Genomic DNA, 55,655 nt, shown 5'->3' with positions numbered 1-55,655 from the left:
TGGAAATCCGCCCCGCTTCTCACCGTCTGTGACGATCTCCGTGCCGTCTGCGGTTTGTTCGCTCATGACCTGCACGTTAGCGCGCCCGGGAACGTGTTCTACCTCAGGTATCCGTTAGACGCGCGAGGCGTGCCTCTATCGTGGCTCAGGTGACCTTCAACCCGCAGCTCTGGCGCCCTGTCCCCGGATTCGAGAACCTCACCGACATCACCTACCACCGGCACGTCAGCCAAGGCACCGTTCGCGTTGCCTTCGACCGACCGGAAGTACGTAATGCGTTCCGCCCGCACACCGTCGACGAGTTGTACCGGGCCCTCGATCACGCCCGCATGACCTCCGACGTGGGAGCGGTGCTGCTTACCGGCAACGGACCGAGCGAGAAGGACGGCGGCTGGGCGTTCTGCTCGGGCGGCGACCAGCGCATCCGTGGCCGCAACGGCTACCAGTATGCCGAAGGTGAAACAGCGGACACCGTCGACAAGGCACGCGCGGGACGCCTGCACATCCTCGAGGTTCAGCGCCTGATCCGCTTCATGCCGAAGGTAGTCATCTGCCTGGTCAACGGCTGGGCTGCGGGCGGCGGCCACAGCCTGCACGTGGTGTGCGACCTGACGCTCGCGAGCCGCGAGCATGCTCGCTTCAAGCAGACCGACGCCGACGTCGGAAGCTTCGACGGCGGTTACGGCAGCGCCTACCTGGCAAAGATGGTGGGCCAGAAGTTCGCCCGCGAAATCTTCTTCCTGGGTGAGACGTACACCGCCGAGGAAATGCATCAGATGGGCGCCGTCAACAAGGTTGTCGACCACGCGGAACTCGAGAACGTCGCGATCGACTGGGCCGGCAAGATCAACGGCAAGTCGCCGCAGGCGCAGCGGATGCTCAAGTACGCGTTCAACCTGCAGGACGACGGGTTGGTCGGTCAGCAGTTGTTCGCCGGTGAGGCAACACGTTTGGCGTACATGACCGACGAGGCCGTCGAGGGTCGTGACTCGTTCCTCGAGAAGCGCGATCCCGATTGGTCACCATATCCCTGGTACTTCTGAGACAGTAGGTGTGAGACGGGAGGCCGGACGTGGAGATTCTGAGTAGCCGTACGATATTGCGCCCGAGCGAGTACGAACGAACGCTGAGCTTCTACCGAGACACCCTCGGTTTGGCGATCGCTCGTGAATATCCAGGCGGCACAGTCTTCTTCGCCGGCCAAGGGCTGATCGAAGTCGCTGCGCACGGCGGCACCGGCGAGGGTGGGTTTCGCGGCGCGATCTGGCTGCAGGTCCGTGACCTCACTGCCGCTCAGACCGAACTGGTTCTCGCCGGGGTCAAGATCGCCCGCGAGGCCAGGCAGGAACCGTGGGGTCTGCACGAGATGTGGATCGCCGACCCCGACGGGACACCGATCGTGATGGTGCAGATCCCGGAGGACCATCCCATCCGACGCGATTCCCGGCCACCGTCCGCATAGTCGAGACACAGCTGTAGCCGAGCAGTGACAGATGCCCGCCACGACTTTCGTGGCGGGCATCTTTCGGTTCTTCCCAGGGATCAGTTGCGCGTGCTCAACGCCTGCGAGATCTGATCTGTCTGTGCCTGGCCCTCGAGCAGTTGGCGAACCAACCACAGCCGCAGCACCTTTGCCACCGATGCGGCCAGGAAGAGCGCAGCGCCGACCACCGTCAGGGCGAGGAAAACCACGGTGAGGATCTGGTACGACACCAGATCACGCAGGTCCGAGAGCGTCAGCGAGGAGATGTAGACGACGAAGGCGCCGACCACTCCGACGACCATGAGCACCAGGCCCGCGATGCGCGTAGCCGCGTCGCCGCCTGCCTGCTTCTTGTCCAGCTTCAACTCTGCGATGTTCTTCTTGAATTCCTCACGGCGATCTTCGGCGAGAGTAGTCATCGTCATCCTCCTAGATAACTGGTAGAAAGTTCGTTTTCGATGTCGTGCGGATCGCCGGTTTTCACGACGCGTCCCTGCAACATCAGTGCGGCCGAGGTCGCGATGGGCAGCACCGCTCGCGCGAACTGCTCGGCAACCAGAATGGAAATGCCTTCGGCTGCAAGTGAGCCGACGACGTCGTACATCTGCGAGACGATTCGAGGTGCGAGTCCCATCGACAGCTCGTCGAGCAGGAGCACCGTCGGGTGAGTGCCGAGTGCCCGCGACAGCGCCAGCATCTGCTGCTCACCACCGGACATCGATCCGGCCAACTGTCCGCGCCGCTCCCCCAGGATCGGGAACCTGCCGTACGCAACCTCTTCGAGTTCGGCCAGCCCGACGCCCGTTCCCGTGGCGATCCACAGGTTTTCCCGCACGGTGAGGTTCGCGAAGATCCCGCGTCCCTCAGGGATGGAGCAGACACCCAGCCGCGCCAACTCCGAAGGCTCGACGCCGTTCACGACCTGGCCCGCGAGCCGGAACTCTCCGCGGGTGACGGGCAGGATTCCCGAGCAGATCTTGAGCGTCGACGTCTTGCCGCCGCCGTTGGGCCCGAGCAGCGCCACCACGGCGCCGGGTTCGAGAACCAGATCCACCCCGTGCAGAACCTCGATGGACCCGTAACCGGCGCGGACACCGGACAGTTCGAGCAACGGTTCGGCGCGGTCGGGGCTGCGTATGCCCTCGTCGATTTTCGCCTCGCCAATTTTCGCTGAAGTCATACCGCCTCCTCCTCGGTCCCGAGGTAGGCCGCGATCACTTCCGGATCCGTCCGGATCTTCTCCGGATCACCCGAGGCGAGGACAGCGCCGTAGTCGAGCACGTGAATGGTCGAGCACACCTTCATCACCAGCGGAATGTCGTGCTCCACCAGACAGATTCCGAGTCCACCCGCAGCCAGTTCGGTGAGCATCTCCGCAAAGACCTCGGTTTCCTGCTCGGTCTGACCCGAGGCCGGTTCGTCGAGCAGAAGGACTCGCGGGTCGGTCATGAGGGCTCGTGCAACTTCGACGACGCGAGCACGTCCGGTGGGAATGTCCGCGACGTCCTTGTCAGCGACATCCGTGAGCCCGGTCAGCTCCAGCAGGCGATCGGTCTCGCCGTCCACGTCGATCTTGTTGCGGCCGTTGGCCTTGTGGATGTCTCCCGCGACGCGCAGGTTGTCGCGCACCGACAGCGAGACGAACAGCTCGAGCCGCTGGAAGGTACGTGCCAGCCCCCGACCCGCACGCTTGTGCGGCGGCAGCTTCGTCACGTCGACGCCACCGAGGAACACCTGACCGGACGTGGGTTTCTGCAGCCCGGTGATGGTGTTGAAGAGCGTCGTCTTACCGGCGCCGTTCGGTCCGATGAGACCCGTCACCGTGCCGGGTTGCACGGTGAGCGAAACGTCCTTGACCGCGACGTGTCCACCGAAACGAACGCTCACACCGCGTGTTTCGAGAAGTGGTGCATCAGACATGAGCGGTCAACTCCTTCGGCGAGCCGCCCTGGTACTGAGGAATCCCCAGTTCGCGGTCGATCTCGTCACGGATCTCGGGGCTGTACGGAACGACGATCCCGACGTCCTCGGGAACGATTGTCGACTTGGCGGCCAGTTCTTCCGGGGTGAGAACCGCACTGGGCATGACCATCTCACCGATCACCGGCAGCATGAACACCACGGCAATCGTGATGGATGCGAACCACCAGTTGCCGAGCACGCCGGCCAGGGCAAGGACGTACGTCAGCAGAACAACTGCGGCGCCGCCGATCAGAACCGGCTTGGCGTCGGCAAGCCTTCGGTAGCCCTCGATCACGGTGTGGACCGTTCCGCTGGGGTTCGCGCCGACACCGATGCCGATCAGTGCCGGGCTGACGGCCGCGATGTTGCCGAAGAGCAGCCACATTCCCTCCAACTCCGGTTGCGCCGAAGCCAGATTGGTGAACGAGACCATGATGACTGCAAACCCGATTCCGGCCATCAGTCCACCGAACAGGGCGCCGGTGACGTATCCGATACCCGCGACGACGGTCAGCATGAGCAGCGAGAGGCTGACCATGATGGCAAAGCTTTCGCCCGAAACGGAGCCCATGGCGCTCGACATCAGAATGCCGCCGAGGCCGGCGATCCCCGAGGAGATCATGAAGACGCTCAGCTTGAGCCGAACCAGGCTCTGCCCGAGCATGGCCGAACCGGCCGGGCTGTCCTTCATCGCAGCGAGTCGGCGCCCGTAGCCGCTGTTACGCAACGCGATGACGCCGACGCCGAGTACCGAGAACAGCGCGGTCACGGTCATCAGGAACACCGTCTCGTTGCTCAGATCGAGCGGGCCGATCTTCAGCGGCGGCAGGGCGATGTTGCCGTCCTTGAACAGCGAGTACCGGATGCCGAACATCTCGTGTTCGGTGGTGTCACGAAGGACCATGTTGGAGAGGAACACTCCGAAGGCCATGGTCGCAAGCGCCAGATACAGTCCTCGCAGCCGCAGCGCCGGTAGGGCGACCAGGCCGCCGATGACTGCGGTGACCAGGACTCCGACGACGATGGCCCACAGGTTGAGGTGCGCGGCCAATCCGGAACCGGAGATCCCGAAGTGGAAGGCCACGATGGTGGCGATAGCGCCGAAAGACACCGGCGCCAAGTTCAATTCACCCGCATAGCCGGTGAGGAGGGTGAGCGAGAGTGCGATGATCGCGAACGTCATTCCGATGGTCAGTGTGGTGACCGCGGACGTCACCATCAGCAGACGGATCAGGTAGACGATGACGATCAGGGCCACGCCCCAGACGACGGCCTTGCGCACGCTCGGCACGTGGTAGCGCTCGCGAGTACGAGTGACCGCACCGCGCAAGCGGTCCTGAGGTAGGACGATGAGTACGACGAACAGCGCGATCATCGGCAGGGAGACACGGAAATTCGACGTCCAACTCCAACTCGTCGGGAAGTACGCCAATACGTACGTACCGGCAAGCCCGAGAACCACGGCGCCGACAAAGGTGCGCGGGATGCTGCGCAACCGGCCGAACATGGCCGCGGCAAACGCGTCGATCACCAAGAGCGTCAACATGTTCGCTTCGAGCGTGCCGCCGCTGATCGGGGTGATCAGGATGCCGGCGAGGACGGCGAGCGTCGAACCCATCGCCCACGACAGTGCCGCGAGGCGCTCCGGATTGTGCCCGTTGAGGCGCAGTAGTTCCGGATCGTCGACGACGCCGCGCATCGCGACGCCGGCGCGGGTGCGCGTGAACAGGATCCGCAGGCCGACCGCGATGGCGATCGCAACGAGGATGCAGATCAACTCGTGGTAGCGAATGCTCGCGCCGAACACCGTGATCTTGGACTGGTCGCCGAAGAACATCTGCATCGTCCGAGCAGTTTCGGGGTGCCAGAACCAGTGCGAGATCGAGAGCATTCCGAGCAGGATCGAGACCGTCACAACGATTTTGGTGACCTCGGCGGTATCGCGCAGACCCTTCATGATCAGGACGTAGAGGCCGAGGCCCATCAGTGGCCCGACCAGGACGAGTGAAATCAGCAAAGCGACGACGGTGGGAAGTTCCCAGCCGTAGCGCAACTGCCAGTAGATGAACGCACCGAGCATTGCCTGTGCACCGTGCGCGAAGTTGAAGATGCCTGACGTGTTGTACGTGAGCACCAGCCCGGAGGCGGCGATCGCATACACCGACCCCAGGACCAGGCCCAGGATCGTGAAAGTGACAAAAGTGTTCATGGCTGAACCCTCGTTAGGGACTCGGGCGGTGGTTGGCGCTCACCGCCCGAGTCAGGAGAATCAGGACTGCGGCTTGATGACGTTGGCGTTCTGGTACTTCGTCGACACGCGGTCAGCGCCGAGCTCGGTTCCCCAGGTGCTCTTGTCGGTCGCGACGAGGTACTTGGGGTCGCACTTGAATTCGCCCGCGGTGGACGGGAAGGCCTGCGAGTAGGTATTGCCCTTCAGCGCGGTCGTGAGTCCGCAAGTGGCCGGCATGTTCTTGCCGGGATCGGTGGCGGCGTGCAGTCCGCCGCCGTCCCACTCGTGAATGCTCGAGAGTTCGTCGACCATGCACTGGCGCGTCAGATCGCTGCCGCACTCGTCCGCGGCGGCTGCCCACAGCAGGAACGACGACGCCGCCTGCATACCGAGGAGCGCGGTCTTGCCGCCCTGCTCGGAGACCAGATCGACGTACTTCTTCACTGCGGGCACCTTGTCCGCGTTCTCGAGCATCTGGAAGGTCATGCCCGCGTTGAGGTTGTCGAGCAGGCCGGTGTCCTTGTTCCAATCAGAGACGGTCGCGCCGTACCAGGTGGCTTCACCGAAGAAGATGGGGTCGATCCCGACCTGGTCGAGGGCCTTGACGAAGTTCAGTTCCGAAGGGCTCGCCGATCGTGACGTCCAGATCCCCTTCGCGCCGCACTCCTTGAACTTCTCGGCAAACGGCACGTAGCTCGATTCACCCTCGTAGTTGAGGGTGACGCCACAATCCTTGAGCTTGAAGCCCGCAGCCTCGGCAATCGAACGAATCTTCGTGGTGGAGCTGATGATCGTGGGCATCGTGCTGTTGACGACGTCGAAGTCGTTGACCAGGTCAGGGTGCATCTCGGCCATCTGGAACCACTGCGAGCCGTTCGCGTAATCGACCGGGAACGGGACACCCTGGAACGTCATCGGTCCGTTGGCTGCGTCGGGCGAGACGGTGAAGCCTGGCACGGACACCAGGTTGCACGCGACACGCGTCTGCTCGGCGGTCTGATCCATCGCGAAGCCGTAGCCGACCATCATGAACTGGCTTGCGCACGCTTCCTGCATAACCGAGTTGGCCTGCGTCATCGCGGCGTCGTAGTCGGTTCCGACGACCTTGCGGCCGTTGATGCCGCCCTGATCGTTGCACCACGAGATGAGCGCGTTCACCGCGTCGCTCATTTCCTTGTTCAGCCCCGGAGACTTCACGTACCCGCGGTCGTCGCCGAATCCGATCTTGATCTCGGTGTCGCTGACGCCCTGATCGGTTGCGCCGGTGGCATCGCCTTTGCCACACGGCGAATCGAGGGTGCCGAACTTCGCATCGGAGGTGCTCGACGCGACGTCGGCGCTGACGCCTGATCCGCCGACAGCGACGGCGTAGGGATCGTCACCACGATTCGATGCGCAGGCTGATGCCAGAACGGCGGTCGCGGCGAGTGCCACGATCAGCTTCGTGGACTTGTTGGGCTTCACGGTCGGAGCTCTCCTTCTCACTGACAGACACCGAGATACAGGGGTGAAACCCCTGTTCCGGTGCGCTCGGTGCCCGTAGGTAATCAGCGTTTAAAACGGCCCGAATGTGCCTTCCCGGTGAGTGAGACCAAAAAGTGAGGTCCCACACAGGGTTCGAATTTCGTGGCGCTGAACACATCACGAACGGCAGCGCCGCAGCCCACGCGCGGGGACGTACTCCACGGAGCCCCTGTTCGCATCCCGTTCGCTGTACTTTTACGCGTTCGATACGCACAATTCACGTTGTGACCGCAGAGCTTTTAATCCTCCTGGTGGTAGTTGTCACCGCCCTCGCGTTCGATTTCACGAATGGTTTTCACGACACGGGTAACGCAATGGCCACCTCCATCGCGACCGGTGCACTCAAGCCCAAAGTTGCGGTCACACTTTCCGCGATCCTGAACCTGGTCGGTGCGTTCCTGTCCGTCGAGGTCGCCGCAACCGTGGCCAAAGGCGTCGTCAACCTCGGCGCGGTCAGTGGGCAGGATCTGCTGCTGATCGTGTTCGCCGGTCTTGTCGGCGGAATCATCTGGAATCTGGCGACCTGGCTGCTCGGATTGCCGTCGAGCTCCTCGCACGCACTGTTCGGCGGATTGATCGGCGCCGCAATCGCCTCCATCGGTATGGGCGGCGTCGAGTGGGGTGGCGTTCTGACCAAGGTCGTCGTGCCCGCAATCCTCGCGCCGGTCGTCGCGGCTCTGGTCGCCGGCGTCGGCACCAAGCTCGTGTACCGAATCACCGCATCCGTCAAGGAAGACGAGCGTGAGCGCGGTTTCCGCTACGGCCAGATCGGCACCGCCTCACTGATCTCACTTGCCCACGGCACCAATGACGCCCAGAAGACGATGGGCGTCATCTTTTTGGCCCTGGTCGCTCACGGCACCATCACCGCCGAAACCGAGATGCCGTTCTGGGTGAAGTTCACCTGTGCCGTCGCGATCGCTCTCGGCACCTACCTCGGCGGTTGGCGCATCATCCGCACCCTGGGCAAGGGCCTTGTCGAGATCGCCGCGCCGCAGGGTCTGGCAGCCGAAGCGTCGTCGGCCGCAATCATCCTCACGTCGAGCCATCTCGGACTCCCCCTCTCGACCACCCACGTCGCCACCGGATCCATCCTCGGCACCGGCATCGGCCGCAAGGGCGCGGAGGTCCGCTGGGGCGTCGCAGGCCGAATGGCCGCCGCCTGGCTGATCACGCTGCCGTCGGCCGCCGTCGTCGGCGCTATCTGCTGGGCACTCGCGCATCTGGTCGGCGGACTTGCCGGGGTGCTCGTCGTCTTCGCCGCTCTCATCGCGTTCGCGATCTTCATGTACCTGCGTTCGCGTAAGGAACCTGTAGACGCGGCCAACGTCACCGCTGAATGGGACGAGAATCCGGATGTGACGGCTCGAGAGATTCCGGTCGTCGATCCCACTCCGTCCACCGAACCCACTCGCAACTCCTGAAAGGGGCGCAAGAGAATGCATCTACTCACCGATACCCTCGATTCGCTCTGGCAGGTAGTGGCAGTCGGACTGCTCTTCGGAGCCGGACTGCCGGCGATCTTCGCCTTCGGCCTCAAGTCGCTGAGCCTGCCGAACGCCGACGGCACCGAAGGGCCTTCCACCCTGGGTAAAATGGGTGCGTACCTCTGTTTTGCGGTCGTGCTCGTCACGATCTTCGCCGGAATACTGTTGTTGATGAAGAACTTCTTGGCCAGCACGTTCGGAATCCACGTCTTCTGAGTGGTCGTCGCGGCACACCACTGAAACCACCGAAACGAAAATGAGGCCGAGGATTTGAGCAAGTATTCATTGCGCAGCGTGCTCGACTGGCTGCGTGCCGGGTACCCCGAGGGCATCCCGGACAAGGATCATTTTGCGCTGCTCGCCGTTCTCCGTCGTCGTCTGACCGACGAGGAGATCGAGCAGGTCGTTTCGATGTCCATCGAGTCCGCACACGAGGTACCGGACCGGCACGTCGACTACGACACCATCCGCGCAATCATCGAGGGAATCCTCAACGAGGAGCCTTCCGAGGACGACGTCGATCGTGTCAGCGAGAGACTGCGTGCAGGTGGGTGGCCGGTCATCGAAGACGCGGAATCCGACAACGAAGTTCGAGACGTGAGCTGACGTCATGGCCCTTCCGCCCTTCCTCACGTCGATAGTCGGCTGGTTGCGGGCCGGCTATCCCAATGGCGTCCCTGAGCAGGACTACATCCCCCTCTTCGCACTTCTCACTCGCAGACTCTCCGAAACCGAGGTCGACGCCGTCGCCGACGCGTTGATCGAGGACGGCGATCTGCCCATCGAGAAGACCGACATCCAGGTCCTCATCACGAAGATCACCAACGAGATGCCACTCGAAACCGACGTCGACCGCGTGCGAAGCCATCTGGCTGCCGGTGGATGGCCGCTGGCCGGGCCGGACGTCCGGTGAACGTTCTTCGCACACTGGCCGTTCCGCAGGGTGAGGCGATTTTCGAGGTCCTGCCGCGCATCGCGCAGATCCTCGAAGGCAAGCACGACGCCGTGCTCCCCGTCCCGGCGGCCGACGCACGCGAGACGGCCCGCCTGAGCGATGCACTGCACCCTGATCAGCCCATCGACGACGGTGTTTCGCTGATAGTCGCAACCTCGGGAACCACCGGCACTCCGAAGGGTGCGATGCTCGCGGCGAGCGCACTGCGGGCCAGCGGCGACGCGACGCATGAACGCCTCGGCGGGCCGGGATCCTGGTTGCTGGTTCTCCCCCCGCACCACATCGCCGGGATGCAGGTTCTGTTGCGCAGTGTCCTCGCCGGAACACAACCGGTGATCGTCGACGTCAGTGCGGGTTTCGACCCTGCGGCATTGCCGGGCGCTGTCGCCGCGATGAGCGGACCGCGCCGCTATACCTCGTTGGTGCCGACGCAGTTGGTCAAGGCGCTCGGTGATCGCGCCGCTGTCGAGGCGTTGGCTTCGCTCGACGCTGTCCTGCTCGGCGGCGCTGCGACTCCCGCACCGGTACTCGCGCAGGCCACCGAAGCTGGCATCACCGTCGTCCGCACCTACGGGATGAGTGAGACGTCCGGCGGCTGTGTGTACGACGGAATCCCGTTGTCCGGGGCAAAGATTCGTATCGACGACGGCCGGGTTCTGCTGGGCGGGCCGATGCTCGCGTCCGGGTACCGCGGGCTTCCCGACCACCGTGCTTTCGCCGAGCCCGGGTGGTTCCGGACCGACGACGCCGGATCAGTGGTCGACGGGGTCCTGCGCATCAGCGGCCGACTGGACGAGGCAATCTCCACCGGTGGGCTGACCGTCGTACCGCAGGTGGTCGAGGCCGCGTTGGCCGATCACCCCGCCGTTCGCGAGTGCGCGGTGATCGGCATCGAGGACCAGCGTCTCGGGCAGCGGGTGGTGGCCGTCGTCGTCGCAGAGGGCGAAGCTCCGACGCTCGAGGAACTGCGCACACATGCTCAGCGGACACTCGACGTCACCGCAGCGCCGCGGGAACTCTTCATCGTGGACGCGCTCCCCCTGCGCGGGCCGGGCAAGCTCGACCGCGCCGCCCTGGTGGCTCGGTTCAGCTAGCAGCCGCAGCACTAGTGTTCAGCCGCAGGCCTGATCAGCCCCGCGGCTGCACAATCAGCGCGCGGCTGCGCGGAGGCAAGCCCGCTCGAACCTTTCCCGGACGCGTTCGAAGTCGCGAAGATCCGCCCACACCCAGCGGAACACCTCGAACCCCGCGTCCCGGATCGCGTCCTCACGCAGTTTCTCGCGCTCTACCGCCCTACCCGGATTGTCGCCGCGGTACTTGACCATCCCGTCGAACTCGCCCACCACACCGTGCTCTTTCCAGAAGAAGTCGACTCGTCCGATGAACCGGCCACCATGACGGATCTCGTGCTGCAGGGTCGGCTTCGGCCAACCGTCGGCGCGCATGCGTGCGCGGCTGATGGACTCCCCTGGGCTCTCGGCACCCGGTTCGATGAACTCCGCCGCCACTCGCGCACGACTCATGCCCAGCCTTCCGCGCGCATGATCGAGCGAAGCGTCGACGTCCTCACGTCTCATCCCGCGTCGCAGGGCGCAATCGCCGATCACCACGGCGTTCTCGAACGACGTCGTCCGTGCGAGGTCGACGAACGTTCGCGCAAGTGACGTGGTTGCGACACCGTCGATCAGCACGACCTCCTCGGGCGGGACCACTGCTGGATGAAGATGCAAGGTCTGACTCTTCCGCCCACCCGAGCACCGGTTACGCGTCATGTGCACAGTGCCCAATCGCAATCCGCCGCAATCCAATCCGTGCATGACCGCTGCCGAAGCGTGGCTCACGATCGCACCTGGACCACAGGTTTCAGCGGCCGCGAGGACGGCGCACCGGTGGCGTGCTCTCTCATCGAGTTCGCGAAAGTGATCGGCTCGCATGTAGATCCCCGCTGCGATTCGGTACAGCTCACCGCGCCTGACCGCTCGCTGCAACTGCGCGTCGCTGGTGCCGTCCCGGTGAGCCTGCGCCCGCGTGAGAATTCCCATGCAGCGAGCGTGACGCCATCGCGCCCGCACACCGACAAACAAGATCCGTCTGGGGATTGTCTGCCGGTTGTGGAGCACCGACCTCGCGCGCTGTGCAAGTAACCGCAAGTTCCACGCAAGGTCCATGCAAGATCGGTCTGCCAAGCTTCACCCCATGAACCACACAGCTTCGCCTCTTGCCATCGAGGCCGACGGACTCGTCAAGAAGTTCGGCGAGCACCGCGCGGTCGACGGCGTCAGCCTCACCGTCCCCACCGGCTCGGTCTTCGGCGTCCTCGGGCCGAACGGCGCCGGCAAGACCACCACCGTCCGCATGCTCGCCACCCTCCTGCGCCCCGACGGCGGTGAGGCGCGCATCTTCGGCCACGACGTCAGCCGTGAACCCACCGCAGTCCGCTCCCTGATCGGCGTCACCGGGCAGTATGCCTCCGTCGACGAGGACCTGACCGCAACCGAGAACCTCGTGATCTTCTCGCGGCTACTCGGCCTGAGCCGCCGCGATGCGCGCACCAAGTCCCTCGAACTCCTCGAAGAGTTCGACCTGGCCGAGGCCGCGACCAAGCCGCTCAAGAACTTCTCCGGCGGTATGCGTCGACGCCTGGATCTGGCAGCCAGCCTGATCGCCCGCCCGCCGCTGCTGTTCCTCGACGAGCCCACCACCGGCCTCGATCCGCGCACCCGCGCCCAGATGTGGGTGACCATCCGACGATTGGTCGCCGAGGGTTCGACGGTGTTGCTCACGACGCAGTACCTGGATGAGGCCGATCAGTTGGCGGATCGCATCGCGGTGATCGACCGCGGCCGCGTGATCGCCAACGGCACTGCCGACGAACTCAAGGCTTCGGTCGGGATCTCCTCGCTCCAGCTCAAGCTGGTCGATCGTGATCGCACCGAGGAAGCTCGCTCGCTGATCGCGTCGGCGCTCGGTGTCGAGGTAGGTGTCACGCCCGAGGTCGGACGGATCACCGCCCCGCTGAGCGACCCGTCGATCACCGCCGACCTGCTGATCCGCCTGCGTGAGCAGGGTATCGCCGTCGACGAGATCAACGTACAGAAACCCAGCCTGGACGAAGTGTTCCTGACCATCACCGGGCACCAACCCGAAGACGGTGGACGCAACGACGCCCAGTCCGACAACGACTCCGATCGGAGCGTCGCATGACAACCACCCTCACCAAACCCCGGTCACCGATAGCCCAGCCGGATGCCGCACCCCGCCGCATCAGCCTGCAGCAGAGCTTCGCGAACACGTTCACGATGGCGTACCGCGGAATTCTCAAGATCAAGCACAACCCCGAGCAACTGTTCGACGTCGTCATCCAGCCGATCATCTTCACGTTGATGTTCACGTACATCTTCGGCGGCGCGATCGCCGGTGACGTGACGGCATATCTGCCGACGATCATCCCCGGCATTCTCGTTCAGACCGTCATCACCGGTTCCATCGTCACGGGCACTCAGCTTCGTGAGGACATGGACAAGGGCGTGTTCGATCGCTTCAAGTCCCTTCCCATCGCCCGTATCGCCCCGCTGTCCGGTGCATTGCTCGCCGACGTCGTGCGCTACGGCATCGCCACGACCATCACGTTCATCGTCGGTTTCGCGATGGGTTACCGCCCCGCGGGCGGCGTGGTCGGCATTCTGTCCGCCGCGATCCTGGTCATGGTGTGCGCGTTCTCGATCAGCTGGATCTTCGCCCTCATGGGCGTGCTGATGAACAAAGCGTCTACGGTGCAGGGCGTTTCGATGCTCGTGCTGTTCCCGCTGACGTTCCTGTCGAATGCGTTCGTCGATCCTGCCACCATGCCGAGTTGGCTTCAGAAGTTCGTGAACGTCAATCCGGTCTCACACCTGGTGACCGCGGTTCGCGAGCTGGCCAACGACGGTCACTTCGGTATCCACGTCGTGTGGTCGTTGGTCGGCGCCGCGGTGATCGTTGCCGTCATGGCACCTCTGACCGTCCGGATGTACATGCGCAAGACGTAAGTCCCGCACCACTGTCCAGCTCTAATCGAGCACCGGTCCGCGAAGCACAGCCAACGCTGCTTCGCGGACCGCTCTGCGTGAGTAGCCCGACACCTTTTCGGTTTCCACGGACCACCTGTCGGCTCCGACCACACCAACGGCGAAGTCGGACAGGCGCGCATGGTGGAGCGAGACGAAGTCTTGTCTCCCGGGCATTTTCAACGACAGAGCCATCAGTTCGACCCCGCGGTCGATGTTGCCCGTGACAAGATCGAACGAGCCGATCGCCGACGCCAAGGAACCCGCGAGCGGCAGGTCCGCATAACCGTTCGGATCGAACTTGAGAGCACTCGAATCCTTCATCTGCAGAACCCGACCGGCTACGAGTTCGTGTCGTCCGTGAACGACGTGAGCACACACTGCCGCGGCACCGAGCAGAACGACGAAGGGATCACCGAAGATGTTCTCGATTGCAGGACCCAACAGTTCCAGTGCTTCTCGATAGCGGGCCAGGCCGTCCTCGATACGGCCGTCCGCGAGATCCGCCTCGGCAATGCTCGCCATGAGTGCCGCTCGCCGTTGATCGGTTTCGATCGCACCGGTCCCGGTCGAGTGCGCCAAGGCCGGGCGCGCCCGATCGAGAAGTGTTCGCCCGCCGGCGGTGTCACCGGATGCGATCATCGCTCCGGCTTGAAAGCAGATGAGCTGCATCGCCTCGTCACGCGCGCCGAGACGTTCCATCGACGCCGCCGCAATCGCGTAGAACGCAATGGCGTCGCCGTAGCGGGCGGACTGGCTGTGAACCGACCCGACATGTTGGGCTGCCATCGCCAGTCCCCATTCGTCACCGACACTGGTCGCGTAGTCGAACAGAGCCTGCCCGTCGAGCAATGCGCCGCGCAGATCGCCGATGTTCTCCCGCATGTTCGAACGCGCGGACAGCGCAGCCATTCGGGTCTCGGGGTCGGGGCTGCGAACGCCCTCCGCGACCAACCGCGCAAGTTTGTGGTTGGCGATCCCACTCGTGGACAGTCTGATCAGAAACGCAAACAACGGACCGAGATCATCGCGCTCTCGCAACAACTTTCGAAGACGAACCCGTGCGCGGGCATGGTTTCGATCGGCCTCCCCGAAATAGAGATGCATCGCCACCAGGATGAACGTGGCACCCACCAGTTCCGCATTCACGTCGCGCAGATCGTTGTCCGCGGTAGCCCCGACGATCTTCGACGCCCAGTTCGAGATTTCCGAGTTCGATCCACGCACTGCCCACAGAATCGCAAGGACGGGAAAGACGTTGGCCACGGTGATCGCGTCGCCGCGCTCCACTGCCCAGCGAAGAACTGCGAGAAGGTTGTCGTGCTCGGCGTCCAGGTCGGCAATCAGACGCAGCTGATCGGTGCGCGCACGCACGACGGCGTCCTCGGCGATCGCGATCGCCCAGTCATCGAGGCGCCGAATCACTTCCGGCCCCTCTCCGGACGCGGCGAGTTGCTCCTCGCCGTATTCACGGACCGTCTCGAGCATGTAGTAGCGAAGCTCACCCTCCCCGTCGCTGACGGAAAGAAGAGACTGATTCACCAGCGCTTCGACCGCACCGGCCACATCGGTCAACTCGCCCCACCCGGCAACGGCCTGCGCCGAGGAAAGCGTGAAGCCTGCCGGGAATCGGCACAACCGACGCAGCGCAATCTGATCGCCGCCGCCCAGCAGATTCCAACTCCAGTCGATCACCGCGTGCAGAGTGCGATGCCGATCCGGAGACGTCGGATCATCGGAGCGCAACAACGCGAACCGATCTCGCAGTCTCGAACCGATTTCGTCGACGCTCATCGTCCGGACCCGGGCGGCCGCGAGTTCGATCGCCAACGGGAGTCCGTCGAGCGTCGTACACAGCTTGACGACGGCGTCGACGTCCAGATGAACCGACGGCCGTACCGCGCGGGCTCTCGCTGAGAAGAGTTCGACTGCCGAGCCGGTTCCGTCGTCGATCGCCAACGGCGGCAACGGGTACACAGCCTCGGCGCTGATCATGAGCGGCGATCGACTGGTGGTCAGTACCGTCAACTGACGACCGGCCGCGATCATCTCGGCCACGATCTCCGAACACGCGCCGATCACGTGCTCGCAGTTGTCGAGGATGAGCAACATCGGACCAGCCGACAGCGCCTCTTTGAGTCGTTCTCGCGCCGAATGCGTCCGGCCGACGGTCAATTTGCCTGGAGCCAGGTCGGATTCACTGATTCCGAGGGTGCCGCCGATGGCCGCGATCACATCTTCGCTGCTACGCAACGACGCCAACTCCACCAGTACCACCGACACGCCCGGGTGGTTCACGGATGCACGCAGACCCAATTCGTGTGCAAGGCGGGTCTTTCCGGCACCACCGGGTCCGAGAATCGTGACGACGCGAGAGCGGGCGAGCAAGGATTCGATCTGGTCGATGTCGTTGTCGCGACCGAGCAGGGCGTTGGGGGCAGCCCGCAGGCCGATCGCACGCGCAGCCCGCGGTATTGCCGCAGGTGCCCCCAGAAGTTTCGCGTTCAGAGTCACCAGTGCGGGTGACGGATCAGCGCCCAGACGGTTGGCGAGATGGTTTCGGAACTCCGCGAACACCTCGAGTGCCTCGTTGACCCGGCCGGCTCCGGCGAGCGCACGCATCAGCGCTTCGGCTGCCGTGTCGTCGAATGGACTCGCCAGGTGCCTTCCGCGCACCAGTGGAATGGCTGCCGCGTACTCCCCCAGCGTGAGGAACGCGTCGATCTGCGCCGTCTCCAGTTCGTCGTACACGCGGCCCGCGTCGAGCGCCAGACGATCTGCGACGTCGCCGACGACGTCGCTCCCGGGTGTGCCGCGCCACAGGCGCAGCGCCTCGGTCGCGGCCGCAAGTGCCTCGGACGCGTCCGCGTCGCCGGCGTGCAGACGACGAGCCGCGTCCGCTGCCCGGGCCAGGTCGACGCGCGCTCTGGCGAGAGTGAGCCGGTATCCGGCCGCCGTGACCTCGAGGGCCCCGTCCGGGAGTGCAGATCGCAGGCGCGAGACCTGAGTGTGGAGGGCGTTCATCGGTGAGCGCGGCGGCTCCAGCCCCCAGACGTCGTCGATCAGGCTCTGCGCGGTGCGTGGCTCACCGGGATTGCGAGCCAGCGCAACCAGCAGAGTTCGAGCTCGCGGACCCGGCAGCGGAACCAGGCGATCGCCCACTTTGGTCGAAACGGGTCCGAGCAAGGCAATGTCTGCCAGGTCTTCGCCCGACTGCGCGTACCTGGCGCGCTCACTCACGTCTCGAGTCATGTGCTGATCCACCGCGTTCGATCGTATTGCACAGTGCAAAGATCGTTGTATGGCAACAGCTGCTCAATGGATCGAAGGCGCGAGGCCGCGCACACTCCCGAACGCGATTGCGCCCGTGCTGGTCGGCACCGGAGCCGCGGCGTCCCTGGACCTCGCAGTGTGGTGGAAGGCGCTCCTGGCACTGGTCGTCTCCTTGGCCTTGATCGTCGGGGTGAATTTCGCGAACGACTATTCCGACGGAATCCGCGGAACGGACGACGACCGCGTCGGGCCACTGCGCTTGGTCGGATCGAAGTTGGTCAGTCCCGGAGCCGTGAAGGCCGCAGCGATCAGCTGCTTCGCCGTTGCCGCGGTGGCCGGGTTCGTTCTGGCGGCGACCACAGCGTGGTGGCTGGTCGCGGTCGGCGTGTTCTGCATCATCGGTGCCTGGTTCTACACCGGCGGCAAGAAGCCGTACGGATACAGCGGGTTCGGCGAGATCGCCGTGTTCATCTTCTTCGGGCTGATCGCAGTGCTGGGAACTCAGTTCGTGCAGGCCGAGCGGGTCGATCTGGCCGGGCTGGCCGGAGCGATCGCCATCGGCTCGTTCTCGAGCGCAGTGCTCGTTGCCAACAATCTTCGCGACATCCCGACCGACACCGAGTCCGGAAAGATCACTCTCGCAGTACGGCTCGGCGACGCGAAGACCCGCACGCTGCACGTGATCCTGCTGGCCGTTCCGTTCGTCGCGACCCTGCTGCTGATCCTGCGCACTCCGTGGGCATTGCTCGGATTGCTCGCGTTGCCACTGGCAATCCGAGCCAACGCCCCGCTGCGTTCAGGCGGGCAGGGAATGGCCCTGATCCCCGCGCTGCGCGACACCGGACTTGCCATGCTCGTCTGGGGTGCCGCGACCGCAGTTGCGCTCAGTCTCGCCTGAACGTCGACGCACTCAACGGTTGTCGGGCACGAACGCGCTGAGCAGGAAGTTCACGATCGAGATGATCAGCGCGCCCCAGACTGCCGTCCAGAAGCCGTCGACCGTCAAGCCGTAGGACGTTCCGGACGAGATCCACGCCGTCAGCATCAGCATCAGGGCGTTGATCACGAGAGTGAACAGTCCGAGCGTCAGGATGAGCAGCGGTAGCGAGAGAAGCTGTACTACCGGCTTGATGAAGGCGTTGACCACCGTGAAGATCAGGGCGATCACCGCGATCACGAGAACCGTGCCCCAGGTGCCGTTGTCGTGGTTGGCGATCGTGATGCCGGTGACCCACGCCGACGCCAGCCAGATGGCTATGCCGTTGATGATGAGACGCGCCAGAAATGTCATGTCTGAATGCTGGCACATCCCTCCCGTGCATGCGGAACCGTGCCGAATCTAGGCCGCGCGATTCATCTTCGCTTCCAACCGCTCACGGATCACCGACATCGTGACCTGCGTTTCGAGGGCCTCACGGGTGGGTCCGTCGGCGACACGCAGGATGCCGAGCAAGATGTGTTCGGCGCCGATGCGATTGTCCTTGTGCGCGAGCGCTTCACGGAGCGAGAGTTCCAGCACCTTCTTGGAGTCCTTCTCGAATCGTGAACGAGGGAACCCGAATCGGCTCTTGCGAGAAGTGTCGACGCCGTCCGGCACAGGAGTCTCGTCCAGCACACCTTCGCCGAAGGACTGCTCGAGACTCTCCCGAACCGCATCGAGATCGATGCCGATCGACTTGAGTATCTCGGCGTCGTCGTCGAGATTGTTCGAGCTACCTTCGTTCGAGCCGGCGCCGGCGTGGCGGATCACGTCGAGCGTGACACCAGACTCGGCGAGCACCTCGGTGGCGATGCCCCGATCAGAGGTGAGCAGCGCGGTCAACAGTTCCATCGGAGTGACAGGACCGGAGCCGGCGACAGCATCGACGACGACTCCCCTCGCCTGCGCGGAGAACCTTTCGAACATGGCACTTACCTGCCCTTCTCGCGCAGTGAACGCAGCATCGATTCCGATTGCGCGGACGCATATTTCTTGTGGACGGCTTGACGGCTGACCTCGAGGGTTTCCGCGATTGCCTGCCAGGACCATCCGTGACGACGCGCATTGGCGACCTGAATGGCCTCGAGTTTTTCGAGTAGACGTCGCAGCGCTCGAACGGCACGCAATCCCTCGGCGGGATCCGGACTGCCGGCGGCAGCGGCAAGAGAGGTTGCTTCGGTCATAGTGTCAATTTAGATTGACAATCGAAATCTGTCAACCAAAATTGACACCGCCATGTCAGTACCCGGCGACTGCCCCGTCCACTGCCAACTGCAGGTCAGCCTGCACGGTTCGGGCGATATCCATCGGCTTGTCCGGAAGTTCGGTCACGGGCATCCCGACAAAGACGCTCGCAGCCTTCACGTCGCCGGCCACCGGGCCGTAGTTGATGCCGATCGACACCAGGGCCGGCGAGCATCCCAACTTCTCGGCTCGGGCGACGATGTGGCCGATACCGCTGTTGACATGCTGCAGCCGCGTCGGATCCTCGGTATTGCACGTCCCCTCCGGGAAAATCGCCAGACAATCCCCATTGCCCAGACGCTCGGCCGCGACGTCCATCATCACGCGGCCGGCATCCGAAACAGCGCGAAGGCCGTAGTTCTTGCTGCGAAAAACCGGAATGCTGCCCATCATGTCGACCTTCTTGCGCTGCGAAGGATCAACGAAGAGTTCGTCTTTGGCGAGGACCCTGGTCCGTCCGATCACGCGCCGCAACGGAGTACGCCACGCGGTCGCGGCGAGCGTGAATTGGTCGCTCTCCGTCAGATGATTGACTGCCACGACCAATTGCGTCTTGCGTTCGAGCAGAGTCTTCAGCGCAGCTTCCGCACCCGGCGCGTACTTCACCCGCGGGCGGTACTTCACCGCCAGCGCGGCATAAGCGAGCTTCGCCACAAACCGGTTCTGCTGATGGCTGCGGTAGTACTCGTACACAGCTTCGTAATTGTCGAGTGAAACTTCAGGATTGCCCATGATCCGCCCTCGCTGGAGAAGTGTCCCTTGGACAAACGATACACAACCTACGGTTGCGTAGGTTTGTGTTTCACATGGCGTAGCGCTGGGAGAAACGCACTTCTCGAGGTAAAACGGTTTCTGTGATTCGCTCGGCCATATCCACCGACCTACCCGCACTGCAACAGATCGAGATCGCCGCGGGCGAACCCTTCCGAGACATCGGGATGGACGCCATCGCAGACGATCCACCGCCGACGCTCGACGAGTTGAACGATTTTCTCGCCGCCGAACACATCTGGGTTCAGACCGACGCAAACGACGTACCCGTTGCGTATGCACTGGTCGAGATCGTGGACGGCGGCGCACATATCGAGCAGGTTTCCGTTCACCCCGATCATGCCCGCAAAGGCCTCGGAGCCCAACTGATCGACGTTGTCACCGAATGGGCGGCGGACCATCACCACGATCTCGTGACTCTGACGACCTTCGTCGACGTTCCGTGGAACGCGCCGTACTACGAGCGACTCGGATTCGTGCGCCTGGCGGAGAACACACTCTCCCCCGGCCTGATCCGCATCAGAATGATCGAGCAGTCATCCGGCCTGGACGCGTGGCCTCGCGTGACAATGAGCCGCCCCGCCCGCGGTCATGTGTCAGCAGCGCAGAAGCGCGCGGCGCAGGAGTATGCGGTTCAGGAGTTGGCGGTCCACGCACCCGAACGAACGAACTCGTCCAGCACTGCTGTCGGGCCGAGCAGGTCTATCCCTTCCGAGGCCACCCATTCGTCGTTGTAGTAGGTGCCCGAGTAGCGCTCTCCGCCGTCGCACAGAAGCGTGACGACGCTGCCGCTGCGTCCGGCGGCCATCATCTCCGCAAGCAACGCAAAAGCTCCCCACAGGTTCGTACCCGTCGAGCCACCCACTTTGCGCCCCAGGGCGGCGCTGGCGTGCCGTGCCGCCGCAATCGAGCCCGCGTCCGGCACCTTGATCATGCGGTCGACCACTTGACCGACAAACGACGGTTCGACGCGCGGACGGCCGATGCCCTCGATCCGGGAGCCCCGAGTACCGACGATCGACGGATCGCTCGCTCGCCACGCGTCGAAGAACACGGAGTGCTCCGGGTCTACGACGCACAGTCCGGTGTCGAATTTCCGGTAGCGAAGGAAGCGGCCGATCGTGGCGCCGGTTCCGCCCGTTCCGGCTCCGACGACCACCCAGTCGGGAATCGGATGTTCCTCGTGCTCGAGCTGAGTGAAGATGGATTCGGCGATGTTGTTGTTTCCGCGCCAGTCCGTCGCACGCTCGGCGTGGGTGAACTGGTCCATGTAGTGACCGTTCAACTCACTCGCGAGCCGATGCGATTCCGAGTAGATCGAGGACGGATCGCTCACGAAATGACAACGTCCACCCTGCGCCTCGATCAACGCGATCTTGGCGGGACTCGTGCTCGCTGGCATCACCGCGACAAAATCCAGACCGAGCAACTTCGCGAAATACGCCTCGCTCACAGCCGTCGAACCGGACGACGCTTCGATGACGGTGGTCTCTTCGGTAACCCAGCCGTTGCAGATCGCGTAGAGGAAAAGCGACCGCGCGAGTCGATGTTTGAGACTTCCCGTGATGTGTGTCGACTCGTCCTTCAGATAGAGCTGGACGGTCCAGTTACTCGGCAGCGGATACCGCAGCAGGTGAGTGTCCGCGCTGCGTTGCGCATCAGCTTCGATCAACCGCACCGCGTTGTCGACCCACTGCCGAGACGTCCGGCGGTCGACGTCGAGCGACTCCGTGGTCACCGGCCGTCTCCACGCAGCTTGGAACGAAGATCGTCACGATCGGACCGCCGCTGGGCGTCGACGGCCGCAATGCCCGCGTTGACACGCTTGCGCAGTTTCGCGAAGAGCAGCAGCGACAGCGGCAAGGCGATCAGCACTGCGAACAGTGCGGCGACAATCAGCGGAACGTCGGTGCCGGCGAGCTTTCCGCCGCCGATGATGAGGGCACCGATCACGACGACAAGCAGCAACCGGGCGACCGAGTACAGCACCACGTCGCGGGCCAGTTGACCCTTGGTCACCGGCCCGGCAGCCGACTTTGCTTGCCCAGAGTTTGCGGAAGGTTTACTGGCCTTGACCGGCTCAGAAGGAACATTTTCGGGGTTTTCAGACAACTGACTCACCCTCTCAGGTTACCCATTCCGAATACCGGTAGCACCGAGCCCGCTATATCCATTTTGTCCTTTACTTAAACATTACTTTGTCTTGAAAGATCGACTACCCGGCTATATCTGTGCAAACATTGCGCTACCACTCAGAAAACGGTCGAATGTAAGCGAAGGACTTCGAAACAAACTCGACGCAGGTTTTCGGCAACTGCTCGACACGCCGGTTCGGTATCACTGTTCAGAGTCACTGTTCGTCAACGTTCGACATCAACATGGAGGACCTCACAATGAGCGCACCAACCTTCAATACCGCCGCAGACGCACTCATGACGCCCGGACAGGTAGCGGCATTGTTTCATGTCGATCCCAAGACCGTGACCCGCTGGGCACACGCAGGACGACTCGGCTCGCTTCGCACACCAGGGGGACATCGTCGATTCCGTGAGACCGAGGTCATGCAGCTTCTGCGATCGCTGACCACGGAAGCGGACCACAACTGAGCATCCGCAGCCCGCAAAGAGAAACACGTACTACCCGACAGATACAGCACTGACGCACTGAGCCTAAACACTTGTCCGCAGCACTTCTGGTGATGCGGGCCGGAGACTGAGTAGGCTCGACCTCAGTTCCCTGAGGAGGTGCGCCGTGTTGTATCTGTTGGCGTTGGTGGGTTTGGTGACATTGATCGTTCTGATGTGGAAGGCATTCGGGCCCGATCCGTCGACGCGCGCCCCGGTGAGCGGCGTGCGCGGACCGGACGACGATCCCGAATTCCTGTGGAATGTGAACCAGCAAACACGACGCAAGCGCACGGAAGGGCCGGACGTACCGCCGACTGACACGTCGACGTAGCGTCCGGGCTTACCCGGCTATCCGATTACCGCCCTGAGAAGCCGTACGGGGAGGCCGGAAAGTCCTGCGCAACCACAGCAGCCAACTCCAGCACCGCTTCCCGAGTACCCGGACGCAACCGGTCCAGATCGATTTCGGCGCCCTCTTCCAAATGCGGGTCGAACGGAATCAACCTCACCGCTCGGCAGCGCTGCTCGAAGTGCTCGACGACGCGCGGTAGATCAACCTTGCCCGAGCGAGGCCGCACCGCGTTGATGACGGCCACGGACGTGGCGACCAGCCTGCTGTAACCGTGAGCGTCGAGCCAATCAAGTGTTGCGGAGGCGCTACGTGCACCGTCGACGGATCCGGAACTGACGACGATCAACGAATCTGCGCCCTCGAGAATGGCCTGCATCGCCGAGTGCATCAAGCCGGTGCCGCAGTCGGTCAGAACTATGCTGTAGAACTTTTCGAGCATGTCGACCGTGCGCGTGTAGTCCACGCCGCTGAATGCCTCCGAGACTGCTGGATCACTGTCGGACGCAAGCACTTCGAGCCGGTGCTGGTTTTGCGATGTATAGCCTCTGACGTCGCTGTACTTCTCGATACTGTTCTCGTCACGCAGCAGGTTACGCACAGTTGCCGGCGTCTCGAGCGGGATCTTCTGACTCAGGGTTCCCCGGTCCGGGTTTGCATCGACTGCGACGACGCGATCGCCGCGAATCGATGCGAACATCGATCCCAGCGTCGCAGTGGTCGTGGTTTTTCCGACGCCACCTTTGAGACTGAGCACCGCAACCTTGTAGCAGCCCTGCAGCGGCTGGTTGATCTGGCGCGTCAACTCGACGACATGCTGATCCTTCGCGCCGTTCCCGAGGTTCACCGATCGGCCGGACATCGTGTACAGCGCTTTGCGCCAGCCACCGGCCGGGGCTGGCCGGACCGGCTTGACGAGAAGCGCTGCCGAGAGGTCTTGCGCCGTCATCGGAAGAGCCGGCTCAGGACGATTGCCGGGAGCGGGGTTGAATCCGGCCTTCTGCATCGGAGGGTGAACCGGTGCCGCCGTCGGCGGAGCAACCGGCATCGCCTGCCCGTTCTGCAGGGTGTGACCGTTCTGCAGAGTGTGACCATTCTGCAGCGCTTGACCGTTCTGCACCGGCGCAGCGCCGGGGTGACCGAACTGCCGAATCACGGGATTGGGCTGATGCATGCCGGGCGAAGAAGGTGCCTGCGGTTGCTGGAGAGGTCTCGCGGTCGGGCTGGGATGGTTCTGAACGGGCTGCGAGTTCTGTGCGGATTGCGGAGCGGCGACTCGTGAATCCGGAACCGACCCTGCACGATTCGCGGGTTCGTAGGTCTGCATCGGCATCGCGGGCGAGGTCGAGAACTGGCCGTTGATGGGGCCTGGCTGTGCTTCCGGGTATTGGATGACCGGAGTTTTAGGGCCTGGCGCAGGCGCCGGCGGAGCTGCCGGCGTCGTCAGCGGCGGCTGGGCGGCGGGTGCACTGGGCGGGTGGGCGGGGGATGCACTGGGCGGGTGGGCGGGGGATGCACTGGGCGGCTGGGCGGGGGATGCACTGGGCGCCTGGCCGCCTACTTGCTGGAGCGGACCGGAGTCGACCGGGGCCACGAAGAGACTGCGAACATCGCTGGGAACCGAGTCGGATGACGGCTCCGGCGCGGACGCGCGCGGCTCGCGCCGCGTCGGCTCGGCAGGACGCACCGGCTCCCACAATCCTGCTCCGGCGTCTTCAATCTTGTCGGCCATCTCGCCGTTCCCCCTCGTCGATCCCCACAGCTACCAGGCAGCTAGTTATTCACCGAGCTGCATCGTAGCTGGTGCCGCCCCTGACCTACCTACCGGTAATACCTACAGACCGGTCGGCAGCCACCCACGGTACCTCGAGAGGATCAGTTGAGTCCCGCGTAGGAGTGCAAGCCGGAGACGACCATGTTGATGATGAAGAGATTGAACAGCATCGCAACGAAACCGGCGATGTTGATCCAAGCAGCCTTCGTCTCCCGCCACCCGGACGTTGCCCTCGCATGCAGGTAGGCCGCGTAGATCACCCAGGCGATGAAGGACATCGTCTCCTTCGGATCCCAACCCCAGAAGCGTCCCCACGCAGCTTCCGCCCAGATGGCACCGAGGATTACGCCTGCGCCGAACAGCGGAAACGCGATGATCGTGCTCTTGTATGCCAAGCGGTCGAGAGTCTGGGCGTCCGGCAGTCGCTCTGCGATCCGGCCGCCGATGCTCGTGCCCTCGTCACCGGGCGGGAACTTCAGTCGCAGCAGGAACAGGAGGCTTGCGATACCGCCGATCATGAAGATGCCGGAGCCGACGCTGACGATCGTCACGTGAATCGGAAGCCAGTACGAGCGCAGCGCCGGAACCACGGGGGCCGCGTCGGCGTAGAGAACCGTGCCGGCGAGGAACATCAGAATCAGAACGGGAACCAGCAGGAAGACCCACATCGGACGGTAAGCCGGCTTGATCAAGAGGACGTGCCCGACCAGCAACGACGCCGCACACGCCATCGCCACGAATTCGTACATGTTGCCGAGCGGGAATCGTTCCGTCGCAAATCCGCGGAGCACGATCGACGCGATGATCAGAACCGTTCCGACGACCAGGACAGCTCGGCCCATTCCGCCGAATCGCTCCGAGAGCGACTTGGTCGGAGTCTCCGCGACCCTGCCAGGCACGGAAGCGTCGACTCCACCGGCCGAGACCAGTTCCTTGTCCTGAACCGCCTTGGCTCTGGCCGACGCGTACTGCACGATGAGCAGCACAAACGCCAGAACGAGCACGGTGAAGGCGGACTTGAAGGCCCAGTCGCTGTACTGCGCGAGTGTCTCGTTGGTTGTCATCGGGCGGTCTCCTGCGCGTGCGGTTCGGTCACCGCGGTGGTCGGATTGCTTTTCAGCAAGCGGTCGGCGAGGCGGTCGAACTCGTCGCCCCAGCCTGCGTGGTCGGTGCGGGCAAGCCCACCAAGTTCTACTACAGTACGTCGTTCGTCATCTGGATAGATACGCGCCCAGACGCGGCGACGCTTGATCACGAGCGAGACGAGCAGACCCGCCATCATCGTCAACGCCGAAACCAACACCCATACCTGAGCGGGATCATGGGAGACCTGAAGGTTCACGAAGTCGACGGCACCGTCGAATCGCACCTGGGTTCCGTCGGCAAGCGTCGCGCTCTCCCCCGGGAAAAGGTTGACCCGGTCCTGCTTGAGCAGTCGACCCTGATTGATCAGTTCGGTGTTGAGTTCGAACAGCGATTGCGGGTTACCGGTATCGAGTCCGGTGTCGCCCTTGTAGATGTCGATCGCGACGGCCGGATCGTTCATCGCCGGGTAACTCGACGACAGAAGGTTGCCGTGGAACAGCGCGGTGGGCGCGAACAATCCTTCGATGGCAATCTGATTCTTCCGACGCTCGTCCGCATCCGGATACATACCGCCCGGCGGGTCGAAACGCATCGCGCCACTGCTCAGGAACGTCGTGGCGTCGTCCGGACGCCACTGAAGCGTCTCGGTGCGGGTCTCGCCGTTCGGGAACGTGACGGTGAAGGTCGGCGCGTATCCGTGTCCCTGCAGGTACACACGATCGCCGGCGATCCGCAGCGGGTGGTTCACCTGGATGGTCGTGTCCCGCCAGGTATCGGACTCGAGGTCGTCGCCTGCCTGGTACGAGATGTCCGAGGTGAACATCTCGGCCTGACCGGTCTCGAGGTAGTCGGCCTGGAAGTTCTTCACACGGACACACAGCGGAGTCATGCCGGTGCCGTCGAGGCTCAGGCCCGCGACGAACGAGTCGAACACCGCCGGTGACGTAGTGCAGAACCCGGGTCCGTCGTTGGCGATGACGATGCGATTGCCTTCGTAGCCGAACAACTTGCCCGCGGCGATCGCGATCAGCAGTCCGACCAGCGACAGGTGGAACACGAGGTTGCCGAATTCGCGGAGATATCCCTTCTCCGCCGAGATGGTGATCTCGCCTTCGCGTCGTGATTTCGTATCGCCGCGACGCGTTTCGACGCGCCAACCACGCAGTTCTTTCGACACACGGGCGGCAAGTTCGTCGGGAGTCTCGCCGTCCACGACGCTCGTGGTGTGGTGCGGCAGACGAGCGAGGTTACGCGGCGCATTAACGGGACGGGTGCGCAGTGCCTTTGCGTGCTCCACACAACGCGGCAGGATGCAGCCGACCAGCGAGATGAAGAGCAATGCGTAGATCGCGGTGAACCAGAAGCTGCTGAACACGTCGAACAGTTCGAGGCGGTCCATCCACGGGCCGAGAGTCGGACGTGCGGCGATGTAGTCGGCGACCTTGCCCTCGTTGAGTGTTCGCTGTGGCAGCAGGGCACCGGGGATCGCAGCGAGTGCGAGGAGGAACAGCAGAACCAGCGCGGTCCGCATCGAGGTGAGCCCGCGCCAGGTGTTGCGCCCGAGTGCAACGACTCGACCGATCACCGACTGCTTCGGCAGCACGGGTGTCGGGTTGTCGTTATTGTCGTCAGCTGTCATATCGGCAGCGTCACCTCCGAGATAAATGCGTCGCGAACCCAGCCGACGAACTGGTCCCACGCGCCTGTGACGAGGGCGATTCCCACTGCCACCAACATGATTCCACCGAAAATTTGAATGGTGCGTGCATTACGACGCAACCAGCCGACGCCGGTCAGCGCACGTGCCGACCCCAGCGCCAGAAAGATGAACGGCAGCCCGAGTCCGATGCAGTACGCGACGATCAACGTGACACCGCGCGCGGCGGTCATCCCGTCGGTTCCCGCGGCTACGGACATCACGCCTGCCAATGTCGGTCCGAGGCATGGCGTCCACCCCAGCGCGAACACTCCCCCGAGTAGCGGCGCCCCCACCAGCGACGACACACGACGCGGTTCGAAGCGGACGTCTTTCTGCAGCGCCGGGATCAGTCCGATGAACACCAGGCCCATCGCGATCGTGACCACACCGCCCACGCGCATCAGGACCTCGCGGTTGACGAGCAGAGTCGAGATAACGCCGAACACCGACGCGGTGGCGAGAACGAAGACGACGGTGAAGCCGGCGACGAACAGTCCGGCCGCACCGGCGACCCTCAGGCGACTGCTCCGGGTGATCGTCCGGGTCCTCGCCTCGTCGGCGGTGATCGCGGGTGCGTCGGCGCCGACGACGCCGGCGAGGTAGGAAAGGTAGCCGGGAACGAGCGGCACGACGCACGGTGAAGCGAACGACACCAGACCGGCGAGGACGCAGGCACCGAGGGCCAGCAGCAGCGGACCGGACGACGCCGCGTTCTGAAATGCTTCGCCCACACCGGCACTCAGTGTTTCGCTGCCGGCCAGCAGCGTGGTGGTCGTGGTTGTCATGTCTACTGCGCGTCTTCCTGAGCTACCCGCTGGACGACGGGCAGCAAATCCTCGGCGAGAAGTTCTTGGAGAAATACCGCGGCGACGCGATGCTGGCGATCAAGGACGATCGTCGTCGGAATGACCGACGTGGGGTAGCCCTTGCCGAGGGCGATCAGCGAGCGCATCGACGGGTCGTAGATCGACGGGTACGAGACCTTGTTGTCGACCACGAAGTCCTGCGCCTTGTTCTTGGTGTCGTCGCGGACGTTGATACCGAGGAACTGCACGCCGGAATCCTTGGTCTGCTCGTAGACCTGTTCCAGATCGTCGGCTTCGGCCCGGCACGGTCCACACCACTGACCCCAGACGTTGAGGACGACGACCTTGCCCTCGAAGTCGTCGACGCCGACCTTCTGGCCTTCGTTCATCAGGTCGGGCCCGGAGAGGTTGCCGATGGTGCCTCGGTCGGACGGCGGATCGTAGAAGATCTTGGTTTGTCCGCCCGGTGAGACGAAGTCGAAAGTTCCGCCCTGTGCGACGGCGTCGTCGCCGGTCGCGCAGGACGAGAGAAGGAGCATCGCGGATGCAGCGGCTGCCAGTGCTGCGGCGATGCGGCGCGAAATCATGCGCCTGTCACTCTCGGGTCGGAGGCGCCGGCGGGTTCGGAGTAGACGATGTCGACCAGTGTGTCGCCCTCGTAGACCAGTGACGTCAACGAGGCCAGACCGCACTGACGGTGACGGGGGTCGTGCCAGAGACGCTCACCCTGCAGGAATCGACGCAGAGTCCAGACCGGAAGCTGATGGCTGACGACGACGGCTTCGTGTCCGACTGCCGCGACGCGTGCGGCGTTGACGGCTGCCAGCATGCGATGTGCGATCTGCAAGTAGGGCTCGCCCCAGGACGGGGTGAACGGGTCACGCAGTTTCCACCAGTGACGCGGACGCGAGAGCGCACCGTCCCCGACAGCTACCTTGAGGCCCTCGAATTCGTTGCCCGCCTCGATGAGGTTCTCGTCGGTGACGATGTCGAGCTTGTGCGCCTCGGCGATCGGAGTCGCGGTTTCCTGTGCGCGCTGCAGCGGCGACGCGACCACGTGGGTGATGTCGTGATCGGAGAGCACGGATGCGACCGCACGAGCCTGGGCCTCGCCCGCCACCGACAACCGGAAACCCGGGAGCCGTCCGTAGAGGATCCCGCGCGGGTTGTGAACTTCACCGTGGCGAAGGACGTGGACGATGGTGCGGGTGGACGTGTGGTCGGGGTGATCGGCGTCGGTCACAGTCGAGGGTCCTCGCTGAAGATGATGGATGTCGGAAGCGTGCGGGTGTTCTGGAACTGGGATCAGGGCTTGACGGCAGCAGCCGCGGCCTTGGCTGCGTGAGGCATGGCGTCGGCGATGATCGAGAATGCTCGATCGTCGAGTGCTGCGGAGACGAACCACGCTTCGAACGCGCTCGGCGGCGGGTACACGCCGCGGGAGAGCAGCGCATGGAAGAAGGCGGGGAATCGCCAGGTCTGCGCGGCTTTGGCTTCGTCGTAGTTGGTCACCGTGTTCTCCGTGAAGAACACGCTCACCAAGGTGCCTGCGTACTGCACACGGTGTTCGACGCCTTCGGCGGTGAGGGCTTGGGTCATGAGGTCGCCGAGGGCGGTCGCGTTCCGGCCGAGCTTGGCGTACACCTCGGCGTCGGCGGCGCGCAGGCTCGCGAGTCCGGCGGCAACGGCTACGGGGTTACCCGAGAGGGTGCCTGCCTGGTAGACGGGACCGTCGGGTGCGAGGTGGCCCATGATGTCGGCGCGGCCGCCGAAGGCTGCGGCGGGCAGGCCGCCGCTCATGACCTTGCCGAAGGTGTAGAGGTCGCCTGCGACGTTGTCGATGCCGTACCAACCCGAGGCGCTGACGCGGAATCCGGTCATCACCTCGTCCATGATCAGGAGTGCGCCGTGCTCACGGGTGAGACGACGCAGGCCCTCGTTGAAGCCGGGGAGCGGCGCGACGGCGCCCATGTTTCCAGCGGCAGCTTCGGTGATGACGCACGCGATGGCGCCGGGGTTGGCGGCGAACGCCGCGGCCACTGCGTCGAGATCGTTGTAGCGGACGACGATGGTGTCTTCGGCTTGCGCACCGGTCACACCGGGCGAGGTCGGCAGTCCGAACGTCGCGAGGCCCGATCCGGCGTCGGCGAGAAGGGCGTCGACGTGGCCGTGATAGCAACCGGAGAACTTGATGATCTTGGTGCGTCCGGTGAATCCGCGGGCGAGGCGGACTGCGCTCATCGTGGCTTCGGTTCCGGAGTTGACCAGGCGAACCTTTTCCACGGGCGCGACGCGGGCGACGATTTCCTCGGCGAGGGCAACTTCGCCTTCCGTCGGCGCACCGAAGGAGAGACCGCCGAGCGCGGCTTCGCGAACGGCTTCGACGACTGCCGGGTGAGCGTGCCCGAGAATCATCGGACCCCAGGACGACACCAGGTCGACGTAGTTGTTCCCGTCGACGTCGGTGAGGGTGTAACCGGACGCCTCGCGGATGAATCGCGGTGTTCCGCCGACCGAACCGAACGCACGGACGGGCGAGTTGACGCCACCCGGAATCACGTTGCCGGCACGTTCGAAGAGCCGAGCGGAGTTCGTTGCATGCACGTCGGGATCACCGGAAGACACAGTCACGGCTTCCAGTGTCCCAGTTCTGTCGAATCTGACAACGACAGGGTGTAGGACTTCGGTGCTCGAGGCGAGTTTTCCGGTCGAACCGGACCTCACGTGAGACGATTTCGGGCATGAAGCGACTGTTGACGACGCTGATGGTCTCAGCTGCGATTCTTCTCACATCATGTGGTTCGGACGCTTCCGATGACGACAAGGCGACAATTTCGTCGCAATCGAGCGCCACCGATTCGGCTCGAACCACCGCGGCGGCGAGCACTGATCCCGCGTTTCTCGGCGGGTGTTCGGCCGTGTCCGTCTACGTTCAGCAGCGTGTTCAGAGCGGCGACACGTCGACTCGGGCGGCGGGAGCCGACTTCCTGAAGATCGTCGAGAACGACCCTTCGTACCAGGCTATGTCCGAGAGCGAGAAGGAACTCTTCCGTCAGGGAATCGAAGCGGGCGCCGCAGGCTCCTGCTGAATGCGAGGGTTGAGATCGAACCGGGTTGCCCGCGGTGCGCTACGCGCTATCGTCGGTTCCATGGCCACCACAGCGGACCACCTCAGGACAACACTCGACGGACGCTGGCGGGAGGTGCGTGAGCGCGTTCGCGGCGAATTGAACGACGAACGTTTTGCTCCGCACTACACACCCAACACCGCCATAGCGCGTTCCAAGGCTCTCGAACAGATGCGGGTTCTCGCCGATCTCGGCTACGCCGCAAACGGTTTCGCGGTATCTCACGGCGGAACGGGCGACGCGGGCGGCGCCGTCACCAGCATCGAGATGCTGGCGATGTCCGACCTCTCGCTGATGGTCAAGGCGGGCGTCCAGTGGGGATTGTTCGGCGGCGCCATCGAAAACCTCGGTACCGAGCGTCATCACCAGGCGTACGTCAAACCGCTGATCGATCTGGACCTACTCGGTTGCTTCGCGATGACCGAGACCGGCCACGGCAGCGACGTACAAGAACTCGAAACCACCGCAACCTACGACGTCGAGACGGGCGAGTTCGTCGTCAACTCCCCCACTCCGTCCTCGCGCAAGGACTACATCGGCGGCGCGGCCCAGCACGCCACCGTCGCGGCGGTGTTCGCTCAGTTGATCACCGGTGGCGAAAGCCAGGGCGTCCACTGTTTTGTCGTGCCGATTCGTGACGACGCCGGCAACGACCTTCCCGGCGTCACGACGTCCGACTGCGGACTCAAGGGCGGACTACCCGGAGTCGACAACGGCCGCATCGTCTTCGACCAGGTCCGCATCCCGCGTGAGAATCTACTCAACCGTTACGCCGACGTCGCCGAGGACGGCACGTACAGTTCGGCTATCGAAAACCCGAACCGTCGTTTCTTCACGATGGTCGGCACACTGGTTCGTGGACGTGTCACCGTCGGTGGTTCGGCAGCAGCGGCCGCCCGCGTGGGATTGGCCATTGCCGGTCGATATGCCCTGCAGCGCAGGCAGTTCAGCGCCCCGAAGAGCGACGACGAGGTTCTGATCATGGACTACCTCGTCCACCAGAAGCGTCTGCTGCCGTTGATCGCCCGCTCGTACGCTCTGCAGTTCGCACAGAACGAACTTGTTGCCGCGATGCACGACATCCAGAGCAGCGACAACCCGGATCCGCAGGAGCAGCGCGAACTCGAAGGTCGCGCCGCCGGACTCAAGGCCGCAAACACGTGGCATGCCACGCGGGCCATCCAGGAGGCACGCGAAGCGTGCGGCGGCGCAGGCTATCTCGCGGAGAACCGTCTCACCGCACTCAAGGCGGACACCGACGTGTTCACCACGTTCGAGGGCGACAACCACGTTCTGACGCAGTTGGTCGCCAAGGAACTGCTCACCTCCTACGCCGACGAAGTACGCGGCATGAGCCCGGTCGACTGGATGCGCTTCGCCGCTACGACGGTCTCCGACGTGGTCAAGAAGCGCACGGCGGCGCAGCAGATTCTGCAGACGATCGTCGACACCCGCCAGGACAACGAAGAGGACGGCAGCCTCTTCAACCGCGGCACCCAGATGAAGATGTTCGAGGACCGCGAGGAGTACCTACTCGCTACTGCGGCAAGGCGATTGCAGGCCGCACAGAAGCGCGAGGAGAACCCCTTCGACGCGTTCAACTTCGTGCAGGATCACGTGCTCAAAGCCGCTCAGGCACACATCGAGCGTGTCATCCTGGAAGCATTCGTCGCTGGTATCGACTCCTGTGAGGACGAGACCACGAAGGAACTCTTCGGCGAGGTGTGCGACCTCTATGCACTGTCCGTCATCGAGGAGGACAAGGCCTGGTTCATGGAGCACCGGCATCTGTCGGTGGAGCGTTCGAAGGCCGTGACGCGCGGAATCAACGAGCGTTGCCGCACCCTGCGTCCCCACGTCGAGACACTGATCGACGGGTTCGGCATTCCGGACATCCTGCTGGGGTCGGCGATGCTCGACGGACCGGGTACGGACGCGGTACGGCTGAAGCAGACGGTCTGAAGTAGATGGTCGGGTGGGGTCGGCAAACGCCGGCCCCACCACACTCAGTGCGCTGCTGCCTTTTTCGACTGGCGAGAGGCGAGCAGTCCGGTCAGGCCGAGTGCCGCGACGAGCCAGATTCCCAGAACGAGCAGGTGCGGCCCGGCACCGTTGCCATCGAAGTAGATGACGGACCGAATCGGCTCCATGGCCGCTGATCCGAGCCAGAACGAATGGATGTGCTGCCAGAATCCCGGAAGGAACGACACCGGGATGGCGCCACCCGAGCTCGGGAAGTTGATGAAAACGAGCACCGTCAGCACTGCAAAGATCGCTGCCTGTCCGAGCAGTCGATTCAGCAGGATGCTCACCGCGCCGACGGTGAACGTGTAGAGCATCGAGATCCCCAGCAGTTGCAGGATCTGGCTGAACGACGCGCCGAAGGCGTGCATGAAAATACTGGTGATGCCGAACGCGATGAGCGGGGTGAGAATCGCCGCGCCGGCCAGGATTGAATACTGCTCTCGCAGGCGCATTCTCGGAGCAACCTGACTGAGCACCGTGATGGTCAGGTAGCCGCCGAGGGTGCAGACGATCAGGAAGTAGAAGAGCCCGACGGTCGAGGAGTCGCGCGCCGTGACAGGCGCCGAGTCGATCACGGTGACCTGCTGCCCCGTCTGCTCCGCGACGGAATGGGCTAAGCCGCTCACCACGGAAACCGTCGAGGCGCCTGCACCGGTTGCGATGTGCGCGGTCACGGTGTCACCGATTTCGATGGCGCCGATGGCGTCGCGGTTGTCGATACGAGCGAGAGCGTCGGCGGCGTTGTCGGTGGCGACGATGTCGAACTTGTCGCCTGACGTAGCTTCGATTCCCTCGATCAGCGGAGCCGTGACGGATGGTGAACCGACCACCACGATCGGTGCCTGATTCGGCATCGGTGAGTGGAAGGCGCTGACGTAACACAGGCAGAACATGATGACGAAGAACAACGGAAATGCGAGTCCACTGCCCACCATCTTCCAATTGGTCGGCGGATCGACAACCTCTTCGCTGGGCACCCGGACGTCGGTAACTGTCATATTCCACGCTCTCTTCACTAACCGCATCTAGCTGTCAACACCGTTGACAGACTCAACAGTCAACACTGTTGACACGTTATAGTCAACAGCGTTGACAACGAGGTCGGCGAGCGAGCACACAGGTCGGTGTCGTGACATTCACAGAACGAGAGCAGCCCTCGACGTCCGAGGCGATTCGCGCGGCAGCGTTCCAACTGTTCGGCCAGCACGGGTTCGGTGGCACGTCAGTTCGCGCCATCGCCAAGGTTGCCGGTATCGATCCGGCCCTGGTCATCCGGCATTTCGGATCCAAAGAAGCACTGTTCCTGGAAACCACGCCGGTCGCCGGCTACTTCGAAGGCCAGTTCGACGGCCCGATCGACACCCTCGGTGAGCGGATCGCAGAATTCGTCCTGGGTAAGGCCGACGCCCGGATGCTGTCGGTGTACACGGCGCTCATGCGGGCGTCGGACAGTCCACGCATCCGGGAGCGGCTGCGCGAGATGACCGGAGTATTCGCCACCAATCTCTCGGCTCGTCTCCAAGGCGAAGACGCATACACCCGCGCGCTCCTGGTCTCCGCCCAGGTGTCCGGATTGTTGAGTGCTCTCAGCGACGAGAGCATCCCTCAGTCGGCAGATCGAGATCAGTTGGCAAAGCTCTACGGCCGGGCGATGCAGACGCTGATCGATCAGTACTGAGCGATGACCTCGTCGGCAAACCGTCGAATGGAGTCGAGTCTTCCCTGACGATCACCGGCATCAACTCCGTAGCGATACCACGGCGACACTCTGATTTCCGTGACTCCGAGAGTCTCGAGTTCGCGATATCCGTCCAGATCACGAACATCAGTCGGCGAGACGTTGACGCCGAAAGGAATATCGGCACGACCGTACTCGACCCGCAATTCCATGAGGCGATCGATGGCGGAGGCCAATTCGGCTTTGGTCGTGTTCACCGACATCCAACCGTCGGCCAGCCTGGCTGCGCGGCGCAATCCCGGTTCACTGTGCCCACCGATGTAGATCGGAACCGCAATCTCCGGAGCAGGACTGATCATCAGAGCGTCGAACTCGTAGTGCTTGCCGTGGTATTCGATCCATTCGGGTCCACGTCCCGCACACACGGCCTTGATGATCTCGATGGCTTCGTCGGTACGCGCACCGCGGGTGCGCATCTCGGTCCCGGTAAAGGTGAATTCCTCGGGGATCCAGGACAAACCGATGCCGAGTGCGATGCGATTTCGCGACATCACTGCCATGGTCGAGACCTGCTTTGCCGTCAACAAAGGATCACGCAGTGGGAGTTTGAACACGTTGGTGTAAAACTGAATTCGCGACGTGACGGCCGCCATTGCCGTCATCGCAATGAACGGATCAGGCATCGGAGTCTCGGGCGCCCACATCCGCTTCCCGTCAGCGGTGTACGGATACGGCGCCGACACCTGCTCGGGATAGAACACGGAATCCGGCATCGCGATACCGTCGAACCCCACCTCTTCTGCAACCTGGGCCAATTCGCACAGTTCCAGAGCGTCGATCATCGCGCCCGCCAACGACCACTTCATCGTTCCACCATTTCGCCGCTACACCATTTCGTCATCCGCACGTCGAAACACCCTTCCGTTCAGAGGAACTCACTTCGACGACATCCAGGCTTCGTCGAAGAACATGATGTCGGTGATATTGCGTTCGACGCCGTGAATATTGCCGTCCCATGCGGTCAACACCGATGCGGGACCCCAGATCACGTAAGGCACAGTCGCGTTGGCGTACTCCTGCACCTTGCTGATCGCCTCACGGACAGCGTCGTCCGACGGTGCAGTCTGCACAGCCGTGATCAGTGCGTCCATCTCAGGGTCCGCGAAGCCCGACGGGTTGTTCTTCGAATCACTGGCCATACTGTTGTACACATTGAGGTACGGCGCTTCTTCTCCGATTGGAGCGCCACCTCTGGTCATGTCGAAATCGTGGTCCTTGTATACCCGACGAACCAGGTCGGTCACATCGGTGGCGTAGTCGATGGTGACGTCGAAACCGATCGCGTTCAGCGACGCCTGAACCGTCAGTGCCGTCGCCTGCTGGCTCGGCTCCGAGGTGGTGAGGTAGCGGAGTTTCCCGTCGTACCCGTCGGACTTCGCTTGATCGAGCAGCGCCTTTGCCTTCACGTGATCGAACGGGATGCCTGCGGTGTTGTTGAACCAACGTGATGTCTGCGGGACCAGTTCTGAACTGGCGGTGCCCAATCCGTTGTTCGCACGGGTATTGATCGCCGCCGGATCCACCCCGTAGGCGATCGCCTGACGAATGCGCACATCGGCTCCGGGCTTTCCCGCCCGGTTGTTGATCGTGCCGATCCCGTTCTGTCCGGTCGGACTGAGGTAGCCGGAGTATCCGTCATCGAGAGCTTGGTTGATGACGGCCTCGTCGCGAAGAATGTACGTCATGTCGATCTGACCGCTCTTCAGCGATTCGTACTGAGACTGTGCACCCGAGGTAGGGACAAACCGCAGTGTGTCCAGTGGCGGTTTACCGCCCTGATAATCCGTGCGTGCGGCGAGTACCAGTTCTTCGTGCGGCGCGAACTTGGCCAAGGTGAACGGGCCCGCCCCGATCGGCGTGAACGCTTTTTCCCCTGCCACGGTCTCTGCGTCGGAACTTCGCGCAACAATCATTCCGGGGCCGAGCGACAACAGTGCCGGGAATTGTCGCCAGGGCCGCTCGAGCACAAATTCGACAGTGGTGGCGTCGGGTGTCTCGATCCGATCCACGATGTTGAGCCAGGTCTGCGATACATCACCCTTACCTGCCACGAATCGATCGATACTCCACTTCACCGCTTCCGCGTCGAGCGGGCTGCCGTCACTGAAGGTCAGACCATCAGCCAAAGTGACGGTGTACGAGGTGAAGTCGCTGTTGTTCGACAGTGTCTTCGCGAGTTGCGGTGCGAAGCTCCCACTTGTGGAATCGCTGCGTACCAGCGTGTCGTAAATCGCGGCCATTTCGGTTCCGCCGGTAGAACCGGCGGCTTGAGTTCTAGTGGGGTCCAGTGAGGAAGGGAACGAATAGGACCCGAAGGTGAGAAGACCTCCGTCGATCCGCTCCCCCGTATCTCGAGCTCCCACGAAACCCGCTGCGCCGCTACTGCCCGGTGAATCCGATCCTGCGGTGCCCCCACTGCTGGAGGCGCACCCGGCCAACAACAGGGCACCGGCAAGCCCGAGCGCGACAAATCGAGGGACGAACCGATTCTTCTTGGTGTACATACGTTCCCAATCTCGGCAGCGGGTCAGATCTTGACTACCTTCGACGTCGGGATCGGGTGCGAGTCCGCCTTGATCCAGCGCAGCGCCCAAGTCCCCTCGGCGTGCGAATCGGTGTCGATCCAGTTGCCGTAGCCCGGATCCTTCGCCGCCACGACAATCGTCATGGTGCCGTCGTCGTTGAGCTTCGCGGTGTGGTTGTTGATGTAGATGTTCGTGCGGTTGTAGTCGAGAGACTCGACCCAGAAGTTCTGCAGCACGAAGTTGAAGTACTCGCAGTTCGGAACCTCGGTCTCGATGACCCACGCCTCGTCCTCGGCGAGCTTCCAGTAGCCGTGGAAGTAGAAGATCGTCGGATCGCCGCCGGCGTCCTGGAAGTAGTCCTGTCCCCAGTCGAAGATCTCGTTGGTGTGCGGCTGGAATTTGCGCGACCATTCCAGGAAGGTCTCCGCCATCCCCTTCACGATCCCGACGGACTTGGTGAGGCGCTCGCCGATCTCTTCCGGAGTCAGCGGGACGAACTCCCCGTCCGGGTTCAGGCATTCGATGGTCAGATCACCGATGACCTCGTTGCGCCGATCCTTGTAAGTTTGCCGAACGGAGATGAGGTTGCTGTCGGGAGCCAAAGGCAGCCAAGCCCCCTCAGCGGGCTTGTCGACGCTCGCGATGAACTCGAAACGGCCGTTCTCGTCGACCTCGAGGTCCTGGATATGCAGATCGCCGGTCTGCAGCATGGTGCCGTCGATGTGGTACCGATTGACGCGCGAGCCGAAGGTGATCAACGGGACGGTGCCTCGGGTGCCGATGATCCGGTAGTTGTACTGACCGGAAATGTTGGCGCGCATGTAGACGTTGTCCGGGTTGTCGGCACCGATCTTCGTCATCATGTTCGGGTTCGGAGCCGACGAGAACTGTGGCCAGCGTGGATCGGTGTACTCGACACAGTTGATCGTGCCGTACCGAAGCAACCGACTCAGATAGCGGACGCCCTCGGCCTGGGTCAGCGGGTCCTGAGGGACGATCTCGTCTTCCAGGACCTTTCCGACCTCGAGCAGATCTGCGCAGAACTTTTCCCAAACAGCATTCATGTGAATCTCCTTGTTTCGGTCAGGGCTTCAGGGTGTGGTGGCGAACTTCGCTTCGACGTCGGCAGCGCTCACGCCGAACTCCTCGAGCGAATAGCGGTGCGACGGACGACGATGCTCGGCAAGGCTCGCCTGGTGTGACGCCTCCACCGCGGCGCGAGCCTCGTCCGTGAAGGGCAGGGCGAACTGTGCATAGATCTTCTCGACGGTGCCGACTGCATCGGAGATGAAGTCCTTGTAGTCGACGTCGATGAACTGATCGGAGTTGTAACGGCTACGGGCACTGTTGAAGTTCGCATTCCCTCTCGCCCACAGGTCGAGTTGGGTGCGCCCGATAGCCGGACGGTCGAAGGCCTTCGACATGTCGTGTCCGCCCTGCTCGGCAAGGCTGAAGGTGGACGCCATCGACGTCAACGGGTCCCGGAAGGTCCGAACGAACAGTGCATCCGGATAAACCGACATGATCTCGTCGATCGCGAATACATGGCTCGGGCTCTTGAGCACCCACCGTCGGTCCTGGTCGTGCAGCCCGATCAACTGCAGGTTCTTCTTGTGCCGCGCATATGTTTCGGTCCAGTCCTGCTCCGCCAGCCACCGGGTGTAACTCGGCACGTACGCCACCGTCTCGAACGCGGTCGAGAGCATCGTCTGCTGCAGCAGACGCCAACATTCCTCGACCTCCTCCGCCCCCATGAAATGAACCTTCATCAGGTCTGCCTCGTTACGCTGGCGAGCACGGTAGAAGGCGTCGGAGCGAACGTAATCTTCGTTCTCCGACCACTTGTCGCGCTCGGGGCGCGGCTGCGGCGACTCGGCGAGCCACATCTCGGCGCCCTGATGCGCTGGGTCGGCACCGAGCAAGCGGTGCAGCGCGGTGCTGCCGGTGCGGGTCAACCCGACCACGAAGATCGGGCGTTCGATCGGAACGTCGACGTGCTCTGGATATTTCGTAAATCCGGCCTCACTGGTCAGGCGACCCGCGAGCGCTCCGACGATCATCTTGCGAGCGATCACCTTGCCGTGAGGAGTGAGGTCGGCCTCGTTCTGGAACGACTCGAGGAGAACTCGAAGTCCTTCGAGATAGCTGTCGCTGCCGAAGTTTTCGTACCCGGTGTCTTCGCGCGCAGCCTGGTGCAGGTCATCGATGGAACCGATGCCGTCGTAATCCTGTGTCATCTGTAATTCCTTGGGGGATGGGTTCAGTGGTGGGTGTGACCGCAGTTGACGTCGAGACATTGCCCGGCGATGGCTCTGGCCGCATCGGACAGGAGGAAGACGACGGCATTGGCGATGTCGTCGGGTTCTGGTAGCCGGCGCAGATCGGCGCCCGCTGCGATCTCGTCGTAGATCACCTTGGGGTCGACTCCTGCTGCCGCCGCCTTTTTCTCGAACATGTTCTTGACCGAGTCCGCCCAGATGTAGCCGGGCGCAACCGAGTTCACTCGAATCCCCTTGGGTCCGAGATCGATCGACAAACTTCGCGCCATTGCCAGGAGGCCGGCTTTCATGATGCGGTACGCCCCGAACCCGGGAAGCTGATTGCGCAGCACCATGGACGTCACCATCACGACGGACCCCTGTGCCTCGGTCAATGCGGGCACAAACGCGCGTGTGACATTCAACGCCGCAAGCAGGTTGATGTCGATACCCGACTGGATGGACGCCAAATCAGCGTCGAGGAGCGGGACCTGGGCCGGTTGGACGAATGCATTGTTCACAAGGCAGTCCACGGCACCGAACTCGGCGACCGCTGTCTCCGCCAGCGACGTGATCGAGTCGACGTCGGTGAGATCGGTCGGAACGGCCAGTGCAATTCCGCCGCGATCACGGATCTCGGTTGCCACCGATTCCAAGCGCTCGGGTGTACGGGCAGCCAGGACAACTTTCGCTCCGGCCGCCGCACTCTGCAGCGCAATCGAGCGACCCAGCGCCGGGCCCACTCCCGAGACGACGACCACCTTGTCTGCCAGCAGGCCGTGACAGGTCAGCACAGCGCCTGCGGATCGAGAACCACGCTCAGAGAGGTGATCTTGCAGTTCTCGTCGAACTCGAACAGGTCGGTGGCAGCGAAGTCGGGGATACCGACTCGCTGCACCCGAAGTTGCATGGCCGCGTAGTTTCCCGTCACCGAAATCGGGCCGAGCAGACTCACTGTGAAGTCGACCTGCGCGTTCGCGGTATCGAATGCGCGAATCTCGTCGATCCCGCGGTAGGTCTGGACCCCGAGCGGTTCGTGTTGAACTGCGTCCGGTGCAAACAGCGCAACCAGGCCGTCGACGTCGTGACTTCCGAGATACTTGACGTAATCTTCTACAGCAGAAACTATTTCAGCTCTGTCAGGCATGGAATTTCCTCGTGGTCAGTCGGATCAAGAGATGGTTCCGCGGGCGCGGAGGTAATCGATGATCGCGATCGCAGCGTCCTCGGTCGTCGTGACACTGGTGTCGATGTGAATGTCGGGGTTCTGCGGCGCTTCGTACGGCGAATCGATTCCGGTGAAGTTCACCAACTCCCCACGTCGAGCTTTCTTGTACAGACCTTTGGGATCTCGCTCCTCTGCGACGGCAAGAGCGGTGTCGACGAAGATTTCGACGAACTGGTCGTCGCCGATCAATTCACGGGCGGCATGACGCTCGGCCTCGAACGGTGAAATGAAGGACGCGAGGACGATCAGACCCGCGTCCGCCATCAGGCGGGTGACCTCGGTGACGCGGCGGATGTTCTCGACGCGGTCGGCTTCGGTGAATCCGAGGTCTCGATTCAACCCGTGACGGACGTTGTCTCCGTCGAGGAGGTAGGTGTGCGCGCCGAGTGCGTGCAGTTGACGCTCGACGTCGTTGGCGATAGTCGACTTTCCCGAACCGGAGAGACCGGTGAACCACAGAACTGCGGGTTGGTGTCCCTTGAGCCTGGTGTGCGCGGCCTCGTCGACGTCGACGGATTGCCAGTGAATGTTGTCCGATCGACGCAGCGAGTGCGTGATCATGCCCGCACCGACAGTGCCGTTGGTAAGACGGTCGATGAGGATGAAGCTACCGGTGTCGCGGTTGCCCACGTACGGATCGAACGGGACGGGCCGATCGAAACTGATGTTGCACACACCGATTTCGTTGAGCTCGAGAGTAGTCGTTGCGGTCTTTTCGAGTGTGTTGACGTTGATCTTGTGTTTCGGTTTGGTGATGCGTGCGGTGAGAGTGACGGTACCGATCTGGCACAGGAACGGCCGTTCAGGCAGCATGGGAGCCTCACCCATCCAGACGATGCAGGCCTCGAACTGATCGGCGACGGCCGGCGGATTGTCACCGATGGAGAGCACGTCGCCGCGGCTGATGTCGATCTCGTCGGTGAGCGTGATGGTGACGGAGCGGCCGGCACCGGCAACGTCGAGGTCACCACCCATGGTCACGATGCGCTCGACGGTGGACGTCTTCCCACTGGGGAGCACGCGGATGGGATCTCCGGGAGATACGGTGCCGGAAACGATCTGGCCGGAGAATCCCCGGAAGTCGAGGTCCGGCCGGTTCACCCACTGCACCGGCATCCGGAACGGAGCCGCGGCGGCAGCATCGTCGATGTCCACGCTTTCGAGATGCTCGATCAGGCTGGGCCCGGAGTACCACGGGGTATTCGCACTGCGCTCGGTGAGATTGTCACCCATGTATGCCGACATAGGAATGGCGACGAATCCGTCCAGCCCGATCTCGTGAGCGAAGGCCGTGTAGTCCGCGGTAATGGCATCGAAGACCTCTTGCGAGTAGTCGACGAGGTCGAGCTTGTTCACGGCAAGAACCACGTGCTTGATCCCGAGCAACGACACGAGATACGAGTGCCGACGGGTCTGAGTCAGAATGCCTTTGCGGGAGTCGACAAGGATCACCGCGAGATCGGCGGTCGACGCGCCGGTCACCATGTTTCGGGTGTACTGCTCGTGCCCCGGAGTATCGGCGACGACGAACTTGCGACGCTCGGTCGTGAAGTAGCGGTAGGCGACGTCGATCGTGATGCCCTGCTCACGTTCGGCAGCGAGACCGTCGACCAGGAGCGCGAAATCGAGCCCCTCCCCCTGGGTGCCGCTCTTGCGTGAATCCGCTTCGAGCGCCGTCAACTGGTCGTCGAAGACGAGCTTCGATTCGTAGAGCAGACGGCCGATCAGGGTGCTCTTGCCGTCGTCGACGCTGCCACAGGTGATGAATCGCAGCATGCTCTTGTTCGCGTGACGCTCGAGGTATGTCTCGATGTCGTCAGCGATCAGATCCGAGGAAACAGTCATCAGAAGTACCCCTCTTGCTTCTTCTTTTCCATCGACGCACTGGAGTCGTGGTCGATGACCCGTCCCTGGCGTTCGGAAGTGGTGGTGAGCAACATTTCCGAGATGATCTCGGTCAAGCTGGTGGCGGTCGACTCGACAGCGCCGGTCAGCGGATAGCAGCCGAGGGTGCGGAAACGAACACTCTTGAGTTCCGGAGTTTCTCCCGGCAGCAACGGCATCCGGTCGTCGTCGACCATGATCAGTGCGCCATCGCGTTCGACGACGGGACGCTTGTCGGCAAAGTACAGCGGAACGATCGGAATCTCTTCCTGGCGTATGTATTCCCACACATCCAGCTCGGTCCAGTTCGAGAGCGGGAAAACGCGCAGGCTTTCACCCGGCGCTTTGCGGACGTTGTACATCCGCCACAACTCCGGTCGCTGCTGCTTGGGATCCCAGCGGTGCGCAGCCGATCGGATCGAGAAGATCCGTTCCTTGGCGCGGGATTTTTCCTCGTCACGGCGGGCGCCGCCGAATGCCGCGTCGAACTTGTAGTGATCGAGGGCTTGTTTGAGGCCCTCGGTCTTCCACATGTCGGTGTGCACCGCGGATCCGTGAGTGAACGGGTTGATCCCCTGCTTCACGCAGTCCGGATTGGTGTGGACGATCAGATCGAGATCGCCTGCAGCAGCGGTACTGTCACGAAGTTTGTACATTTCTCGGAACTTCCACGTCGTGTCGACGTGCAGAAGCGGAAACGGCAGCTTCGACGGGTAGAAGGCCTTACGCGCGAGATGCAGCATCACGGCGGAGTCCTTGCCCACCGAGTACAACATCACCGGGTTCTCGCTCTGCGCAACAGCTTCACGCATGATGTGGATGCTCTCGGCTTCGAGCCGTTCGAGATGAGTCAGTGTCGTGGTCATCGGCCCAGTTCCTCCAGTGCTTTCGGGGCGAGTTCTGGTCGGCAGATCAGCAGATCCGGCAACCACGGGTTTTCCTGGTTGTAGCGAAGTTCGCTGCCATCGATACGTGAAACATGCAGTCCCGCAGCGCGTGCGACAGCGACCGGCGCCGCCGAATCCCACTCGTACTGCCCGCCCGCATGGGCATAGATGTCCGCGTCACCCGAGACGACCGCCATTGCTTTGGCTCCGGCGGATCCCATTTCGATCAACTCCGCGCCCATCGAGTCGGCCATGCGCATGACCGGTTCCGGACGACGCGTCCGCGATACGACGACTCGAACCGGCGTCGCGGCATCCCGCTCGGTTCGATCATCGCTGCTCGAATAGGTGACGCCAAGGGCAGGCATTGCGACCGCACCTGTTGTGAGGACACCGTTTTCGGTCAGTGCAACATGAACGGCCCAGTCCGATCGTCCAGCCTCGCCGTATTCACGGGTGCCGTCAAGCGGGTCGACGATCCACACTCGATCCGCAGCCAGCCTCGCGAGGTCGTCGGCGCCTTCCTCCGACAGCACTGCATCCGCAGGAAACCGTCGGGCAAGTTCGGCGACGATGAATTCATGACTGAGCCGATCGGCGGCGTTCTTGAAAGTCGCAGCATCACCGTCGTTTTCGCCGAGAGATTTCCGGTGTTCGAGCAGAAGTTCTCCCGCCGCAGTGGCGATGTCGATCGCCGCGCGTTCATCGTTGGTGCGTGTCATAGGTACTCCACAACTGTGTAGACCTCCCGATCGATACGGGAAGAAAGGTCAGGCCGACCGCAGAGTGTCCAGCGCGATGCACTGGTCTCGATGTGGTCTGCGCCATACCGTAACACCAGAATGAACGATGTTCATTCTATTTAGAACAATGTTCATTCTATGATCTACATCACATTCAATTGAGTGCGGCGTTCGACAACGAACAGTGTTCGATGTGAATTGAGGATGCCGACCACCGCGACTACGGTGATCAAATGAGCAGTACCAGCAGCAAGTCGATCTACGGCGACGCCGAAGTGCGTCGGCGCCGAACACTCGACGCGGCGATCTCGCTACTGGACGAGGGTGGCTACTCCGCGCTCACGATCCGCGCGGTCGCCAAACGAGCCGGCACCAGCACTGGGCTGATCTACCAGTACTTCGTCGACAAGCAGGACATCTTCGCAGCCCTCTTGAGCGAAAGTCAGCTGGAAATGGCTGATTTCGTGAACTCGCTCCCCCGCGAGCAGGGACTGAGCGCATTGCTCGCGTCCATGATTTCCGAGTTTGCTCGGCACTGGGCACGGGTGGGTCGACTCACCACCACCTGGCGCGACATCGAAGGCATGGCCGGATCCGACCGAGAGAGCATGCGGGAACTTCACGCATCCGTCGCGGTCTTCAACTCGGCGTTGATTCGAGCGCTCACCGAAGCTGCTGCAGCCGAAGGAAGTCGGCTGATCGACGACCCTGCGCTGATCCACGTCGTGCTCTCCGGACTCAAAGGTCTGTCGGACACCATCGTCGTCAACATCGCCAAGGAAATCACGCCCGAGCATTTCGTGAACTTCTCGGCCCGGGCGCTCGCGCGGTCCATCACACAGTGACGGACCGGCACCTTACGAACGAACGAGACGAGCGATAGCCGCCTGTGCTTCCTTGATCTTGACGTCCGCTTCCGGACCACCCTGCTTGGCAGCTTCGACGACGCAACCTGCGAGGTGGGCGTCGAGAAGCTTCAGGGATACCGACTGCAGCGCGCTCGTCGCAGCGGACACCTGGGTGAGCACGTCGATGCAGTACCGGTCGTCTGCGACCATACGCGAGATTCCGGCTACCTGACCTTCGATACGACGAAGGCGCTTGAGCAGATCGTCCTGCTCGGGGCTGTAACTACTCATACCGCAACTATACCCCCTACCCGTATGAGGGCTAGCGGGATGCGACGAAGCCCACCCGGACCCGGCGCACGACATCGATGGCCATCAGCCCCGCAACCAGAATCGACAGTCCGGCACCCGAGATCCAGAGGCCGTCGTAGTGCGTGCTCTCGAACGGCGGAGCGCCCTCCAAGATCGGGCCGAAGTCGGCAGTCGTCGTACCCGACCGCCAGCACACGATCGCCAGAATCGTGGCGGCGACGATGCCGAGGACACCGATCCACGTCTTCACGTCGACAAGCGGAGATGGCTGCGACTCAGTCATCGGCAGACCCGTCCGGTTCGACACCAACCGTGACAACCTGGCTCAACGCCTCGCGAAGTGCCCGATCGTCTTTCGCCCACGCCCGCACCAATCCCCCGGTGGTCAGACGCAAGCCGATACCGTGCCGACGCCTCGGCACTCCGGACAGCTCACCGAGTGCACGTGCCGTTTCCCACGGTTCCATTTCGTCCTCGTAGGCCGCGTCGTCGGACTCTGGGAACACCTCGGCGATCTCGGTGATCGGCACCTCTTCGGTTCCCTGACGCAAAGTAGTCGCGGTCAGAAGTACGCTCGCATGCCGGCGCGCGGCAATCACCTGCACGTACACCAATCCGGTGAGAATCACAGCGAACATCGCCAGACCGAACCAATGCACGACAGGGCCGGTGAACAGTTCGATGACCAAGGCGATCAGGCAGAAGACCGGACCGAACGCGAGGGCCCACCACCGCGAACCCGGCTCGTAGTAGAGAACGTCCGGGCCGCTTTCAGGAGCACGGTCAGCCACGGGCAAACCAACTTCTTGTGGTGTCTCGGTAGATCGCAATGCAGGCACAGATCAACATGACGGGAACGACAAGCGCGAGCACGGTACTGATCCCGGCCACCACCAGCGCGATCTGCAGCACCGCGAACACTCCCGAGACGATCACCAGGATTCGTCGACAGAGAGGTTTTCCGGCGCGCGTGGGACCGGCGAGGCCGCCGATCGCGAGACCGGTCAACAGCAGAACCAGCCCGGACACCCGCACGAAGGTGACGTAGATGTCGATGTTTCCGGCCGATATGCCTTGATCGGTGAACTGCTCACGCAGCGAATACGACGCGCTGGTGACGTTGATCAGGCCGAAGAGTATGAGTAGGAACGCGCTGGCGATCCACAGCCAAAATGCTGCCTCGACGGCTGTCGGGCGCCTGACCTTCGTAGAGATACTCACGGGTTCAAGTGTGCGCTATCCGCTGACGATGCCCGGAATCATGAGCACCAGGAGTGTCACCAGAACAGAGGCTCCGAGAATCGCGAACAAGATCACTTCGGTGCGTGAACCACGTTGGCGCAGTGGCGCGTCGTGGGTGCTTTCTGTGCGCAGGGCTTCCTGAGAACTCATCGCGTGCGACCTCTCCCCTACTACTGCAGTGACCCGTTTCACAGTACCCCGAGCTACCTACCGGTTCCCCGTCGGGGGGAAACGAAGGAAGTACGGATTGGACTCTTTTCGGTGCATCATCACGATCGCGCCGACAGCAGCAACTGCCTGCAGGATTTCCGCGCCACCGAACAGCAGCGTGGCCGCGCCGCCGTCGCCGCCGAGCCCGAAGATCACCGGGATCGCGGAGACCAGCATGAAGACGCCACAGAATGTCAGCAACATTCGAGCCCAGTTCTTGCCGCGACTCATCGAGCGCACGAACAGCAGGAACACCGCGGTGACGATCACGACCAAAACCGCGGAGAACACGATGACCAGTGGGAACATACCGTCCACGTCGGAACGCGTCAGGCCCGCGTCGACAGCCGCTTGGTTTTTGAGCATCTCGTCGACGAACATCGACTTCTGCCCGAGCAGCATCCAGATCATCGCGCCGCCCTGGACCAACCCCAGCGCCGTCACAGCCCACCACAACTGAATCGCAGTCACGACGTCCGTCGGCGGCTCGGGTTTCGGCGTAGGTCCCGGGTATCCGTTGTAACCGGGGCCGTATCCCGGGATCTGACCGGTTGGCATCGGTCCGAGTTCGCGGTACGGCTGGTTCTCGAACGGCTGGTTCTCGTAGGGAGGTTCCCGGCGGGGCGGTTCCTGGCGCGACGGCGGCCACTGCTCGGTCATGACACCAGCGTATCGGTCGATACGGGCGCAGCCACCATGTGCGGCACCGTCACAGACAACATGCGTGACACCGTCACAGCCATCCGGCAACTTCCGACGCCCAATACGTGAGGACCACGTCGGCACCGGCGCGGCGAATGCTGGTGAGCGATTCGAGAATCGCAGCATCCCGATCGATCCACCCGTTCTGCGCAGCGGCCGTGATCATCGAGTACTCCCCCGAGATCTGGTACGCCGCGACCGGAACCGGAGACCGGTCGGCGGTCTCACGCAGAATGTCGAGGTAGGACATCGCAGGCTTGACCATCACCATGTCGGCGCCCTCGGCGATGTCGAGGTCTACTTCGCGCATCGACTCGCGGCGATTGGCACCGTCCTGCTGATACGTACGACGGTCACCTTGCAGAGAGGATCCAACGGCTTCACGGAACGGCCCGTAGAACGCTGACGCATATTTCGCGGCATAGGCGAGCTGGCCGACCTCGACATACCCGGATGCGTCGAGCGCACCTCGAATTGCAGCCACCTGGCCGTCCATCATGCCACTGGGTCCGAGCAGGTGAGCACCCGATTCAGCTTGTGCGAGAGCCATTTCGACGTATCGGATCAAGGTCGCGTCGTTGTCGACGGCACCGTCGGCAGAGAGCACACCGCAGTGGCCGTGATCAGTGAACTCGTCGAGGCAGGTATCGGCCATGATGACCGTCGAATCACCGAGTTCGTCTGCCAGAGCGCGCAATCCGACGTTGAGGATGCCGTCGGGATCGGAGGCACCGGAACCCTGCGGGTCCTTGTCCTCCGCTTTGGGGACACCGAAGAGCATCAGGCCACCGACGCCGGCTTCCACCGCTTCCACCGCGGCGGACCGCAACGAATCGAGGGTGTGCTGGAAAACGCCTGGCATGGAACTGATCTCACGCGGAGCGTCGATGCCGTCGGCGACGAACATCGGCAACACGAGGTGCCGGGGTTCGAGCGAGGTCTCTGCCACGAGCCGCCGGAGCGCAGGCGTGCGCCGGAGCCGGCGAGGGCGATGAGTGGGAAACACGGAAGGGGCCCTCCTTCGTCGGGACCTGTGAGTGGTTGAGGAGCCCACAGACTCCTCAACCACTCACGGGTGCGCTAGCGCCTTCGAGACTTCTTACGCGGGGGTGGCAAAGCACCTTCGGCGCGCAGACGAGCTGCGTGCTCGGCGAGAGCCTCCACCAGCGGTCCCACCTGCGAGGTCTCGGGCTGCACGTCGACGCGCAGACCGAACTCGATAGCGGTTTCGGCCGTCTTCGGGCCGATGCACGCGACCAACGTGCGGGCGTGCGGCTTGCCGGCGATGCCGACGAGGTTGCGCACGGTCGAGGACGAGGTGAAGCAGACGGCGTCGAATCCACCGGTCTTGATCATCTCGCGGGTCTCGGCCGGCGGCGGCGCTGCCCGGACGGTGCGGTAGGCGGTGACGTCGTCGATCTCCCAACCGCGTTCACGCAGGCCCTCGGCAAGGGTTTCGGTCGCAATGTCCGCGCGCGGCAACAGAACCCGGTTGACCGGATCGAAAACGTCGTCGTAGGGCGCGAATTCGGCCAGCAGGCCCTCGCTGGACTGCTCACCGGTCGGGATCAGCTCGGGGTTGATGCCGAACGAGCGAACCTTGGCTGCGGTTGCTTCGCCGATGCAGGCGATCTTCACACCGGAGAAGGCGCGAGCGTCGAGACCGAACTCTTCGAATTTCTCCCACACTGCGCGAACAGCATTGGTGGAAGTGAAGACGACCCACTGGTAACGACCGTCGACGAGACCCTTGACCGAACGCTCCATCTGAGCCGGGCTGCGAGGTGGCTCGACGGCGATGGTCGGAACCTCGATCGGGATGGCTCCGTGAGTGACCAGACGGTCGCTCATCTCGCCGGCCTGATCCTTGGTGCGCGGCACGAGAACGGTCCAGCCGTACAGAGCGCGCGATTCCCACCACGACATCTTGTTGCGCTGCGCGACAACCTTGCCGACGGTGACGATGAGCGAGCCCACCAGTTCGGATCCGGCTTCGTTGAGCGTCGCGAGAGTTGCCTCGACGGTTCGCTGCTGACGAGTGGTGCCGCGGACGGTGATGGCAGCGGGTGTCTGCGGAGCCAAACCGTTCTCGACCAGCGCGCTGGCGGTCTCGGCAAGGTGTCCGGACGTCGCGTGCAGAACCAACGGTCCCGGTGCAGCGGCCAGAGCAGCCCAGTCGACTTCACCGCGAACGTCGGCCTCGGTGTGACCCGAGCCGAGCGCCATACCGGCGTAGCTCGGCACAGCCGAACCCGAAGGCAGACCCGGGAGAACCTCGAACTGAACCTGCGTGCGGGCGACCGCGGTGACCTCTGCGATCACGGAATCCGTGGTCAGCGGGTCGCCGGAGACCAGACGCACGACGTCGTGACCGTTCTTGGCCTCGTGCACCAATGTCTTTGCAACCTCGGCCGGCTCGCCGAGTGCCGGACGCACGTCCGCGATCAGCTCGCCGGTCTCCTCGTCGCGACCCATGTCGATGCCGACGAGCGCGACGACGCCCTTGTCGACGTCCGGATCGGTGAATGCCATTGCGGCGCCGGTGAGGACGTCACGTGCGCGAACGGTGAGCAGGGCGGGGTCGCCCGGTCCCGATCCCACGAACAGGATCCGTCCGGGAGTGTTCTTTCGGACTCGGGTCATCGGTGATTCTCCAGTGCGCTGTATCGAAATGGGAACTTGGTGCAAGTGCAAAGTGGGGCGTCAAACATCGGCTGCCTCGCCTGTAGTCACGTTCATCAACTCTCGGGCGCCGAGTTCGAGTAACTCGCGCGCCACCGCTCGGCCGAGTTCCTCGGCCTTGTCCGGCGCACCGACGGCGCCGGTACGGATGACGTCCGAGCCGTCGATGGCGGCTGCGCAGCCGCGTACCGACAGTTCGTCGAAGATTCTGCCGTCGTCGTCGAGGGATTCGACGATTTCCGCAATCGCACCGACCGGCGCGGTGCAGCCGGCTTCCAACTCGGCGAGAAGTGCACGCTCGGCAGTGACGGCCGCTCGGGTACCCGCGTCGTCCTGCTCGGCCAGAATTGCTGCCAATTCCGTATTGGCAGAAAGACATTCGACGGCCAGAGCGCCCTGCGCCGGAGCGGGGAGCATCTGTACCGGCTCGATGTTCTCGGTGATGAGATCGAGCAGGCCGATCCGGGACAGGCCGGCGCGGGCGAGGATCACGGCGTCGAGTTCACCGGATTCGACCTTGCCGAGGCGACGCTGCAGGTTGCCCCGCAGCGGCACGATGTCGAGGCCGAGCCCGAGTGCCTTCAGCTGTGAAACCCGTCGCGGCGCCGAGGTTCCCACCTTGGAACCGGCCGGAAGCTCGCCGAGGACCAGACCGTCGCGGGCGACGAGCGCGTCGCGCGGATCTTCACGAGGCGGAATCGCAGCGATGACAAAACGTGGATCCTGCGCGGTCGGCAGGTCCTTGTAGGAATGCACTGCGACGTCGACGCGGTTGTCCAGCAAGGCTTCTCGAAGCTCAGCGGTGAACACTCCGACGCCGATCTTCTGGACGGGATCGGTGGACTGATCGCCCTTGGTCTTGATGATGACCAACTCGGCGGGGTGGCCGGCTGCAATGAGGGCATCGCGCACGGTTCCGGCCTGGGTGGTCGCGAGAAGACTTCCGCGAGTGCCGATCCGCAGCGGGCTCCCCGATTGCGGGGTGGTGACGCTCATGCCTGCAGGTCCCTTCCAGTGCGGTCGCCGTCCACCAGATCGGTGGGTGTGGCCACGGCCGCGGGAGATCCGGGGCTGAGTTCGAAGAGTTCGCGCAGCGCTGCTGCGTAGGAGTCGCCGCCGGGGGCCGACGCCAGTTGCTTGACGCGCACGGTCGGGGCGTGGAGAAGCTTGTCCACGACGCGGCGCACGGTGCGCGCAACCTCGTCGCGCTGCGGATCGTCCAGGCCCGGCAGCCGCGAATCGAGCCGCATCAGTTCGGCTTCGACGACGTCGGCGGCGCGCTGACGCAAAGCCGTGACGGTCGGAGTGACCTCGGCGAGACGCTGTCCCGCGAGGTACGTCGCAAGCTCACCGGCAACGATGGTGCGTGCGGCATCTGCGTCGGAAGCGGCGGCGCCTGCCGCCGGATCACGCTGCAACGTCTCCATGTCGAGGACGGTGACACCCGGCAGGCCGGCGACGGCGGGATCGATGTCGCGCGGCAGCCCGAGGTCGCAGATGACCAGGTGCTTGGTGTTGTCGCGATCGGGCTCGGCGAGTGCGAGGTGCACATCCGCCAGGGTGACCACTGCCCCGACCGCGCCGGTACAGGTGACCATGACATCGGCCTGCGCCATCGCGGCCGAAAGCTGGTCGAAGGCAACACCGTCGGCGTCGACGCCGTTGGAGCGTGCCGTCTCGGCGAGGTGCTCGGCACGTTCCTGTGTCCGGTTGACGACGACGATGCGTTCGATTCCGGCGCGGGTGAGGTGCGCGACGGACAGGCCGCCCATCGAGCCGGCCCCGACGACCACGGCAGTGCGGCCGACCAGGCCGCCCTCGCCGATGATGCCGGCTGCACGATCGAGAGCCACGGACACGACTGACGCTCCGGCGGAGTCGATTCCGGTTTCGGAATGCACTCGCTTACCGACGCGCAGTGCCTGCTGAGCCAGTTCGTGGACGACGCGTCCAGCGGCCTGCTGCGCATCCGAAGATGCGTAGGCCGAACGGATCTGGCCGAGAATCTGCTGTTCGCCGATCACCATCGAGTCGAGGCCACTGGCCACCGCGAAGAGGTGTTCGACCGCTGCTTCGCTGTAGCGGACGTAAGCGTGAGCGTGCAGCGCTGTCAGGTCGAGACCCGAATGGTCGGCCAGGATTTCACCGACTTCGGTGAGAGCACCGTGGAATGCGTCCACCACCGCGTAGACCTCCACCCGGTTGCAGGTGGAGACGATCATCGCTTCGGAGATGTGCGAGGACGCCAGAAGCTTGTCGATCAGCTTCGGACGATCGGTGTCGGTCACAGCTACTCGCTCGAGCACCGGGACGGGCGCGGTTCGATGCGAGACCCCGACAAGCAGAACACTCACGGCGCGATCACTGATCCGTTTCTTGTCGAACCTGCTCCGACCGGAGCGGGTGAACTGGTGGATGGAACTGACGAAGCGGATGCGGCGTGAGCCACGCGTACTCGCGGCGCGCTGGATGCCTGATCGGCATTGCGCGCACTGTTGAAGGAGAGAACCTGCATCTCGACGGCCAGATCGACGCGCCGCAGTTCCACGTGATCAGGAACGTCGAGGGCGATCGGCGAGAAACTCATGATGCAGCGCAGCCCGGCGCTGACGAACTGGTCGCACACGCCCTGCGCTGCCTCGTCCGGTGTGGAGATGACGCCGATGGTCGCGTTCAGTTCGCGGCAGGCGACAGTCAGTTCCTCGGTGCTGCGCACGACGAGATCGCCGACTCTGCTTCCGATTCGATCTGCGTCACTGTCGAAGAGTCCGACCATCTCGAAACCGCGGCGGCTGAATCCGCCGTAGCCGACCAGCGCCTTGCCGAGGTTTCCGACGCCGACGAGAACGACCTTGTGCCCACGATCGAGTCCGAGTGCACGCTCGATGCGGATGCGGAGCCTGTTGACGTCGTACCCGACGCCGCGGACGCCGTTGGGCCCGAGGAACGACAGATCCTTACGTAATTTCGCTGATCCGACACCTGACGCCTGGGCTAGTTCCTCGCTCGAGACGATGGAGGTACCCCGGTCGGACATCACTCCGAGGACCCGCAGGTATGCGGCCAAGCGCGTCACCGTAGCCTGGGGGATGACGCGATCCTGAGCGATCGGGTCGGTGACCGAGGCGCTGGCAGCGTCGGTGACAGAAGAGCCCGCAGCGCCGGTGACGCGCTGAGCCACAGGCTCATGCGTCTGGTGCGGTTCGGTCACGTCGCTGGCTCCTCGTCCGGTCGACACGACTGTCGACCTCCACGATGCTCCGGGGGAATGTTCACACCACGGTAACCGCTTGTGAACCCATGCACAAAGTTGCTCGAGACGGGTGCGATGTGCCGTTCACCTGCAAAGCGGCTCCGCGCACAACTTTGAGGGTTGCCTTACTTGCGTAAATCGTCGCGAAGGCGTTCTTCGTCAACTTCCCAGTAACCGTGCTCGCGTCCGTCGAGAAGAATGACCGGCAATCTGTCTCCGTACTCCGCTCTCAACTCTGGATCGGTCGCGGCAGCTTCGTCTACGTCGATGCACGTCAATTCCAGCTCGAACTCGGAACAGACCCGTCGTAGTACCTCCGCCGCGCCGACGCAGGACGCGCATCCTGCGCGTGTCAACAGGGTTACTTCATGCGTAGCTGCAGTCATCGACGCATACCTTTCTTCTGCTGGGATGCCATCTACTTGATCGGTCGAGTGTGCCTCCAGAGCCCCACTCGATACCAAATCGGCGGAGAGGAACGTCACACACCACAGGGAAGGTCGCCATCCAACCCATCGGGCCTCATCGCGGAGGATAGGCTGACTCGAAGAGTTCTCTGCTCGAGAGTGCAACACGGGAGGTGCGGGTGCCTGCGCGATCACTACCGAACGGCTCCGGATTCGGATCAGGGCTGGCCGGGGTCATACTCCCCGGGCGTCGCCATGTGAAGAATCCGCTGGGCCCGAGTGAGTCGGAAGTTCGAGCCAATCTCGCCGGCGAGGCGAGTGCCGATGCAGCCCTGGCGTTGCACGAAGCTGCCAACCCCACAGAACCCGAAACCGGCGAAGAGCCGCCGACTGTTCCGCGCGACCTCACGGCCGCTGCATTCTTCGACGTCGACAACACCATGGTGCAGGGTGCATCGATCATCCACTTCGCCCGGGGTCTCGCTGCTCGCAAGTATCTCAAGACGTCGGATCTGGTCGATTTCGCGTGGAAGCAGATCAAGTTCCGAGTCACCGGCAGAGAAAGCAGTGACGACGTCGCGGAAGGCCGCGAGAAAGCACTGTCCTTCGTGGCCGGCCGATCCACCGCCGAACTCGCCCGCCTCGGCGAGGAGATCTACGACGAGGTCATCGCCGACAAGATCTGGCCAGGCACGAGGGCGTTGGCTCAGATGCACCTCGACGCCGGACAGCAGGTGTGGTTGGTGACGGCGACTCCGGTCGAACTGGCTCAGGTCATCGCCGAGAAACTGGGACTGACCGGCGCCTTGGGCACCGTCGCCGAGAGTGAGGACGGCGTCTTCACCGGCCGACTCGTCGGCGACATCCTGCACGGCATGGGCAAGGCTCACGCAGTGCGGACATTGGCCGTACGTGAAGGACTCAATCTCAAGCGCTGTTCCGCCTACTCCGACAGCCACAACGACGTTCCGATGCTCTCGTTGGTGGGGACGCCAGTGGCGATCAATCCCGACGCAGATCTTCGTGAACTCGCGAAGAACCGCGGTTGGGAAGTTCGCGATTTCCGCACCGGACGAAAGGCCGCCAAGATCGGCGTACCGACGGCGCTGGTGCTCGGAGCGATCGGTGGGGCGCTCGCGGCAATTCTTGCCAGGCGCAAAGAACAGAACGCCTGAGCGGGTTGGGGGGGGGGGGGCGGGGGGGGCGGGGCCGGAAAAACCAGGGGGGGTTTAAAAAAAAAGAAACCCCCACACCACGCCAAAATAAGGGTTTGGGGGGGTGGTTGTT

61 protein-coding genes (1 of these 61 running past the window's edge) are annotated in these 55,655 nt (G+C 63.3%); 18 read left to right on the top strand and 43 right to left on the bottom strand.

Going from position 1 to position 55,655, the window contains the following annotated elements:
* Positions 1-66 carry the 5' portion of a PaaI family thioesterase gene (locus tag ACFWAD_RS24720; RefSeq protein WP_037129937.1) on the bottom strand. The gene continues 579 nt to the left of window position 1, outside the view, so the window shows 66 of its 645 coding nt (coding positions 1-66); its start codon is at positions 64-66; its stop codon lies beyond the left edge, outside the window.
* Between the two features lie 83 nt (positions 67-149).
* Here ACFWAD_RS24720 and ACFWAD_RS24715 point away from each other — a divergent pair, with 83 nt between their 5' ends.
* Together ACFWAD_RS24715 and ACFWAD_RS24710 are read left to right on the top strand one after the other, a co-directional pair.
* Positions 150-1,043 carry a 1,4-dihydroxy-2-naphthoyl-CoA synthase gene (locus tag ACFWAD_RS24715; RefSeq protein ID WP_378537616.1) on the top strand — a complete coding sequence of 298 codons (894 nt, stop codon included), beginning with the start codon at positions 150-152 and terminating at the stop codon, positions 1,041-1,043.
* A 29-nt stretch (positions 1,044-1,072) separates the two neighbouring features.
* A complete protein-coding gene (locus ACFWAD_RS24710) occupies positions 1,073-1,462 on the top strand; it encodes a VOC family protein (RefSeq protein WP_019744328.1) in 390 nt (129 codons plus the stop codon).
* A gap of 80 nt (positions 1,463-1,542) precedes the next feature.
* Here ACFWAD_RS24710 and ACFWAD_RS24705 read toward each other — a convergent pair whose 3' ends face one another.
* The 5 genes from ACFWAD_RS24705 to ACFWAD_RS24685 are packed head-to-tail and all read right to left on the bottom strand — an operon-like array spanning position 1,543 to position 7,139.
* The gene (locus ACFWAD_RS24705) at positions 1,543-1,902 is read right to left on the bottom strand and encodes a hypothetical protein (protein WP_003942018.1); all 360 of its coding nucleotides are present in this window, start codon (positions 1,900-1,902) and stop codon (positions 1,543-1,545) included.
* A 2-nt stretch (positions 1,903-1,904) separates the two neighbouring features.
* Positions 1,905-2,663, bottom strand: a complete 759-nt coding sequence (locus ACFWAD_RS24700; RefSeq protein WP_378548642.1) for an ABC transporter ATP-binding protein — start codon at positions 2,661-2,663, stop codon at positions 1,905-1,907.
* A complete protein-coding gene (locus ACFWAD_RS24695; RefSeq protein ID WP_378548640.1) occupies positions 2,660-3,403 on the bottom strand; it encodes an ABC transporter ATP-binding protein in 744 nt (247 codons plus the stop codon). The genes ACFWAD_RS24700 and ACFWAD_RS24695 overlap by 4 nt, the downstream gene beginning before the upstream one ends.
* Positions 3,396-5,654, bottom strand: coding sequence for an ABC transporter permease (locus tag ACFWAD_RS24690; RefSeq protein ID WP_378548638.1), 2,259 nt, complete (start codon positions 5,652-5,654; stop codon positions 3,396-3,398). Before ACFWAD_RS24690 ends, ACFWAD_RS24695 begins: the two co-directional genes overlap by 8 nt.
* Before the next feature lie 60 nt (positions 5,655-5,714).
* On the bottom strand, positions 5,715-7,139 hold the full coding sequence (locus ACFWAD_RS24685; protein ID WP_378548636.1) for an ABC transporter substrate-binding protein: 1,425 nt from the start codon (positions 7,137-7,139) through the stop codon (positions 5,715-5,717).
* A gap of 284 nt (positions 7,140-7,423) precedes the next feature.
* On the opposite strand from ACFWAD_RS24685, the gene ACFWAD_RS24680 reads away from it, so the two are divergent.
* From ACFWAD_RS24680 to menE, 5 genes are read left to right on the top strand one after another with little or no spacing between them, the layout of a single operon-like run.
* The gene (locus tag ACFWAD_RS24680) at positions 7,424-8,623 is read left to right on the top strand and encodes an anion permease (RefSeq protein ID WP_378548634.1); all 1,200 of its coding nucleotides are present in this window, start codon (positions 7,424-7,426) and stop codon (positions 8,621-8,623) included.
* A 15-nt stretch (positions 8,624-8,638) separates the two neighbouring features.
* On the top strand, positions 8,639-8,902 hold the full coding sequence (locus ACFWAD_RS24675; protein WP_003942079.1) for a hypothetical protein: 264 nt from the start codon (positions 8,639-8,641) through the stop codon (positions 8,900-8,902).
* A 54-nt stretch (positions 8,903-8,956) separates the two neighbouring features.
* A complete protein-coding gene (locus ACFWAD_RS24670; protein ID WP_378447163.1) occupies positions 8,957-9,292 on the top strand; it encodes a DUF3349 domain-containing protein in 336 nt (111 codons plus the stop codon).
* 4 nt (positions 9,293-9,296) lie between these two features.
* Positions 9,297-9,599, top strand: a complete 303-nt coding sequence (locus tag ACFWAD_RS24665; protein ID WP_003941976.1) for a DUF3349 domain-containing protein — start codon at positions 9,297-9,299, stop codon at positions 9,597-9,599.
* Entirely contained in the window at positions 9,569-10,735 is a 1,167-nt protein-coding gene (gene menE, locus ACFWAD_RS24660) for an o-succinylbenzoate--CoA ligase (RefSeq protein WP_378548632.1), read from the top strand. The genes ACFWAD_RS24665 and menE overlap by 31 nt, the downstream gene beginning before the upstream one ends.
* A 54-nt stretch (positions 10,736-10,789) precedes the next feature.
* Here the strand turns inward: menE and ACFWAD_RS24655 are convergent, their stop codons facing one another.
* Positions 10,790-11,683, bottom strand: coding sequence for a hypothetical protein (locus ACFWAD_RS24655; RefSeq protein WP_378548630.1), 894 nt, complete (start codon positions 11,681-11,683; stop codon positions 10,790-10,792).
* Between the two features lie 154 nt (positions 11,684-11,837).
* On the opposite strand from ACFWAD_RS24655, the gene ACFWAD_RS24650 reads away from it, so the two are divergent.
* Together ACFWAD_RS24650 and ACFWAD_RS24645 are read left to right on the top strand one after the other, a co-directional pair.
* Positions 11,838-12,845 (top strand): ATP-binding cassette domain-containing protein, encoded by a 1,008-nt coding sequence (locus ACFWAD_RS24650; protein ID WP_378548627.1) that lies wholly within the window; start codon positions 11,838-11,840, stop codon positions 12,843-12,845.
* Positions 12,842-13,669: an ABC transporter permease gene (locus tag ACFWAD_RS24645; protein ID WP_003941848.1), complete on the top strand. Its 828-nt coding sequence runs from the start codon at positions 12,842-12,844 to the stop codon at positions 13,667-13,669. Before ACFWAD_RS24650 ends, ACFWAD_RS24645 begins: the two co-directional genes overlap by 4 nt.
* Positions 13,670-13,690: 21 nt before the next feature.
* Here ACFWAD_RS24645 and ACFWAD_RS24640 read toward each other — a convergent pair whose 3' ends face one another.
* Positions 13,691-16,939: a BTAD domain-containing putative transcriptional regulator gene (locus ACFWAD_RS24640; protein ID WP_378548625.1), complete on the bottom strand. Its 3,249-nt coding sequence runs from the start codon at positions 16,937-16,939 to the stop codon at positions 13,691-13,693.
* Between the two features lie 49 nt (positions 16,940-16,988).
* Between ACFWAD_RS24640 and ACFWAD_RS24635 the strand changes: the two genes are divergently transcribed.
* Positions 16,989-17,858: a 1,4-dihydroxy-2-naphthoate polyprenyltransferase gene (locus ACFWAD_RS24635; protein ID WP_230812123.1), complete on the top strand. Its 870-nt coding sequence runs from the start codon at positions 16,989-16,991 to the stop codon at positions 17,856-17,858.
* 12 nt (positions 17,859-17,870) lie between these two features.
* Here the strand turns inward: ACFWAD_RS24635 and ACFWAD_RS24630 are convergent, their stop codons facing one another.
* Genes ACFWAD_RS24630 through ACFWAD_RS24615 form a run of 4 tightly spaced genes read right to left on the bottom strand, consistent with a single transcriptional unit; the run spans position 17,871 to position 19,916 of the window.
* Positions 17,871-18,251, bottom strand: coding sequence for a phage holin family protein (locus ACFWAD_RS24630; protein WP_003941998.1), 381 nt, complete (start codon positions 18,249-18,251; stop codon positions 17,871-17,873).
* A gap of 48 nt (positions 18,252-18,299) precedes the next feature.
* Positions 18,300-18,866, bottom strand: coding sequence for a Clp protease N-terminal domain-containing protein (locus ACFWAD_RS24625; protein WP_378548623.1), 567 nt, complete (start codon positions 18,864-18,866; stop codon positions 18,300-18,302).
* A gap of 5 nt (positions 18,867-18,871) precedes the next feature.
* The gene (locus ACFWAD_RS24620) at positions 18,872-19,123 is read right to left on the bottom strand and encodes an HTH domain-containing protein (protein WP_230812121.1); all 252 of its coding nucleotides are present in this window, start codon (positions 19,121-19,123) and stop codon (positions 18,872-18,874) included.
* A 55-nt stretch (positions 19,124-19,178) separates the two neighbouring features.
* Positions 19,179-19,916, bottom strand: a complete 738-nt coding sequence (locus ACFWAD_RS24615; protein ID WP_378548621.1) for a lysophospholipid acyltransferase family protein — start codon at positions 19,914-19,916, stop codon at positions 19,179-19,181.
* Between the two features lie 122 nt (positions 19,917-20,038).
* Here ACFWAD_RS24615 and ACFWAD_RS24610 point away from each other — a divergent pair, with 122 nt between their 5' ends.
* On the top strand, positions 20,039-20,692 hold the full coding sequence (locus ACFWAD_RS24610) for a GNAT family N-acetyltransferase (protein WP_378548619.1): 654 nt from the start codon (positions 20,039-20,041) through the stop codon (positions 20,690-20,692).
* Here ACFWAD_RS24610 and ACFWAD_RS24605 read toward each other — a convergent pair.
* Positions 20,590-21,693, bottom strand: coding sequence for a PLP-dependent cysteine synthase family protein (locus ACFWAD_RS24605; RefSeq protein WP_378537590.1), 1,104 nt, complete (start codon positions 21,691-21,693; stop codon positions 20,590-20,592). The two genes, ACFWAD_RS24610 and ACFWAD_RS24605, sit on opposite strands and share 103 nt — an antisense overlap.
* Complete coding sequence (locus tag ACFWAD_RS24600; RefSeq protein WP_050656729.1) at positions 21,690-22,076, bottom strand: DUF4229 domain-containing protein; 387 nt, start codon at positions 22,074-22,076, stop codon at positions 21,690-21,692. The genes ACFWAD_RS24605 and ACFWAD_RS24600 overlap by 4 nt, the downstream gene beginning before the upstream one ends.
* A 272-nt stretch (positions 22,077-22,348) precedes the next feature.
* On the opposite strand from ACFWAD_RS24600, the gene ACFWAD_RS24595 reads away from it, so the two are divergent.
* Together ACFWAD_RS24595 and ACFWAD_RS24590 are read left to right on the top strand one after the other, a co-directional pair.
* Positions 22,349-22,561, top strand: a complete 213-nt coding sequence (locus tag ACFWAD_RS24595) for a BldC family transcriptional regulator (RefSeq protein WP_230812117.1) — start codon at positions 22,349-22,351, stop codon at positions 22,559-22,561.
* A 145-nt stretch (positions 22,562-22,706) separates the two neighbouring features.
* Positions 22,707-22,913, top strand: a complete 207-nt coding sequence (locus ACFWAD_RS24590; protein WP_060939066.1) for a hypothetical protein — start codon at positions 22,707-22,709, stop codon at positions 22,911-22,913.
* Positions 22,914-22,938: 25 nt separating this feature from the next.
* Here ACFWAD_RS24590 and ACFWAD_RS24585 read toward each other — a convergent pair whose 3' ends face one another.
* The 7 genes from ACFWAD_RS24585 to hemL form a co-directional block, all read right to left on the bottom strand.
* A complete protein-coding gene (locus ACFWAD_RS24585) occupies positions 22,939-24,258 on the bottom strand; it encodes an AAA family ATPase (protein ID WP_378548837.1) in 1,320 nt (439 codons plus the stop codon).
* 548 nt (positions 24,259-24,806) lie between these two features.
* Positions 24,807-25,769 (bottom strand): c-type cytochrome biogenesis protein CcsB, encoded by a 963-nt coding sequence (gene ccsB, locus ACFWAD_RS24580; protein WP_019744351.1) that lies wholly within the window; start codon positions 25,767-25,769, stop codon positions 24,807-24,809.
* A complete protein-coding gene (locus ACFWAD_RS24575) occupies positions 25,766-27,430 on the bottom strand; it encodes a cytochrome c biogenesis protein ResB (protein WP_378548614.1) in 1,665 nt (554 codons plus the stop codon). The genes ccsB and ACFWAD_RS24575 overlap by 4 nt, the downstream gene beginning before the upstream one ends.
* The gene (locus tag ACFWAD_RS24570; RefSeq protein WP_283304941.1) at positions 27,427-28,275 is read right to left on the bottom strand and encodes a cytochrome c biogenesis CcdA family protein; all 849 of its coding nucleotides are present in this window, start codon (positions 28,273-28,275) and stop codon (positions 27,427-27,429) included. The genes ACFWAD_RS24575 and ACFWAD_RS24570 overlap by 4 nt, the downstream gene beginning before the upstream one ends.
* A 2-nt stretch (positions 28,276-28,277) precedes the next feature.
* Complete coding sequence (locus ACFWAD_RS24565; protein ID WP_378447150.1) at positions 28,278-28,883, bottom strand: TlpA disulfide reductase family protein; 606 nt, start codon at positions 28,881-28,883, stop codon at positions 28,278-28,280.
* On the bottom strand, positions 28,880-29,539 hold the full coding sequence (locus ACFWAD_RS24560) for a histidine phosphatase family protein (RefSeq protein WP_378447149.1): 660 nt from the start codon (positions 29,537-29,539) through the stop codon (positions 28,880-28,882). The genes ACFWAD_RS24565 and ACFWAD_RS24560 overlap by 4 nt, the downstream gene beginning before the upstream one ends.
* A 62-nt stretch (positions 29,540-29,601) precedes the next feature.
* Positions 29,602-30,927, bottom strand: coding sequence for a glutamate-1-semialdehyde 2,1-aminomutase (gene hemL, locus ACFWAD_RS24555; protein ID WP_019744354.1), 1,326 nt, complete (start codon positions 30,925-30,927; stop codon positions 29,602-29,604).
* A gap of 110 nt (positions 30,928-31,037) precedes the next feature.
* Between hemL and ACFWAD_RS24550 the strand changes: the two genes are divergently transcribed.
* Positions 31,038-31,385, top strand: a complete 348-nt coding sequence (locus ACFWAD_RS24550) for a hypothetical protein (RefSeq protein WP_378537577.1) — start codon at positions 31,038-31,040, stop codon at positions 31,383-31,385.
* Positions 31,386-31,445: 60 nt separating this feature from the next.
* Positions 31,446-33,386 (top strand): acyl-CoA dehydrogenase, encoded by a 1,941-nt coding sequence (locus tag ACFWAD_RS24545; RefSeq protein ID WP_378537575.1) that lies wholly within the window; start codon positions 31,446-31,448, stop codon positions 33,384-33,386.
* Between the two features lie 44 nt (positions 33,387-33,430).
* Here the strand turns inward: ACFWAD_RS24545 and ACFWAD_RS24540 are convergent, their stop codons facing one another.
* Complete coding sequence (locus tag ACFWAD_RS24540) at positions 33,431-34,447, bottom strand: hypothetical protein (protein ID WP_378537573.1); 1,017 nt, start codon at positions 34,445-34,447, stop codon at positions 33,431-33,433.
* Positions 34,448-34,578: 131 nt separating this feature from the next.
* On the opposite strand from ACFWAD_RS24540, the gene ACFWAD_RS24535 reads away from it, so the two are divergent.
* Complete coding sequence (locus ACFWAD_RS24535) at positions 34,579-35,127, top strand: TetR family transcriptional regulator (RefSeq protein ID WP_378548611.1); 549 nt, start codon at positions 34,579-34,581, stop codon at positions 35,125-35,127.
* On the opposite strand, the gene ACFWAD_RS24530 is transcribed toward ACFWAD_RS24535, so the two are convergent.
* From ACFWAD_RS24530 to ACFWAD_RS24490, 9 genes are all read right to left on the bottom strand, one after another.
* Complete coding sequence (locus ACFWAD_RS24530; RefSeq protein ID WP_378548608.1) at positions 35,118-35,993, bottom strand: TIGR03619 family F420-dependent LLM class oxidoreductase; 876 nt, start codon at positions 35,991-35,993, stop codon at positions 35,118-35,120. The two genes, ACFWAD_RS24535 and ACFWAD_RS24530, sit on opposite strands and share 10 nt — an antisense overlap.
* Positions 35,994-36,062: 69 nt before the next feature.
* Positions 36,063-37,691 (bottom strand): ABC transporter substrate-binding protein, encoded by a 1,629-nt coding sequence (locus ACFWAD_RS24525; protein ID WP_378548834.1) that lies wholly within the window; start codon positions 37,689-37,691, stop codon positions 36,063-36,065.
* A gap of 23 nt (positions 37,692-37,714) precedes the next feature.
* On the bottom strand, positions 37,715-38,776 hold the full coding sequence (locus ACFWAD_RS24520) for a DUF1214 domain-containing protein (protein WP_378537567.1): 1,062 nt from the start codon (positions 38,774-38,776) through the stop codon (positions 37,715-37,717).
* A 27-nt stretch (positions 38,777-38,803) separates the two neighbouring features.
* Entirely contained in the window at positions 38,804-39,949 is a 1,146-nt protein-coding gene (locus ACFWAD_RS24515; protein ID WP_378548605.1) for a sulfotransferase family protein, read from the bottom strand.
* 23 nt (positions 39,950-39,972) lie between these two features.
* Entirely contained in the window at positions 39,973-40,764 is a 792-nt protein-coding gene (locus ACFWAD_RS24510) for an SDR family oxidoreductase (RefSeq protein WP_378548602.1), read from the bottom strand.
* Positions 40,758-41,117, bottom strand: a complete 360-nt coding sequence (locus ACFWAD_RS24505) for a nuclear transport factor 2 family protein (protein WP_378537558.1) — start codon at positions 41,115-41,117, stop codon at positions 40,758-40,760. The genes ACFWAD_RS24510 and ACFWAD_RS24505 overlap by 7 nt, the downstream gene beginning before the upstream one ends.
* A gap of 24 nt (positions 41,118-41,141) precedes the next feature.
* Positions 41,142-43,043: a sulfate adenylyltransferase subunit CysN gene (cysN, locus tag ACFWAD_RS24500; protein ID WP_378537556.1), complete on the bottom strand. Its 1,902-nt coding sequence runs from the start codon at positions 43,041-43,043 to the stop codon at positions 41,142-41,144.
* Complete coding sequence (gene cysD, locus ACFWAD_RS24495) at positions 43,043-43,948, bottom strand: sulfate adenylyltransferase subunit CysD (RefSeq protein WP_138869752.1); 906 nt, start codon at positions 43,946-43,948, stop codon at positions 43,043-43,045. The genes cysN and cysD overlap by 1 nt, the downstream gene beginning before the upstream one ends.
* On the bottom strand, positions 43,945-44,691 hold the full coding sequence (locus ACFWAD_RS24490; protein WP_378548598.1) for a 3'(2'),5'-bisphosphate nucleotidase CysQ: 747 nt from the start codon (positions 44,689-44,691) through the stop codon (positions 43,945-43,947). Before ACFWAD_RS24490 ends, cysD begins: the two co-directional genes overlap by 4 nt.
* A 254-nt stretch (positions 44,692-44,945) precedes the next feature.
* Between ACFWAD_RS24490 and ACFWAD_RS24485 the strand changes: the two genes are divergently transcribed.
* The gene (locus ACFWAD_RS24485) at positions 44,946-45,557 is read left to right on the top strand and encodes a TetR/AcrR family transcriptional regulator (RefSeq protein ID WP_378537550.1); all 612 of its coding nucleotides are present in this window, start codon (positions 44,946-44,948) and stop codon (positions 45,555-45,557) included.
* A gap of 12 nt (positions 45,558-45,569) precedes the next feature.
* Here the strand turns inward: ACFWAD_RS24485 and ACFWAD_RS24480 are convergent, their stop codons facing one another.
* From ACFWAD_RS24480 to ACFWAD_RS24425, 12 genes are all read right to left on the bottom strand, one after another.
* On the bottom strand, positions 45,570-45,851 hold the full coding sequence (locus tag ACFWAD_RS24480; RefSeq protein ID WP_003942012.1) for a metal-sensitive transcriptional regulator: 282 nt from the start codon (positions 45,849-45,851) through the stop codon (positions 45,570-45,572).
* Positions 45,852-45,882: 31 nt separating this feature from the next.
* Entirely contained in the window at positions 45,883-46,155 is a 273-nt protein-coding gene (locus ACFWAD_RS24475) for a hypothetical protein (protein ID WP_378548595.1), read from the bottom strand.
* Entirely contained in the window at positions 46,148-46,663 is a 516-nt protein-coding gene (locus tag ACFWAD_RS24470; protein WP_378548592.1) for a hypothetical protein, read from the bottom strand. The genes ACFWAD_RS24475 and ACFWAD_RS24470 overlap by 8 nt, the downstream gene beginning before the upstream one ends.
* Positions 46,656-47,093 (bottom strand): hypothetical protein, encoded by a 438-nt coding sequence (locus ACFWAD_RS24465; RefSeq protein WP_378447134.1) that lies wholly within the window; start codon positions 47,091-47,093, stop codon positions 46,656-46,658. The genes ACFWAD_RS24470 and ACFWAD_RS24465 overlap by 8 nt, the downstream gene beginning before the upstream one ends.
* Before the next feature lie 15 nt (positions 47,094-47,108).
* Positions 47,109-47,264: a hypothetical protein gene (locus ACFWAD_RS24460; protein ID WP_019744371.1), complete on the bottom strand. Its 156-nt coding sequence runs from the start codon at positions 47,262-47,264 to the stop codon at positions 47,109-47,111.
* A 57-nt stretch (positions 47,265-47,321) separates the two neighbouring features.
* Positions 47,322-47,984, bottom strand: a complete 663-nt coding sequence (locus ACFWAD_RS24455; protein ID WP_378548589.1) for a hypothetical protein — start codon at positions 47,982-47,984, stop codon at positions 47,322-47,324.
* Between the two features lie 73 nt (positions 47,985-48,057).
* Positions 48,058-49,032, bottom strand: a complete 975-nt coding sequence (hemB, locus tag ACFWAD_RS24450) for a porphobilinogen synthase (RefSeq protein ID WP_378537544.1) — start codon at positions 49,030-49,032, stop codon at positions 48,058-48,060.
* Between the two features lie 74 nt (positions 49,033-49,106).
* Positions 49,107-50,669, bottom strand: coding sequence for a bifunctional uroporphyrinogen-III C-methyltransferase/uroporphyrinogen-III synthase (locus ACFWAD_RS24445; protein WP_003941969.1), 1,563 nt, complete (start codon positions 50,667-50,669; stop codon positions 49,107-49,109).
* Positions 50,670-50,729: 60 nt separating this feature from the next.
* Positions 50,730-51,704 (bottom strand): hydroxymethylbilane synthase, encoded by a 975-nt coding sequence (gene hemC, locus ACFWAD_RS24440; RefSeq protein ID WP_378447131.1) that lies wholly within the window; start codon positions 51,702-51,704, stop codon positions 50,730-50,732.
* A complete protein-coding gene (locus ACFWAD_RS24435; protein ID WP_378537542.1) occupies positions 51,701-53,062 on the bottom strand; it encodes a glutamyl-tRNA reductase in 1,362 nt (453 codons plus the stop codon). The genes hemC and ACFWAD_RS24435 overlap by 4 nt, the downstream gene beginning before the upstream one ends.
* Positions 53,059-53,946, bottom strand: a complete 888-nt coding sequence (locus ACFWAD_RS24430; RefSeq protein ID WP_042923244.1) for a redox-sensing transcriptional repressor Rex — start codon at positions 53,944-53,946, stop codon at positions 53,059-53,061. The genes ACFWAD_RS24435 and ACFWAD_RS24430 overlap by 4 nt, the downstream gene beginning before the upstream one ends.
* A 140-nt stretch (positions 53,947-54,086) precedes the next feature.
* Positions 54,087-54,347, bottom strand: coding sequence for a glutaredoxin family protein (locus ACFWAD_RS24425; protein ID WP_003941953.1), 261 nt, complete (start codon positions 54,345-54,347; stop codon positions 54,087-54,089).
* 200 nt (positions 54,348-54,547) lie between these two features.
* On the opposite strand from ACFWAD_RS24425, the gene ACFWAD_RS24420 reads away from it, so the two are divergent.
* Entirely contained in the window at positions 54,548-55,543 is a 996-nt protein-coding gene (locus ACFWAD_RS24420; RefSeq protein ID WP_378548586.1) for an HAD family hydrolase, read from the top strand.
* The last annotated feature ends 112 nt before the right edge of the window (positions 55,544-55,655 follow it).

This window comes from Rhodococcus sp. NPDC059969, from assembly GCF_042738325.1.
In the GTDB taxonomy this organism is placed as follows: domain Bacteria; phylum Actinomycetota; class Actinomycetes; order Mycobacteriales; family Mycobacteriaceae; genus Rhodococcus_F.
The sequence above is the reverse complement of the archived record's forward strand: the minus strand, read 5'-3'. Positions and strand labels throughout refer to the sequence as shown.

Bases quoted from the DNA above. Each gene is read 5' to 3' on its own strand.
- ACFWAD_RS24625 (WP_378548623.1), bottom strand. From the start codon at position 18,866: ATGTTCGAAAGGTTCTCCGCGCAGGCGAGGGGAGTCGTCGTCGATGCT.
- ACFWAD_RS24575 (WP_378548614.1), bottom strand. From the start codon at position 27,430: ATGACAGCTGACGACAATAACGACAACCCGACACCCGTGCTGCCGAAG.
- ACFWAD_RS24540 (WP_378537573.1), bottom strand. From the start codon at position 34,447: ATGACAGTTACCGACGTCCGGGTGCCCAGCGAAGAGGTTGTCGATCCG.
- ACFWAD_RS24645 (WP_003941848.1), top strand. From the start codon at position 12,842: ATGACAACCACCCTCACCAAACCCCGGTCACCGATAGCCCAGCCGGAT.
- hemC (WP_378447131.1), bottom strand. From the start codon at position 51,704: ATGAGCGTCACCACCCCGCAATCGGGGAGCCCGCTGCGGATCGGCACT.
- ACFWAD_RS24485 (WP_378537550.1), top strand. From the start codon at position 44,946: ATGAGCAGTACCAGCAGCAAGTCGATCTACGGCGACGCCGAAGTGCGT.
- ACFWAD_RS24425 (WP_003941953.1), bottom strand. From the start codon at position 54,347: ATGACTGCAGCTACGCATGAAGTAACCCTGTTGACACGCGCAGGATGC.
- ACFWAD_RS24675 (WP_003942079.1), top strand. From the start codon at position 8,639: ATGCATCTACTCACCGATACCCTCGATTCGCTCTGGCAGGTAGTGGCA.
- ACFWAD_RS24515 (WP_378548605.1), bottom strand. From the start codon at position 39,949: ATGACACAGGATTACGACGGCATCGGTTCCATCGATGACCTGCACCAG.
- menE (WP_378548632.1), top strand. From the start codon at position 9,569: ATGGCCGCTGGCCGGGCCGGACGTCCGGTGAACGTTCTTCGCACACTG.
- ACFWAD_RS24700 (WP_378548642.1), bottom strand. From the start codon at position 2,663: ATGACTTCAGCGAAAATTGGCGAGGCGAAAATCGACGAGGGCATACGC.
- ACFWAD_RS24565 (WP_378447150.1), bottom strand. From the start codon at position 28,883: ATGATTTCGCGCCGCATCGCCGCAGCACTGGCAGCCGCTGCATCCGCG.
- ACFWAD_RS24455 (WP_378548589.1), bottom strand. From the start codon at position 47,984: ATGACCGAGCAGTGGCCGCCGTCGCGCCAGGAACCGCCCCGCCGGGAA.
- ACFWAD_RS24595 (WP_230812117.1), top strand. From the start codon at position 22,349: ATGAGCGCACCAACCTTCAATACCGCCGCAGACGCACTCATGACGCCC.
- ACFWAD_RS24665 (WP_003941976.1), top strand. From the start codon at position 9,297: ATGGCCCTTCCGCCCTTCCTCACGTCGATAGTCGGCTGGTTGCGGGCC.
- ACFWAD_RS24705 (WP_003942018.1), bottom strand. From the start codon at position 1,902: ATGACTACTCTCGCCGAAGATCGCCGTGAGGAATTCAAGAAGAACATC.
- ACFWAD_RS24445 (WP_003941969.1), bottom strand. From the start codon at position 50,669: ATGACCCGAGTCCGAAAGAACACTCCCGGACGGATCCTGTTCGTGGGA.
- ACFWAD_RS24650 (WP_378548627.1), top strand. From the start codon at position 11,838: ATGAACCACACAGCTTCGCCTCTTGCCATCGAGGCCGACGGACTCGTC.
- ccsB (WP_019744351.1), bottom strand. From the start codon at position 25,769: ATGACAACCAACGAGACACTCGCGCAGTACAGCGACTGGGCCTTCAAG.
- ACFWAD_RS24525 (WP_378548834.1), bottom strand. From the start codon at position 37,691: ATGTACACCAAGAAGAATCGGTTCGTCCCTCGATTTGTCGCGCTCGGG.
- ACFWAD_RS24585 (WP_378548837.1), bottom strand. From the start codon at position 24,258: ATGCAGACCTACGAACCCGCGAATCGTGCAGGGTCGGTTCCGGATTCA.
- ACFWAD_RS24490 (WP_378548598.1), bottom strand. From the start codon at position 44,691: ATGACACGCACCAACGATGAACGCGCGGCGATCGACATCGCCACTGCG.
- ACFWAD_RS24630 (WP_003941998.1), bottom strand. From the start codon at position 18,251: ATGACATTTCTGGCGCGTCTCATCATCAACGGCATAGCCATCTGGCTG.
- ACFWAD_RS24655 (WP_378548630.1), bottom strand. From the start codon at position 11,683: ATGGGAATTCTCACGCGGGCGCAGGCTCACCGGGACGGCACCAGCGAC.
- ACFWAD_RS24620 (WP_230812121.1), bottom strand. From the start codon at position 19,123: ATGACCGAAGCAACCTCTCTTGCCGCTGCCGCCGGCAGTCCGGATCCC.
- ACFWAD_RS24530 (WP_378548608.1), bottom strand. From the start codon at position 35,993: ATGAAGTGGTCGTTGGCGGGCGCGATGATCGACGCTCTGGAACTGTGC.
- ACFWAD_RS24640 (WP_378548625.1), bottom strand. From the start codon at position 16,939: ATGACTCGAGACGTGAGTGAGCGCGCCAGGTACGCGCAGTCGGGCGAA.
- ACFWAD_RS24480 (WP_003942012.1), bottom strand. From the start codon at position 45,851: ATGAGTAGTTACAGCCCCGAGCAGGACGATCTGCTCAAGCGCCTTCGT.
- ACFWAD_RS24695 (WP_378548640.1), bottom strand. From the start codon at position 3,403: ATGTCTGATGCACCACTTCTCGAAACACGCGGTGTGAGCGTTCGTTTC.
- ACFWAD_RS24570 (WP_283304941.1), bottom strand. From the start codon at position 28,275: ATGACAACCACGACCACCACGCTGCTGGCCGGCAGCGAAACACTGAGT.
- ACFWAD_RS24475 (WP_378548595.1), bottom strand. From the start codon at position 46,155: ATGACTGAGTCGCAGCCATCTCCGCTTGTCGACGTGAAGACGTGGATC.
- ACFWAD_RS24460 (WP_019744371.1), bottom strand. From the start codon at position 47,264: ATGAGTTCTCAGGAAGCCCTGCGCACAGAAAGCACCCACGACGCGCCA.
- ACFWAD_RS24520 (WP_378537567.1), bottom strand. From the start codon at position 38,776: ATGAATGCTGTTTGGGAAAAGTTCTGCGCAGATCTGCTCGAGGTCGGA.
- cysN (WP_378537556.1), bottom strand. From the start codon at position 43,043: ATGACTGTTTCCTCGGATCTGATCGCTGACGACATCGAGACATACCTC.
- ACFWAD_RS24545 (WP_378537575.1), top strand. From the start codon at position 31,446: ATGGCCACCACAGCGGACCACCTCAGGACAACACTCGACGGACGCTGG.
- ACFWAD_RS24550 (WP_378537577.1), top strand. From the start codon at position 31,038: ATGAAGCGACTGTTGACGACGCTGATGGTCTCAGCTGCGATTCTTCTC.
- ACFWAD_RS24615 (WP_378548621.1), bottom strand. From the start codon at position 19,916: ATGGGCAATCCTGAAGTTTCACTCGACAATTACGAAGCTGTGTACGAG.
- ACFWAD_RS24635 (WP_230812123.1), top strand. From the start codon at position 16,989: ATGGCAACAGCTGCTCAATGGATCGAAGGCGCGAGGCCGCGCACACTC.
- ACFWAD_RS24690 (WP_378548638.1), bottom strand. From the start codon at position 5,654: ATGAACACTTTTGTCACTTTCACGATCCTGGGCCTGGTCCTGGGGTCG.
- ACFWAD_RS24505 (WP_378537558.1), bottom strand. From the start codon at position 41,117: ATGCCTGACAGAGCTGAAATAGTTTCTGCTGTAGAAGATTACGTCAAG.
- cysD (WP_138869752.1), bottom strand. From the start codon at position 43,948: ATGACCACGACACTGACTCATCTCGAACGGCTCGAAGCCGAGAGCATC.